This is a genomic window from Microbacterium sp. HSID17254 (assembly GCF_003989315.1).
In the GTDB taxonomy this organism is placed as follows: Bacteria; Actinomycetota; Actinomycetes; order Actinomycetales; family Microbacteriaceae; genus Microbacterium.
In genome coordinates, this window is the sequence record NZ_RBLT01000014.1 from 1 (window position 1) to 55,539 (window position 55,539).

Here is a 55,539-nt window from a genome sequence, read left to right on the forward strand (position 1 = left end):
GCCGTCGGCCATCGGGGCCACCATCACCGGGGACGAGGAGTCCGTCTCGTACGCGTCGCTCAGGACGAACGCATCGCCTTCGGGGTCCACCCATCCGGAGAGCGCCGAGACGATCGTGCTCCCGCCGCCGATCGCACCGACATCGCGGACCGCTACCTCGAGCTCGCCGAGCTCCAGGCCGACGGCCGACGGTTCTAGGCGGACGCATGCCCGCTTCCACAGGAGAGAGAGGACACCCATGACGGAGATCCCCACCACCATGACCGCCAGCGTGCTGCGGGGGGTGAAGGACCTGGCGCTCGAGGAGCGCCCCGTCCCGGTCCCCGCGGCCGACGAGGTGCTGATCGAGGTCGCCAGCGTCGGCGTCTGCGGCTCCGACGTGCACTACTACGAGCACGGCCGCATCGGCCCGTACGTCGTCGACAGCCCGCTCATCCTCGGCCACGAGGTGAGCGGACGCATCGTCGCGGTGGGTGCGGACGTCGACCCGGCGCGGATCGGTCGGCGCGTCGCCATCGAGCCGCAGCGGCCCTGCCGCCGCTGCGACTTCTGCCGGGCGGGCGACTACAACCTCTGCCCGCAGATGGCCTTCTACGCCACCCCGCCCGTGGACGGCGCGTTCTGCGACTACGTGCTCATCCAGGACGACTTCGCCTACGACGTCCCCGACTCGATCAGCGATCACGCCGCCGCCCTCATGGAGCCGCTGTCGGTCGGGATCGCGGCCGCGCAGAAGGGCGGCATCAAGGTCGGCGACACCGTGCTGATCGCCGGAGGCGGTCCCATCGGCATCATCACGGCGCAGGTCGCGAAAGCATTCGGTGCGGTCGACGTCGTGATCGCCGACATCAACCCGGCCCGCCGCGAGCTCGCCGCGTCGTACGGTGCGCGCACGATCGATCCGGCCGCCGACTCCACGGTGGAGCTGGAGGCGAACGTGTTCATCGACGCCTCCGGCGCGACGCCCGCCATCGTCAACGGCATCCGCTCCACCCGGGCCGGCGGCACGGTCGTGCTCGTGGGCAGCGCCGACGAGTTCCCGCTGTCGGTGCCCGAGGTCGCCATGCGCGAGCTCAACGTCACCGGCATCTTCCGGTACACCGGCACGTGGCCCATCGCCCGCGCGCTCCTCGAATCCGGTCAGGTGGAGCTCGACTCGCTCGTGACCCACGTCTACGGCATCGAGCAGGTGGAGGAGGCGCTGTCGGGCGAGGGATCGATCGACTCCCTCAAGCGCATCGTCCTGCCCCGCGTCCGGCGCGTCGACGAGCCCGCCGTGAAGGCGGCGTCATGACCGAGGCCCTGCTCTCGGTCGAGGGCGTCTCGAAGTCGTTCCCCGGGGTGAAGGCCCTGGACGACGTCTCGTTCGACGTGCGTCCCGGCACCGTCCACGCCCTGTGCGGAGAGAACGGCGCCGGCAAGTCGACGCTGATGAAGATCATCAACGGCATCTACCAGCCCGACGCCGGGACCATCCGGGTGCGCGGCGAGGAGGTGCGGATCAAGAACCCCATCGACGCCCGCGCCCGCGGCATCGCGATGATCTCGCAGGAGCTCAACTACGTGCCCGGCATGACCATCGCCGAGAGCTTCTTCCTGGGCCGCTTGCCGATGAAGTTCGGCAAGGTCGACTGGCGGTTCATCCGCAGCGAGGCCCGGCGCATCCTCGCCGAGGAGGGGCTCGACTTCTCCATCAACCGCCGTCTCGGCACCCTCACCGTGTCGGAGATCCAGACGCTCGAGATCCTCCGCGCCGTGTACCACAGCGCGGACGTGCTGATCATGGACGAGCCGACCTCGGCGATCGCGCACAAGGAGGTCGAGTCGCTGTTCGCGAAGATCCGCGACCTGCGCGCCCAGGGCAAGTCGATCATCTACATCTCGCACAAGATGGACGAGGTCTTCGAGCTGGCCGACGACATCAGCGTGCTGCGGGACGGCACGGTGGTGAGCTCGCAGCCGGCCTCCGAGATCACGTCGAGCCAGGTGATCGCGCAGATGGTGGGCCGTGACCTCGACCACCAGTCCTACCCGAAGGAGCGCGTCGAGATCGGCGACACGGTCTTCCGGGCCACCGGGCTGTCCGCCGAGCACATGTTCGAGGACATCGACCTGCACATCCGCGCCGGCGAGATCGTCGGGCTCGCCGGGCTCATCGGCGCCGGGCGCAGCGAGGTCATCCGCGCCGTGTTCGGCCTCGACAAGCTGGACGCCGGGGAGATCGAGGTCGACACGCAGACCGTGAAGATCAAGAACCCGACCCAGGCGATCAAGGCGGGCGTCGCGATGCTGTCCGAGGACCGCCGGCTGGTGGGGATCGTCCCGCAGCTGAGCATCATGAAGAACGCCACCCTCGCCAGCCTCCGCAAGGTGATCCACGGCGGCTTCGCCCGGCGTCGGGAGGAGGAGGAGCTCGTCACCGAGTACTTCCGGAAGATGAACGTCAAGGCGCCGAGCCTGCAGACGCGCATCGCGAACCTCAGCGGCGGCAACCAGCAGAAGGTGCTCCTGGCCCGCTGGCTGATCGCCGATCCGAAGGTGCTCCTCCTCGACGAGCCGACGCGCGGCATCGATGTGGGCGCGAAGTTCGAGATCTACAAGATCATGACCGAGCTCGCCCGCCAGGGACGCGGCATCCTCATGATCTCGTCCGAGCTCCCCGAGCTCATCGGCATGTGCGACCGCATCTACGTGATGTCGGCCGGACGCCTCACCGCGGAGCTGACGCCCGATCAGTTCTCGCAGGAAACCATCCTCACCTACGCCATGAATGAAATCGAGGTGGCATGACAATGCTCCAGACACTGAAGAGACTCGAGGTGAACCGCTTCTCGATCTACATCATCCTGCTGGTGGTGATCGTCGCGGCGAGCTTCCTGAGCCCGAACTTCCTGAGTTCGGACAACATCTTCAACGTGCTGCGCCAGGTCGCGGTGATCACGATCCTCGCCTTCGGGGCGATGACGCTGATCATCGGCGGCATGATCGACCTGTCCGCCGGCGCCGTCATGGCGTTCGCGGGTGTCGTGTCGGTGCTGGTCTACAAGTCGACGGGCAACCTGCTGCTCGCGATCCTCGCCGGCATCCTCATCGGCATGCTGTGCAACCTGGTGAACGCCTTCCTCGTCGCGACGTTGAAGACCCCCGCGTTCATCGTGACGCTCGGGATGATGCTGATGGCCCGCGGCGCGGTGCTGGAGCTGACCCAGGGGCAGAACGTCCTCCAGCTGGGCGACTTCATCCTCATCGGCCAGGGCAACCTCGGCTGGCTGCCGATCCCGGTGCTCGTGCTGATCGGCGTGACGATCGTGATCTGGTATCTCATGAACCAGACCAGGTACGGCCGCTCGGTCTACGCGGTGGGCGGCAACGAGGAGGCGGCACGCGCCGCCGGAATCTCCGTGGAGCGCGTGAAGTACCAGGCGTTCCTCGTGAACGGCGCCCTGGTCGGCATCGCCGGTGTCATCTTCATGTCCCGCGTCAACGCCGGTCTCCCCAACGCGGGCGTCGGCTACGAGCTGCAGGCCATCACCGCCCCGATCATCGGTGGCACGAGCTTCTCCGGCGGCGTCGGCACCGTGATGGGCACCCTCGCCGGTGCGCTCATCGTCGGCATCCTCGGCAACATCATGAACCTCATCGGGATCGGCTCGTACATCCAGCAGATCGTGATGGGCGCGATCATCGTCGTCGCCGTCGCCTACGACGTGTTCAGCAAGCGCGGCAAGGCCAAGACCACGATCCTCAAGTCCGACGCGAAGGGCGATCCCTTCCCTGTCGGAGCATCCGCATCCGCATCCGACCCGGGAGGCGGCAGGACGTCGTCCTGACCGCGCCCACCCGACCGCTTCACCCCACCCAGAGAAACAGGAGAAGACAATGAAGAGTCTTACCCGCAGGATCATCGCGTTCGGCGCCGCTGCCGCCGCGGCGATCAGCCTCGCCGGCTGCGCCGTCACCACCGGGAACCCGACCGGGAACGGCGGAGGCGGTGGCTCCGAGGACAAGGACGAGTACCGCGTCGCGTACATCGCCCGTGCGCAGGCCGACTCGTTCGCCGCCTGGCTCGCGAACGAGATGAAGACGGCCGCCGGCGAGTACGACGACATCACCCTCGAGGTCTTCGACGGCCAGGCCGACGACGAGATCGAGAACAAGATGATCGAGAACGCGATCGCGAACAAGTTCGACGCGATCATCGTCCAGGCCAACAACGCCGACGCACAGCTGCCGTACATCCAGCAGGCCATCGACGCGGGCATCGTGACCATCACGACCAACCCGCGCGTGGAGGGCCTGACCGGTGGCGACTCGGTCGACGCCGACCCCTACAAGCAGGGCGCGGTCGTCGCCGAGCTCGCGGTGGAGCAGATCCCGGACGGGGCCAACGTCGTGGTGCTGAACGGCCCGGCCGGCAACTTCCACAGCACGGCTCGCCGCGACGCCTGGGAGAAGGAGTTCTTCGCCGAGCGTCCCGACGTGACCATCGTCGCCGAGGACATCGCGAACTGGAACAAGGACGAGGCGATGACCCTGATGGAGGACTGGTCGCTGGCCAACTCCGACATCGACGCGATCATCTCGATGAACGACAACATGGCCTCCGGTGCGCTGGAGGCGGTGAAGGGCAAGGGCGGCTTCGACGGCATCCTCGCCTACGGCGTCGACGGCACCCCCGAGGCCGTCCTGCTGATCGAGGCCGGCACCATGACCGCCACCTCCCTGCAGAACGCCCGCGAGCTGGCGGAGCTCAACCTCAAGGCCGTGCACGATCTCCTGACGGGCGCGGAGGACGAGGTGAACGTCGACATCGGCAACCCGCTCATCACGAAGGACGGCGTCCAGGAGTACATCGACCTGTACAAGGAAGCCGGACTGCTCGACCAGTGACACCGGCCGGGGGAGCGGGCACCCGCCCGCTCCCCCGATCCGTGCCCGACCACCGCCGAGGACCGCTGATGCACGCACTCACCGCCGCCGATGCCCTGACCCGGGTGCGGGAACTGTCCCGCGACGGGCGGCCGTTCCTGCTCGGCGTCGTCGGGCCGCCCGGGGCCGGCAAGTCCACCCTCGCCGAGCGGCTCGGGATGCCGGTCCTCCCGATGGACGGGTTCCACCTCGCCAACGACGACCTCGATCGCCGCGGACTCCGCGACCGCAAAGGGGCACCGGAGACGTTCGACGTCGCCGGTTTCGCGGCCCTCCTCGGCCGCCTCCGCGCGGGGGAGGACGTGCGCGCCCCGCGGTTCGACCGCGACATCGACGCCGCGGTCGCCGAGATGCTGCCGCTCTCCGCCCGGGATCGCGTGATCGTGGTGGAGGGCAACTACCTGCTGCACGACGCCGACGGGTGGGAGCACGTGCGCCCCCTGCTCGACGAGACCTGGTACCTCGACGTGCCCGAGGACCTGCGGCTGCGTCGTCTCGTCGCCCGCCACGAGGCGTACGGGAGGTCGCACACCGACGCCGTCGCCTGGGCGACCGACGTCGACGGCCCCAACGCCGTCCTCATCCGCGCGACCCGGCATCGGGCCGACGCCATCATCACCCTGAACGAAGGAGACGACGCATGAGCGTCATGGATGCATTCGCCCTCACCGGCAAGACGGCGCTGGTCACCGGCGCCACCCGCGGCCTCGGGCGCGAGTTCGCCCGTGCCCTCACCGAGGCCGGCGCCGACGTGGTCGTCCACGGCCGGGACGAGGCCGCAGCGAAGGAGACCGCGGCCGAGATCGAGGCCGTCGGCCGGCGGGCCTGGGTCGTGCTCGGCGACCTCACCGAGCGCTCCTCCGTTGACCGCATCGCGGCGGAGGCGATCGAGGCTGTGGGCGGGCGTCTCGACATCCTCATCAACAACGCGGGCGCCTGCATCCACCGCCCGGCGCTCGAGGTGACGGACGACGAGTGGGCGCACGTCATCGACACGAACCTCACCGCCTTGTGGCGACTGTCGCAGACGGTCGGTGCGCACATGGTGGCGCGCGGCTCCGGGTCGATCGTGAACGTCGGCTCCATCTCGGCCCAGATCGTCAACCGCCCGCAGATGCAGCCCGCCTACAACGCCTCCAAGGCCGCGGTGCACCACCTCACCAAGTCGCTGGCGGCCGAGTGGGCGCCGGCGGGGGTGCGCGTGAACGCCGTGGCGCCCGGCTACATCAAGACCGACATGTCGCCGGTGGACGAGCCGCGCTTCCGACGGTTCTGGATCGAGGACTCCGCGCAGCAGCGCTACGCCACGCCGAGCGAGGTCAGCCCGTCGGTGGTCTTCCTCGCGTCGGATGCCGCGAGCTTCATGTCCGGCACCGTCCTGGTGGTCGACGGCGGCTACACACTGTTCTGACCCCGCACGTGCGAGCGCCCGCTTCCGGGGAGGAGAGCGGGCGCTCGTGCGTGTACGGACTCAGTCGTCGCCGTCGGCCTCGGGCATGCCAGGACCGGGGCCCGGACGCACCTCGGCATCGTCCCGGATGTCGATACGGGTGTTGCCGTCGTGCTCCGAGACGTCCACGCGCGGCGCGGCGTCGGCCTCCGTGGCGTCGGGGGCCGAGGTCAGCTGGTCGTGACGGTTCTCCTCGAACGTCTCGTCGGCGGTGTCGTCAGGCGTGCTCATGGCTCTCCTTCGTGTCGGCGGTCTTCGAGCGGTTGCGGGTCCACCGGGCGACAGCGTAGAGCACGCCGCCGACGGCGAGCAGGATGGCGCCGAAGAGCCACACCTGCGGGCGCTGCTGGGTGAGCAGCAGGATGCACGACGCGATGCCGAGCACCGGGACGAACGTCCACACGCGGAAGTGGTCGTGCTCGACCTTGTCGCGGCGCAGGACCAGCACCGAGATGTTCACGCTGAGGAACACGACGAGCAGCAGCAGCACGACGGTCTCGGCGAGCGTCGCGAGGTCTCCGACCAGCGTGAGGCCCATGGCCACGAGCGTCGTGGTGAGGATCGCCACCCACGGGGTCTTCCGCTTCGGCAGCACGCGTCCGAGCACCGACGGCAGGAGGTTCTGCTCGGCCATTCCGTAGGTGAGGCGGCTGACCATGATCATCGTCAGCAGGGCGCCGTTGGCGACGGCGATGAGCGCGATGAGGCTGAACATCCAGGACGGGACGCTGACCCCGGTGGCCTCGACGACCGCGAGCAGCGGGCCGCTGGACTCCTGCAGCTCGGAGGCCGGCAGCGCGACGGCGCTGGCGATGCCGACGAGCACGTACACGACGCCGGCGGTGAGGAGCGCGCCGAACAACGCGCGCGGGTAGGTCCGCCGGGGGTTCTTGACCTCTTCGATCATGTTGGCCGAGGTCTCGAAGCCGACGAACGAGTAGTACGCGATCACTGCGCCGGAGAGCACCGCGAGGGCGACGTTCGCCCCCTCGGGCACCTGCGTCGCCCGGGACAGATCGCCGCCTCCGCCGCCGACGAACACCGCGACGACGACGATCACGATCACGAGGCCGCTGAGTTCGATCGCCGTCATCACGAGGTTCGCGCCCATCGATTCGCGGATGCCGCGGGCGTTGAGCAGGCCGACGATCGCGAGGAAGACGATCGCGACCGGGATCGTCGGCAGGTCGATGAAGGTGCTGAGGTAGTCGCCGGCGAAGGCGATGGCGAGACCGGCCGCGCTCGTCACGCCGGCCGCGAGCATGCTGAAGCCGACGAGGAAGGAGACCAGCGGGCTGCGGAACGCCCGCTCGGCGAACACCGCGGCGCCGCCCGCGCGGGGGTACTTGGTGACTAGCTCGGCATACGACCCTGCGGTGAGCATGGCGAGGAGGAGCGCGAGGACGAGCGGTGCCCAGAGCAGGCCGCCCACGTCCTCCGAGAGCACACCCATCAGCGCGTAGATCCCCGCCCCCAGCACGTCGCCGAGGATGAACGCGAACAACAGGGGGCCGGTGATGGCGCGGCGCAGCCGGGTTGGGTTCTCGGCGCGCGGCTCGGTCTGGACGGTCATCCTTGCACGGTAGGGGCCGGGACTCCGGCGGGCGACGGGCTTGACAGTTCCGCCGCCAATGAGCCAGCGAGAGCCGACCGCGCGCTATCCTCGGTGCCGCAAGGCGGGTCGTCGCCCGGGCCGTTCCGGGGAGACGGGGGGCCGCCTGCGATCCCACAGAAGGACACCATCATGACCGGTACACCTCGAAAGGCGCTCGCAGAAGCGGTCGCCACGTTCCTCTTCGTCCTCGCCATCATCGCCGCGGTGAACAGCGGAAGCCCGCTCACCCCGCTCGCGATCGGCTTCACGCTGATGGTACTCGTGTACTCCACGGGCCACATCTCCGGCGCCCACCTCAACCCGGCGGTCTCGCTGGGCGTGTTCCTGCGCGGTGGGCTCAGCGTCGCCGACTTCGTCTCCTACCTCGTCGCGCAGTTCGCCGGTGGGGCGCTCGCGGCTCTCGTGGCCCTCGCCGTCTGGCCGGCAGGGGAGAAGGCGATGGTCATCGAGGTCGGCCCGGCGTTCCTCGTCGAGGCGTTGTTCACGCTGATCCTCGTCTGGGTCGTGCTGAACTCCGCCACCTCGAAGGACACTGCGGGCAACTCGTTCTACGGGCTCGCGATCGGTGCGACCGTCTTCGTCGGTGCGGCGACGGTCGGCTCCATCTCGGGCGGCGGATTCAACCCGGCGGTGGCCCTCGGCCTCTCGGTCAGCGGGCACTTCGCGTGGGGCTCGCTCTGGCTGTACATCGTGGCCCCCGCGGTCGGTGCCATCATCGCCGCCCTGCTGTTCCGGGTGCTCAACGCCGACGATGCGCGGAAGATCGCCGCGGACGCCGAGTAGAAGCCTCGCCTCGGAGCGCCGCATCCCTCCCGGGGTGCGGCGCTTCGTCGTCTCGTCAGCGGCGTCGGCTCCGTCGGCGCAGCGCGGCGGACGTGACGGCCACCACCGTTCCGACCACGACGCCGATGATCGTCTCCAGCACACGGTCGGTCAGCAGGTCGGCGACAGGAGTCGGCGCGGCCAGGTGCACCATCAGGAGCGCGAGCGGGGTGACGAACACCATCGCGATGCCGTAGTTGCGGCCGATGAACAGTTCGGCCGTCCCCTGCAGGACCACCACGACGGCGATCACGGCGAGCGGCGGCATGTCGAGGGCGAGGATCCCGGCGGCGACCAGCACGCCGAGCAGCGTGCCGACGAGGCGCTGGATGCCGCGGATCACGCGGGCGTTGAGCTGTGCGCCGCTGACCGCCGCGACCGCGCCGACCGCCGCCCAGTACCAGTGGGTGCCGCCGAGGAGCAGGCCGACCACACCCGCTCCGACGATCGCGGCGGCGACCGAGGCGGCCATCTCGGCGGCGACCGGCCCGACGGCCGGGCGTGCCTTCGGTGCCGCCTCCGCCGTGGTCCGGGTGACGACGGCGACCAGGGCGGTGAGCGCGAGGCCGAAGAGCACGCTCGCCCCGCCGACCAGCAGGACCGCGCCGAAGGAGGCGCCGGTGGCGGGGATGGTCGCGCACGCCCCGGTCGCGAAGACCGTGAACAGCGGACCGGGCGGGTGCCACTGGAGGACGTAGGCCAGCAGCGTCACGGCCGACGCGACGAGTGCGACGACGACGATGCTCAGCACGGCGGGGGCGGCGAGGACCGATAGGGCCGTGCCGATCAGCATCGCGCCGAGCAGCACGCCGCCGGCGCTGGCCTGCATGCGGATCCGGTCGCGGAAGACGTCGTGCCGGCCGTAGAGTGCGGCGAAGGCGCCGAAGCTCGCATAGATGCTGAGGTCGAGCCGGCCGACGGCCCACAGCACGAGGAGCGGGACGGCGACACTGACCGCGGCGCGCAGGGCGACCCGGTGATCCCCGCGGTGCGGACCGACGCGGAGGACTCCCGTCCACACCCGTCCCTGCGATTCCGTCACCGCTCAAGCCTACGTCCGTCGCTCGGCGACGATGTGCGAGGGTGGGAGGGATGACCACTCCGCCTCCGCCGCGCCGCACCCTCCTGGTCGGCTTCGGGAAACTCGGCACCCGGCTCGCTCCGCTGCTCCTCGCGGACGGTGGTGAGGTCCTGGCCCTCCGCCGCAGTGACGGACCCGTGCCGGACGGGGTGACGGCGCTCGCGGCCGATCTGACCGTTCCGCTCACCACGCCGCTGCCCGAGGTCGACGCGGTTGTGATGACCCTGCCGCCCGGTCCGGACGTGTCGTCGTATCGCACGGCGCTCGCGCATCTCGCGGCGGCGTTGCCGGCCCGGCCGACGCGGACGGTCTTCGTCTCGTCCACCGGGGTGTTCGACGGCGCCGGGAGCTCCGAGCCCGTGACCGAGCGGGTCGAGCCGGCACCCACCACCGACCGGGGCCGCGGTCTGCGGGACGGCGAGAAGGCGGCCGTCGAGCTCTTCAACGCGGTGGTCGTGCGCCCCGCGGGCATCTACGGTCCCGGGCGCGAGTTCCTCCTCCGGAAGGTCAGGGAGGGGGCACCCGTCACGCACCGCCGCCGCACGAACCGGATCCACGAGACCGATCTCGTACGCATTCTCGACCTGCTGCTGCGGATGCCGGAGCCCCCGGCGCTCGTGCACGCCGTCGACCAGGCGCCCGCCCCCCTGGGAGACGTCGTGACCTTCCTCGCCGACCGCCTCGGCGTGCCCGTGCCCCCGGACGACGGCGGTGCGGTGAGCGGCTTCGTCTACGACGGCTCGCTGGTGCATGCGGTCCTCGGCAGGCTGGACTACCCGACCTACGAGGACGGCTACGCGGACATGATCGACCGGGACTGAGGCCGTTCCGAGCGTCCGTCGTCCGGCGTACCGTGGGCGCATGACGAATGCGCAGACGGCCGTCGAGGTCGTCGACTGGCGGCGGCGGGTGTTCGCCCTGTACGAAGCGGTGCGACGGGCCGACTCCCCGGAGGAGGCGCACGAGCTGTGGCGGATCGAGCGCGACGAGCTGCTGCTGCGGCACCCGGCGACGCCCCTCCTCCCGCAGGACAGGGCGCTGTTCGAGGGGCTGCCGATCGCCTCGTACGACCCCGCCTGGCGGTTCGAGCTCCCGATCCTCGACACGGAGCCGGCCACGTTCGAGTTCGCCACGGGGACGGACGGCATCGTGCCGTTCGAGCGCGTCGGCGTCGTGGAGATCCCTGACGTCGGGTCTCTCGACGTGTGGCGGCTCGCCTCCTACGGCGGCGGCCTGTTCGTGCCAGTGCGCGATTCCTCCGCCGGGCAGAGCGGGGGGACGTACGGCGGCGGGCGGTACCTCATCGACACGATCAAGGGTGCCGACCTCGGGGCCGACCCGCGCCGCGGCACGCTCGTGCTCGACTTCAACTTCGCGTACAACCCGTCCTGCGCCTACGACCCGGCGTGGGCGTGCCCGCTGGCGCCACCCGGCAACGTGCTGACGGTGCCGGTCCCGGTCGGAGAGCTCCGATGAGGCCGCTGCGGTACGCGATCAACGTGACGCTCGACGGCTGCTGCCATCACGAAGCGGGACTCCCGCCCGACGAGGAGTCGATGCGCTTCTGGACCGCGGAGCTGCAGCGCGCCGACGCTCTGCTCTACGGCCGGGTGACGTACGACATGATGCGGGCCGCGTGGCGGCGTCCGGAATCCGGGGTCTGGCCGGGCTGGATGGAGGAATGGGAGACGCCCTTCGCCGAGACCATCGATCGCCTGCCGAAGCATGTGGTGTCGGCGACGCTCGATGCCGTCGACTGGAACGCGGACCTCGTGCGCGGCGACCTCGCCGAGGCGGTGCGGGGGTTGATGGATCAGCCGGGGGAGGGCTTGTCGGTCGGCGGAGTGGCTCTGCCCGCGGCGCTCGCCGACCTCGGGTTGATCGACGAGTACCTGTTCGTGGTCCACCCGGTCGTCGCGGGGCATGGTCCTCGGCTGCTCGACGGCGTGCGCGAGCGTCTTCGGCTCGAGCTCGTGGAGCGGCGGGAGTTCCGCTCCGGCGCCGTCGCGCAGCGGTACCGTCCGGCGGCGTGAGCGACGCACAGCAGCCCCGCCGAATCAGCCGGCGTCAGCGACGCTTCGGGAGGCCGGTCGCCCCGGCCACCAGATGCGGTCGCCGACGAGAGCGAACAGCGCAGGGACGATCACCGTCCTGACCACCAGCGTGTCGACGATCACGCCGACCCCGACGATCAGGCCGAGCTGCCCGAGGGTGACCAGCGGCAGGACGCCGAGCGCCGCGAACACGGCGGCGAGGACGATCCCGGCGCTCGTGATGACGCCGCCGGTGTGGGCGACCGCTTCCACCATGCCGTCCCGGGTACCCCGCAGCGCCGCTTCGCTCCGGGCGCGGTGGACGAGGAAGATGGTGTAGTCGATGCCGAGGGCGACCAGGAACAGGAAGGCCAGCAGCGGTACCGGGAGATCGAGCGCGTGCTGCCCGAACAGCACGCGACTGAGCCAGGCTCCGGCGCCGATGGCGGCCACGGCGCTCGCCACATTGACGGCGAGCAGCAGCAGCGGCGCGACCAGCGACCGCAGCAGGAACGCCAGCACCAGGAAGCTCACGGCCAGCACCAGCGGCACCACGACGCCGAGGTCCGCGAGGTTCCCGGCACGGGCGTCGAGATCCGTCGCCACCGCGCCGCCGACGACAGCCCCCGCCCGGGGCACATCGTGCACGGCGTCCCGGAGATCCGTGATCTGAGCCAGGCTCTCGTCGGTGCTGGGCGCATACTCGCTGGTCACCAGGATCTTCGTGAGCTTCTCATCGTCCGTCGTCCCGACAGGAGCGGCGCGGACGATGCCCTCCACGTCGCGCGCCGCGGTGAGGACGGCTTCGGCTTCGCCGCTGTCCGTGACGATGAGGATCGGCTGCGCCTCTCCTGCCGGGAAGTGGTTCGAGAGCACCTCGAGACCCGTCGCGGACTCGGACGGGACCCGGAACTTGTCGACCTGGTCGAGTCCGACGGTCGTCCCGACGAGGCCGACCGTCATCACGGCCAGCAGGGCCGCACCCCCGAGGAGGCTCACGACCGGCCGGCTCACGACGCGCGTCGCGATCGTCCGCCACACCCCGTCGCGTCGTGCGGCAGCTCCGGGACGAGGGACGAACGGCCAGAACACCTTCCGTCCGCACACCGCCAGCAGCGGAGGCAGCAGGAAGAGGACGGACGCCAGGGCGACCAACAGCCCGATGGCGGACGAGACGCCGAGTCCGTGCGTGCCGGGGATCACCGCCAGGGCGAGTGTCAGGAGGGCGAGGACGACCGTGAGGTTCGAGGCGAGGATCGCCGGAGCGGTCCGGCGCCAGGCCGTGCTGAGCGCGCGGCGGTGGTTCGTCGTGGTGGTGAGCTCCTCCCGATATCTCGAGATCAGGAGCAGGGCGTAGTTGGTCCCGGCGCCGAAGACGAGGACGCTGATGATCCCGGCATCGAACTGCAGGTCCCACGCGGAACCGGCAGCCGCGGTCAGGCGTCCGGCGAGCCCATCGGCAAGGCCGACGGCGGCGAGCGGCAGCAGCCACAGCACCGGCGATCGGTACGTGACGATGAGGAGCACGGCGACGATCAGCACGGTCACGAGGAGCAGGGTGAAGTCGGCGCCTTCGAAGGAGGCGGCGATATCGGCGCCGAAGGCCGGACCGCCGGTCACGAGCAGGGTCATCCCGTCCGGTGCGTGCTCGTCGATGTCGGCGCGGAGCGCCGCGATCACCGCGGCGGTGTCGGTGCTCGTCTGGCCGACCGCGATCGGCGTCACGAGAACCGCGGCCCTCTCGTCCTCGCTCACGAGAGGCCCGGTCGGATCCGCGTCCGCGTGCGAGCCGAGCACCGGGAGGAGGCCTTCGAGCGCGGCGACGTCAGGTGCCGAGAGCGTCGCACCGTCGTCGCGCGACGCGACCAGGATCACGGACTGCCGATCCGCGTTCGGGAACTCGGCCAGCAGGGCGCTCGTGCGTGCTGACTCCGACCCCTCGGGGGCCTGCTCGTTGCCGGCGGGTGCCTTCGCCGACCCGAACAGGCCGAAGAGAGCCGTCATGATCAGGAGGACCACGCCGAGCGTGATCCACGCTCCGCCACGGGAGGTCATCCACTCGGGAAAGCGCCGAAGAGCGCGAGAATCTGCCATACCCGTCACTCCACCAGGAGCGTCGTGCGGCGACATCGTCAAGACGATGGAGGGAAGTCTCCCTCTTTCGATGGATGCCGGTCGGGCACGTGTCCACACGGGCGGGCATCACGAAGAGCCAGCCCCAGCCGGCTCGGTGCGCTGGTCACACCGCGCGGAGCGCACTGGCGGCAGCATCCATCGCCCCCGCGTCCAGAGCGAAGTAGGCCCACTTGCCGCGCTGCTCACGTGTGACCAGGCCCGCTTCCACCAGTAGTTTCATGTGATGCGACACCGTGCCCTGTGAGAGTCCCACGGGTTCGGTCAGGTCGCAGATGCACGCTTCCCCGCCGGCTCCGGCGGCGATGAGCGACAACAGTCGGACGCGCGTGGGGTCGCCCAGCGCTTTGAAGACCCGGGCGACACGCTCGGCGTCCGCGACGGTCATCGACGGCGCTATAGGCGGAACGCAACAGCTGGTCGCTTCGATTGTCGTCGGCAAGCTCACGGGTCTAGTGTGACACGTATTGACAATCTTCGATAGGTGGGCGACAGTCTTCGTATTGAAGTTTGTCAATTTGAGGAGACATGATGTCCGAGCTTCCTGTCGTCGTCATCGGAGCGGGTCCGCAGGGTCTCGCCGCAGCGGCGCGTCTTGTCGAACGCGACGAGAACGTGATTGTCGTCGAGCGCGGGCAGGGGCCTGCTGCTGCGGTCGCTGAATGGGGGCATGTGCGCCTCTTCTCGGCATGGCCAGAGCTCACTGACGCGGCGGCACGACGTCTTCTTGAGCCGACCGGATGGACCGCACCCGACTCGGGGTGCCCGACCGGCGCCGAATGGGTGGACAGCTACCTGGCGCCTCTCGCGGATGCCTTGGGCGAGCGGGTTCACTACGCGACCACCGTTACTGGAGTCGCTCGTCAAGGTCGTGACAAGGTCGTCGACGGCGGACGCAAGGGCCAGCCCTTCGTCGTGCATACGGTCAGCGCGGACGGCCAAGAGTCGCGAGTTCTCGCTCGCGCGGTCATCGACGCGAGCGGCACCTGGGCGCTTCCGAATCCGGCGGGCGCGGATGGATATCCCGCCCTCGGGGAGGCCGCAGCATCCGATCTGATCTCGTACCGCATCCCGGCCGATGTGTCAGAACTCGCGGGGTCGCACGTCGTCGTCGTGGGAGCGGGGCACTCCGCCGCGCACGCTGTCCTGAGATTGAGCGAGCTGGCACGCCGGGCCCCTGGCACCCGCGTCACCTGGATTCTCCGTAGGGGGGAGGCAACGAACGTCTTTGGGCGTGGCGCCAGAGATGAACTTCCCGAACGGGCCGCGCTCGGCTCTCGTGCGCGCAAGATGGTCGACGAGGGTGTCGTGGAGCTGGTGACCGGATTCCGTGTCGCCGAGTTCCGGCAAGCCGCTGACGGCCTGACCGTGGTCGCCGAAGACGGGCGCGAGGTCGCGGGTGTCGGGCGTGTATTCGCACTCACGGGCTTTCGGCCGGACACGGAGATGCTGCGAGAGCTCCGTATCGATCTTGATCCCGCGCTCGAGGCGGTCGTGGGCATCGCGTCCGAGATTGACCCGAACATCCACTCCTGCGGATCTGTGGGTGCCACGGGGGCGCGAGAGCTCGCGCAGCCGGAGCAGGGGTTCTTCATCGTCGGCGCGAAGTCCTACGGTCGGGCGCCGACCTTCCTCGCGTTGACCGGCTTCGAGCAGGTGCGAAGTGTTGCCGCGCACCTCGTGGGAGATCACGAGGCCGCCGGGCGCAGCGAACTCGTCCTCCCCGACACCGGGGTGTGCGGGGGGTCCGGCGACTTCGATGACAACGCGGGCAGCTGCTGTGCGGCTCCTTCAACCATCCAGATCGGCGCACGGCCCGTCACCGTCAGCTGATCTCCGCTGACGGAAGGGCGGGGCTTATGAGTGGAGCCCCGCCCTTCCGTGTCAGACCGACGCGGATCGTAGCGGTTGCCTCAGGCATTGATGAGTGTCAATATAGACACATGTCGATACAAGAGGTCGAGCTTGCGGTCATCGGGTCCGGCCCTTCGGGATACACCGCAGCCATCTATGCTGCGCGAGCTGGCCTCGCGCCCGTGGTGCTTGCCGGATCCGTGACGGCGGGTGGCGCGCTGATGACGACGACCGAGGTCGAGAACTTCCCTGGGTTCGTTGACGGCGTACAGGGGCCCGAACTGATGGAGTCGATGCGCGCGCAGGCGGAGCGTTTCGGTGCCCGCATCCTCCTGGACGACGCGATCCGGGTCGACCTCGACGGGCGCACCAAGACCATCGAGACCGGCACGGGGAACACTATCCATGCTCGCGCCGTCATTCTCACGATGGGCTCCGCCTATCGCAAGCTGGGACTGCCAGACGAGGAGCGCCTCACTGGCCGCGGCGTGTCCTGGTGTGCCACGTGTGACGGCTTCTTCTTCCGTGACCAGGAGATCGTCGTCGTCGGCGGCGGGGATTCCGCAATGGAGGAGGCGCTGTTCCTCACCCGCTTCGCATCGAAGGTGACTATCGTGCACCGCCGCGGCGAGTTCCGCGCATCGAAGATCATGGCCCAGCGCGTGCTCGACCACCCGAAGATCGAAGTCGCCTGGAACGCGGAAGTCGCGGGCCTCATCGGCGCCGAGAAGGTCGAGGCGGTCGCACTCCGCGACAGCGTCACCGGTGCGGAACGGGAACTGCCCGCCACCGGAGTGTTCGTCGCCATCGGTCACGACCCGCGCTCCGAGATCGTCACCGGGCTCGTCGAAACCGACGCCGATGGATATGTCCTCGTCGACCACCCCTCCACCCACACGAACGTGTCGGGAGTCTTCGCCGCCGGCGACCTGGTGGATCATACCTACCGTCAGGCGATCACTGCGGCGGGCACCGGATGCGCCGCGGCTCAGGATGCCCAGCACTACCTGGCCGCGCTTGACGAAACCGCACCCATCGAGGCTGACGCCGCCGCAGAGGCGCTCCTCGCATGAGCACCGCAACTGTTCCCACTACTGCTCCAGCCACTCGACGTCTGTCGACTCTCGACCGGTGGTTGCCACTGTGGATCGGCCTGGCCATGGTCGGTGGAATCCTCGTCGGCCGCTTCATCCCCGGCGTCTCCGATCTCCTGGCCGCTCTCGAACTCGGTGGAATCTCCATTCCCATCGCGCTCGGCCTGCTGGTGATGATGTATCCAGTCCTCGCGAAGGTCCGCTACGACAGGATCGCTGCCGTCACCGGAGACAAGAGACTGCTCATCTCGTCGCTGGTGCTCAACTGGCTCGTCGGTCCTGCGCTGATGTTCGTCCTCGCCTGGGCGTTCCTCCCCGATCTGCCCGAGTATCGCACGGGGCTCATCATCGTCGGGCTCGCGCGCTGCATCGCCATGGTCGTCATCTGGAATGACCTCGCCTGCGGCGACCGGGAGGCGGCAGCCGTTCTGGTCGCCATCAACTCGGTCTTCCAAGTCGTCGCATTCTCGCTGCTCGGATGGTTCTACCTGACCGTCCTCCCCGGCTGGCTCGGGTTCGATTCGCAAGGCCTGGAGATATCGGTCTGGCAGATCGCATTGAACGTCCTGATCTTCCTGGGCATCCCCCTCATCGCCGGCTTCGCTTCCCGCCTCATCGGAGAGCGTGCGAAGGGACGCGACTGGTACGAAGGTCGTTTCCTGCCGAAGATCGGTCCCTGGGCCCTCTACGGTCTGCTCTTCACCATCGTGCTGCTGTTCGCTCTTCAGGGGGAACAGGTCACCAGCCGCCCGTGGGACGTCGCGCGGATCGCGCTTCCTCTGCTGGCCTACTTCGCGGTCATGTGGTTCATCGATCTCTTCACCGGGAAAGCACTTGGACTCGGCTACGCCCGCTCATCGACCTTGGCGTTCACCGCGGCCGGCAACAACTTCGAGCTCGCCATCGCTGTCGCCATCGGCACGTTCGGAGCGACGTCCGGACAGGCCCTGGCAGGCGTCGTCGGTCCGTTGATCGAGGTCCCGGTTCTCGTCGGGCTCGTGTATGTCTCGCTCTGGGCAGCCCGCCGCTGGTTCCACACGGACCCGTACGCGGCTGAAAGGATGCAGTCATGAACGTCACTGCAACGACGGACATCGACACGTGCAGTCCGGTCGCGACGCACGCCATCGGGCTGGAAGCAGCCTCCACAGTCGCCGTGACGCTGAAGGCGCTGTCGGATCCGCTGCGCCTACGGATGCTGTCGGCCATCGCCTCCGACCCGCGAGGAGAATCGTGCGTGTGCGACCTCGCTGAGCTCGCCGACGTCTCCCAGCCCACCGTCTCCCACCACCTCAAGGTGCTCAGGGACGTCGAGGTGCTCACATCTGAGCGACGCGGCACATGGGTCTGGTATCGGATCAACCCGACGCGACGTGGTGCCGTCACCGCACTGCTGGACTCCTTCGCGCCGGCTTCGGTCGCGCCCGGCCGCGTCGACGAAGAAAGCCCGCTACGGCCGGACTTCGACGCGCGCGTGACCCGCCTCGCCGAGGAGCTCGCGGCAGAAGTGCCCGAGCTCGACCCAGATGTCGTCCTCACGACCGTCCGAGAGTCTTACACCGCGCTCGCGCGGACCGCCCGCGTTACCTCGACGCTCATCCCTCTCACCGAGCGCTTCGCGCGGCAACGGCTCGCGGACTTGACCCGAGACCGCGGCTCGGCCCTCCCGCAAGTGCTGTTCGTCTGTGTCGCCAATGCGGGACGGTCGCAGCTCGCCGCCGCGCTCGTCAACCAGCTCGCCCCCGGCAAGGTCGTCGCACGCTCCGCCGGTTCCGCTCCCGCCGACGTCGTCCACCCCCACGTCCGCTCGCTCCTAGCGGAGATCGAAGGTGACGGGGCTGCTGAGCGATTCCCGAAGCCGCTCACCGACGATGCCGTCCGCGCGGCCGACGTCGTCATCACCATGGGGTGTGGCGACGTCTGCCCCATCATTCCCGGCGTCCGCTACGACGACTGGGCGGTCGGCGATCCCGCCCTCGCCTCCCGCGAAGGCGTCGAGGCCATCCGCGACGAGATCGCCCAACGCGTTCGCGCACTCGTCGACGACCTCGTCCACTGACCACGCCTCTCACCAGGAGCACCAATGACTGACACGACCACGAGCACCAAGCCCTCGGTCCTCTTCGTCTGCGTCCACAACGCCGGACGCTCACAGATGGCCGCCGGTTTCCTCCGTGACATCGCCGGCGACCGCATCGAAGTGCGCTCCGCTGGCTCCATGCCAGCCGACCAGATCAACCCGATCGCCGTGGAGGCGATGGGCGAGCTCGGCATCGACATCACGGCCGAACAGCCCAAGGTGCTCACAACCGAAGCCGTGCAGGCATCTGACGTCGTCATCACGATGGGATGCGGCGACGCTTGCCCGTTCTTCCCGGGCAAGCGCTACGAGGACTGGAAGCTCGAGGACCCGGCCGGACAGGGAATCGACGCAGTCCGCCCGATACGCGACGACATCCGCGCGCGCATTCAGAAGCTGGTGGCCGAACTGCTGTGACCCCTGGGCCGGCTGAACACCACGGCGCATTCTTATTGCAGCTGCCGTCGGACATCGGGATGAACTCGGCCTCCGGCGGGCAGTCTGCCTGAGAACGGGTACACCCGGAGCCCCGCCACGGAACGTCGGGGTCGGAACGGCAGGGTCGCGATTCGGCGACGAACCATCCGTCCGGGAGTGGCCCGTACCTTGCGACACGATGCGGCGTTCTTCGCGGCATCGCTCGTAGCTCGGCGATGTCCCCTACCTCGCCTCGGGCGCGGGACCCTGGGTGCCTCCCTGCCGCAAGCTCACTCCTCCGAGAACCCTGACCCATTCCAGGCCACCTTCCAGACCCTGCTGCTCATCACGACGACCGTCAGCATCATCAGCGTCATCAGGGAGGATCGACGCAACAAGCGGGCAACCGCGGGAGCACAAGAGGCGAGCTCCGGTCTGGAGTATCTCCGGAATGTCCGGATCAGCTGTGGAAGTCACATATGGAGGGGCTGACGGGAATCGAACCCGCGCTGTCTGCTTGGGAAGCAGAAGTTCTACCATTGAACTACAGCCCCGCACCCGCCCGAGAGCAGGTGGAGCAAGCCTACCTGTCGCGGGCCGGATGGCCAAAGCGCGGGTCGCTCATGACTAGGCTTGTGCCGTGCTTCTCAGCGATCGCGACATCAGAGCAGAACTCGCCTCCGGCCGCGTCGGCCTGGAACCGCATGCGCCGGAGATGATCCAGCCGTCGAGCATCGACGTGCGACTGGACCGCTACTTCCGCCTCTTCGACAATCACAAGTACCCGTTCATCGACCCCTCGGTCGACCAGCCCGAGCTGACGCGGCTGATCGAGGTCGATCCGGACGAGCCCTTCATCCTCCACCCCGGCGAGTTCGCGCTGGGGGCCACGTTCGAGCAGGTCACCCTGCCGGACGACATCGCCGCGCGGCTGGAGGGGAAGTCGTCGCTCGGGCGCCTCGGGCTCATCACCCACTCGACCGCCGGCTTCATCGACCCGGGCTTCTCCGGGCATGTGACGCTGGAGCTCGCGAACGTGGCGACGCTGCCGATCAAGCTGTGGCCCGGCATGAAGATCGGCCAGCTCTGCTTCTTCCGGCTCACCTCACCGGCGGAGAACCCGTACGGCTCCGGTCCCTACGGCAACCGCTACCAGGGTCAGCGGGGTCCGACGGCGTCCCGGTCGTTCCAGAACTTCCACCGCACCGACGTGGGTGTGACTGACATCGGAGCCGTCGGAGGCTGACATGAGCGACGCGAGCGGGACGAGTTCCGACGAGTCCGCGGTGCCCGAGGGGGCGGCGCCGCCGGATGCTTCGGGGCCGGACATCGCTCCCGCCGACGCGGTGATCCCGCCGGCCGACGCCGTCATCCCGCCTCCACCGCCGGAGACACCGATCCCGGAGGGGCTCTTGACAGCACCGGACGCCGCAGGCGATGCGCTTCCGGCACCGACCCGTCGCTCGGAGCGATCCCGCCCGACGCCCGCGATCCTCCAGGGCGAGCAGCCCGCGGCGGCTGCGGACGACTGGGCGCAGCGATCGATCGCCCCGGAGGTCGCCGACACCGGCAGCTACCGGATGCTCGCGGTCGTCGTCTTCGTCGTGCTCTTCCTCCTGCTCGCGGCGGCTGTGGTGACGCTCGTCGTGCTGATCACCACTGTCGGGCTGCCGTTCGCGGCCGTCGACCCGGGCGCGGGCTTCCTGCCGACCCGGGTGTAGGGCTCCGAAGGGCGGCGGGCGGGTCCGCCGGTGCGGCATCAATGTCGGCTCGTCCCGTGGCGGTGCCGAGCGCATCCACGGCGTCGAGACCCCCGGTCACGAGAGCGACCACGGCGTCGAGGGTCGGATCAGCCGACAGCACTCTCGTATGACCGAGACCCACCGTGCGGACGAGACGGGAGCGGCCGGGATGAGCGGCGTGCAGCCGGAGGGCGTCGTGGTCGGGCATCCGGCGGTCGCCCCGGTCGTGCACGATGAGCAGTGTGGTGCCGGCGGGGAGTGGATGCGCGCCTGCGTCATACCGTTCGACGGCGGTTGCGGGATCGAGCCGGAGGCGGCGGTGGAAGCGGGTGCGGAGTCGGTCCGCGGTGGCGGGGTCGAGCCGGAGGTCACGGACGAACTGGGCGAGGAACGCCTCGGGTGCGGCGGCCCCGGCGACGACGGCGACGGCGGGGACCGAGCCGGACGACCGGGCGACGGTCAGCGCCGCGAGCCCGCCGAAGGAGTGTCCGATGAGAGCGGAGAAGGGGCCGTGGGTGCGGTCCAGCTGCTCCGCGGCATCGACCCAGTCGCGGATATCGGTGTGCCGCCCGCCGGAGGAGCCGTGCGCCGGGGCATCGAAGGCGACGACCCGGAATCCCTCGGCGACGAGTTCCCGCACGAGCGGGGCGAACTGGGAGGCGCGGCCCCGCCAGCCGTGCAGGAGCAGCACGGTGCGCGGACCCGTGCCCCACGTGTAGGTCGTGACGGGGATGCCGCGCACGAGGAGCGTCCCGCGGCGGGCGTCGTCGTGGGTGGCGGCGTCGGCGGCACGCACGGCCATCCGTGGGCGGGTGGAGAAGAACAGCCGGTAGGCGAGATCGCCGGCGAGGAGAGGGGAGAGGCGTCCCACAGTCGGGAGGGCGCGGACGAGGAGAGAGGACGCGGACGGCATGGAGGCTCCTTCACCGAACTATACGAACGATCATCCGTATACTAGGCGAACGGTCGTTCGTATACTAGGGCCATGGTGGATGGTGTGATGCAGGACGGCCGGCGGGCACGCGGCGACGCCTCCCGCCGCATCGTGCTGGAGAGTGCGACCGACCTCGCCTCCGTCGAGGGTCTGGACGGCGTGACGATCGGACGCCTCGCGACCGCCTCGGGGTCGAGCAAGAGCAGCATCGCGACGCTGTTCCAGAGCAAGGAGGGCCTGCAGCTCGCGACGGTCGCCGCCGCTCGGGACATCTTCGTCGAGCGGATCATCGAGCCCGCCCGCGCCCACCCGCGAGGAGCGCATCGCCTGGCCGCGCTCCTCCACAACGCCTTGGTCTACTCGAAGGACCGCGTCTTCACAGGCGGCTGCTTCTTCGCGGCGACGGCGGCGGACGTCGACTCCAAGCCCGGTCCCGTGAGCGATGCCGTGCGGGCAGCCCTCGTCGACTGGTACGGATACATCGAGGCCCAGCTGCGGTTCGCGGCCGCGGAGGGAGAGGTCGGCGCGGCCGACGTCGAGGTGCTGGCGTTCGAGCTCGTCGCCCTCAATGAGCAGGCCAACGCGCGGTCGCTCCTCCTGCGGAGCGACAAGCCGTATGCGCTCGCAGCGGCCGCGATGCGCTCACGCCTCCGTGACGCGGGCGCCCCCGACACCGCCCTCGCCCTCCTCGACCTCTAGCCCCGTCCCGCGCCCGCGCCCCACGCCCCCGTTCCCCCTGCGGGCTCAGGAACGCACCGCAATCCCGTGTCGACGGCCCGTTTCTGATCCCGCCCCACGGTCGGGCCCGGCCCCCTTTTGCGTGCGGGATGGGAAATGCGCGCCGCGGTCCGTCGGAAGGATCGTTTCTGATCCCGCCCGACGGTCGGGCCGTCCGCTCTTTCGCTCGCGGGATGGGAATCGGCCCCCGAGGTCCGTCGGGAGGGCGTTACTGATCCCTCCCGACGGTCGGGGCCTGCCGCCTTGCGTGCGGGGTGAGAAATGGGCCGCGAGGTGCGACGGCGGGGCCGTTCTTGATCCGCGCACGTGCCTTCCCTGTGCCTGTCGCCTCGGGCCCTTGCGCTTCCACCGGGCGCCTCGTTCCTCGTCCCTCCCGCGCCGCCTGCCTGCATGACCCTGCGGGATGGAAAACGTGCCGCTGGGGCGTTCGGGAGGGGCGATTCTGATCCCGTCCGGAGAGTAGGTGCTCGCGTCGCCGCGGGGGGGGAGCGAAGACGTGCCTCGAGTGCGCTCGGGAGGTGCGGAAGTGATCCCGGAGGGGCGTCCCGGTGCACGGAAGCGCCCCAGCCGGGGTTCCGGTGGGGCGCTTCGAGGAGGTGAGGTCAGGCGGCGTGGCCGTGGCGGAATCCGGCGTCGAAGCCACGCTCGAATGCGCGCTCCGCCATCCGCTGCGCGCGGTGGCCGCGCCCGTGCCCGTGCCCGTGCCCGTGGCCGCGGCCGTGGTCGCGGTGTGCGTGACCGTGGTCGCGGTGCCCGTGGCCGTCGTGGTGACCGCGCCCGCGGTACCCGCCTTCCTCGGCTCCGTCGTGACGGTCGAAGCCGCGCCGGGGCCCGAAGTCCCCGCGGTCGAAGCCGTGCCGGGACTCGAGGCCATGCCGGGGGCCGAAGCCGTGCCGGGACTCGAAGTCCCCGTGCCCGAAGCCGTCCCCGGGGCCGAAGCCGTGCCCGGGACCGAAGCCGTGCCGGGGCCCGAAGTCCCCGCGGCCGAACCCCTCCCCGGGACCGAAGCCGCGCCCGTGCCCGTGCCGGCGAGCGAAGCCGCCACGAGGGCCGAAGCCGAACCCGGGGCGCTGCTTCCGGGGGAGAGGGGTCTCCTCGTCCCACCCGAAGGCGCGGGCGATCTTCTCGAGCGCCGCGAGGGTCGTCGCCATCTCCTCGTCGGAGACCGCGTCGGCGACCTTCGCGCGGATGCCGTCGACGGCGGCGCCGAGACGCTCCTTCGCCGCGCGGCCCTCGTCGGTCAGCGCCCATCCGTCGCCGTCCGCCTCGACCCAGCCGCGGTCGATGAGATCGTGCAGCTTGTGCGGGTTCAACGGGCGGCGGGCGGGTACCGAGCCATCGACGACGTTCAGCAGCCGCCAGTCGCGGCGGGTCGCGCCCTCCGCGGCGAAGACAGTGGCGAAGTCCTGTGCCATCAGGCGGTCGACGGCCTTGAGCCAGAAACCGAACGGGCGGGAGGTGTTGTCAAAAGTGCTGTCTGCAGTGGTGTTCATGGTGATCCTTCGTCGTCTGTGGTGCACCGATGACGGATGTCATCCGACATATCAATGTCACTGTGCATGTACATGCAGTGTGACATGGAACCGAGACGCATGTCAAGCTGCATGTAAAATCGGGGCATGGCCACCGATCCGATCGACCCCGCGTCCCCCGACGCCGCCGAAGCGATCGCGCAGGCGCTCTCCCGACTGCGCGGACGTCGACCAGGGCCCGGCGGTCGCGAGCACGGCGGGCCACGCGGTGCACACGGGCACGGGCCCCATGGTGACCCGCGCGAGCACTTCGCCCATCACCGCGGCCACCCGGGGATGCCGCCGTGGATGACCGACGGCGGCCGCCTCGGCGGACCGGCCCGTCTCCGCATGCTCGAAGCCCTCGCCGCCGCGTCGGAACCGCTCAGCGTGAGCGCGCTCGGGCAGGCGATCGGCGTGGATCAGCCGCGGGCGTCCCGGCTCGTGCAGCAGGGTGTGCAGGCCGGATTCGTGCGGCGCGAGGCCGATCCGGACGACGCCCGCCGCACCCGCATCGCGCTGACCGACGCGGGTCGGCGACTGGCCCGCGGGATGCGGGGCGAACGCCGCGAGCTGCTCGGTCGCGCGCTCGAGTCGTTCACCCCGGAGGAGCGCACGGAGCTCGCGCGGCTGCTCACCAAGCTCGCCGACAACTGGCGCGCCTGACCGGCCTCACGCGCGGGCGAAGTCCAGCGAGGGCTCGTCGTCCACCGAGAGGGACAGCACGACGGTCTCCACCGCGTCGTGCGCCTCGATCCGCCGCTCCACCTCCCGCAGCCGCCGGGCCACGTCGTGCTCGCGCGCATCGCCCGCGAGGTCGACCTCGGCGACGAGGAACAGCCGGTTCGGCCCCACGTACTCGATGTGCAGGTAGGTGACCCGCTCGATGTCGTCCATGCCGAGGAGGGCCGTGCCCACCCGGGAGCGCAGGGCGGGGGACACCGACGTGCCGACGAGGAACGCGATGTTCCGTCCGATCAGGATCACGGCGACGATGCCCAGCAGGATCCCGACGAGGATCGACCCGATCGCATCCCACGCGGCGACACCGGTGAGCTGATGCAGGAGGATCGACCCGCCCGCCAGCACGAGGCCGATGAGGGCGGCGGAGTCCTCGAAGAACACCGCCCGGAGCGTGGTGTCGCTCGTCTCCAGCACGAAGTCCCACGTGGAGGATCCGCGCTCCTGGGCCAGCCGGCGGGAGCGGAGCATCGCCTGCGTGAACGACGCCCCCTCCAGCACGAAGGCGATCCCGAGCACGATGTACGCCACGACCGGGCTCTCCACGGGGCCGGAGTCGGACAGCTCCTGGATGCCGTGCATGATCGAGACGATCGAGCCGGCGGTGAAGATGCCGAACGCCGCGATGAGGGACCAGACGAACGCGTTGCGGCCGTAGCCGAGCGGATGCCGGGCGTCCTTGGTCTTCGCGCCGCGCCGATCGGCGATGAGCAGGAAGACCTCGTTCCCTGCGTCCGCCCAGGAGTGCGCGGCCTCGGCCACCATCGACGCGGACGAGGTGATGACGGCGGCGACCGTCTTCGCGATCGCGACGAGGATGTTGGCGAGGAAGGCGAGGACGACGGTCACCGGGTCAGGCTACTCCCGCCCGACCCGTCCGACGCCCGGAGCGGGCTCAGCGCGGCGCCTTCACCGGGAGCAGGAGGAGGAACCCGATGATGAGCACGATGACGATGCCGAGGATCCCATAGGCGGTCTGGCTCGTCGAGACGATGAGCACGGTCCAGGCGGCCGAGGCCATCCAGCTCGCGGCCCTGCCGGTCGTGGCGTAGAGACCGAAGATCTCGCCCTCCCGGCCTGCCGGGGTGACGCGGGCGAGGAAGGAGCGCGCCGCCGCCTGCGCCGGGCCGACGAAGGCGCAGAGCACGAGGCCGCCGATCCAGAACACGAGCGACCCGGCGTCGCGGAGCAGGAACACGGCGAGGCCGGCGACGACCATCGATCCGATCGAGCCGAGGATGATCCGCTTGGGGCCGAGGCGATCGTCGAGGCGCCCCGCGATGATGGTCGAGACGCCGGCGACGAGGTTCGCGGCGATGCCGAAGACGATGATGTCCTGCGTGCCGAACCGGAACACCGCGGTGCCGATGATGGCGCCGAACGCGAAGACCCCGCCGAGGCCGTCGCGGAACACGGCGCTGGCGAGCAGGTACCAGAACGTCGACCGGGTCTGCGGGTCGCGGTAGAGGCCGATCACGTCTTGGACGAGGAGAACGTAGGAGCGGAAGAACCCCACCTTGCGCTCCGGCCGCCCGAGCGACGGCTCCGGCACGTTGAGGAAGATCGGGATGCTGAAGACGATCGCCCAGACCGCGCATCCCACGGCGATGAGCCGGTACGCGAGGCCGTTGTCGGTGGACATGCCGAACCAGTCGAAGGTGTCGAGCAGGACGACGATGACGAGGGCGATGATGCCGCCGAGGTAGCCGAAGCCCCAGCCCAGGCCGGAGATGCGGCCGACGTTCTTCGGGTTCGCAATGCCGATGAGCATGGCGTTGGAGTTCACCGCGGCGATCTCGCCGAACACGGAACCGGCGGAGATCAGCGCGACGCCGAGCCAGAAGAGGGCCGGCTGCGGCTCCACGAACCACAGTCCCAGCATGCAGAGGATGAGTGCGCCGGTGCCGATGCCCAGCCAGAGCTTCTGTCGTCCGGCCGCGTCGGCGCGCTGGCCGAGGACGGGAGCGAGCAGGAGGATGCCCAGGGCGGCGATCGTCGACCCCAGTCCGAGACCGGAGGCGAGGTCGGCCTCGGCGGCGACGCGGACCGGGTCGCTCGGGTCGAGGGCGGCGGTCTCCGGCGGCAGGAACGAGGCGCTGACCAGGTACAGCGCGGTGAAGACGAACGTGAGGATGACGGTGTTGAACGGCTGCGTCGCCCAATCCCACAGCGCCCAGGAGTACACCTGCTTCCGAGGCGCGGGGGTGTCTCCGTGCAGATCGAGGCCGACGACGGCCACGGCGCCGCTGTTCGCTGTCGCCACGGGCTCGGGGGCGCCCGCCGCGGGATCGGGTGAGGTCATGGTCGAAGTCTGGCCGCGGACGGTGAACGCCCGGTGACGGCGCGCCGTCGGCGTCGGGCGCCCGGGGCGTTCAGAGGGCGGGGCCGCGGCGGATGCGGACGGGTCCGCGGGCGTCGGTGATCTGGACCGGCTCGCCCTTCTGCGTGACGACCACGACGTCGCGGGAGGCCAGGTCCGCGGCGACGCGGCGCACGTCGGGCATCCGGTCGCGCCACTCCGCGCCGCCGACCGCGCGGGCGACGTCGCTCGGGCAGATCGACGAGTCCGCGCGCTTCCGGGTGAGGGCGCGCATCGTCGCGGCGATCCGCTCCTCGGCCTGCGCCGAGGAGGGCTCCTCCCACCACGGGGCACCCCGCTCGCCGAGGGCGGTCTTCGCATCCTGCACGCGACGGCGGGCGTCGGGCTCCGCCGCCTTCACCGCGCGCCGTGCGGCCATGAGCTCGTCGACGAGCTCCTGCCGCAGGTTCTCGGGGATCGACGGATCGGTGGCGCGCCACCGCCGGCCGTTCACGACGATGTGGTGTCCGTCCGCGGTGGGCGCGGGGCCGTCGTCCGTCATACCGGCCATCCTGCGCGGCGGCCGCGCGCGCCGCCATCCCCTTGACGTCCGCGCGGCTGCCGGTCAGCGGTAGAGGAGGTCGGCGTCGACGAGCCCCGGCCAGTCCGGCACCGCGAGCGACTCCGGCTCGTCCCACTCGCCCGCCGTGATCCGGCGGAAGGCGCCCTCGACCCCGAACAGCTTCTCCAGAGGGGACCAGTCGGACTCCCCGGGCATCGGCACCAGCGCCCGCTCGGCCAGGGCCTCGGGGTAGAGGGCGGCGAGCAGCGACAGCAGGCGGACGCCGGTGTGCACCGGCCGGAAGGCGGCCGGGTCGGTCACGTGCAGGAGGAGCCCCTGGCAGGCCTCGCCGGCGTGATCCCGCACCAGGGGGGTGAAGCCGTAGGGGGAGGCGGTGACACCGGGAAGGGCGAACTCGACGAACGCGGTCGTGTACTCCTCGGCGTCGATGAACGGGGCGCCGACGACGCGGAAGGGCACGGCCGTGCTGCGACCCTCGGAGACGTTCACGCCCTCGGCCAGACACGTGCCGGGGTACAGCAGGGCGGTCGCGGCGCTGGGCAGGTTCGGCGAGGGCGGCATCCAGGTCAGCTCCTGCCGGCCGAGGGCGGTCTGATCGCGCGTCCATCCCTGCACCTCGACGACGTGCAGCTCCACGTCGATCCCGCGCGTGCGCACCCAGTGCCGCGCGAGCTCGCCGATCGTCAGACCATGGCGGACGGGCATCGTCCACCGCCCGACGAGCGAGTTCGCCGCCTCGTCGAGCATCGGCCCCTCGGCTTGCTCCAGGCGTCCGCCGAGCGGATTCGGGCGGTCGAGCACCATCACGGCGACGCCCGCGTCGGCGCACGCCTCAAGCACATGGCTCATCGTCCAGATGTAGGTGTAGAAACGCGCACCCACGTCGGGAAGGTCGACGAGCACGATGTCGAGGTCGGCGAGGTCGGCGGCCGCGGGACGCACGTCCGCGCCGTAGAGGCTGCGCACCGGGAGCCCTGTCAGCGTGTCCCGCAGATCCCCGATCAGCTCTCCCTCCCTGGCCCGGCCGTCGAGGCCGTGCTCGGGGCCGAAGAGGAGCGTGAGCGGGAATCCGGCGTCGGCGAGGCCTGCGCGTCCACGGGCGAGGGTCGAGGTGAGGGCCAGGTCGTTCGTGACCATCCCGAGGCGGGCGCCCCGGAGGCGGTCCCGCTGCGGCTGCGTCAGGTCGTCGTGGAGGAGGCGGTCGATTCCGAGCTGCATGATCAATCGATTCTGTGAGCGGTGACGGCGTCGTGCGTGCGCTGGAGGTTCGCGGAGATCCGGTCGTAGTCGGCCTGGGCGATGCGCGTGTAGAGGAAGTCGAGGACGGCGAGCTGGGCGATGCGGCTGGCCATCGCGCCGGAGCGGAAGGTCGACTCCGACACCGCCGTGACGAGGGTGTGCGCGCACGCGCGGGCGAGCGGCGAGCGCGGGTTGTTGGTGATGGCGATGGTGGTGGCGCCGGCGGCGGCGGCCACCTCGGCCGCCTGCACGATCTCCAGGGTGCGGCCGGAGTGCGAGATGGCGATCGCGGCGTCCCGATCGTCCAGGAGCGCGGCGCCGGTGAGGGCGAGGTGGTGGTCGGTCCGCGCCTGGGCGACGAGGCCGGCGCGATGGAGCTTCTGCTCAAGGTCCTGCGCGGCGAGTCCGCTGGAGGCCGCGCCGTAGATGTCGATACGACGCGCGCCGCGGACCACGGCGACGCACCGCTCCAGCTCGGCGATGTCGAGCTGGCGGGCGGTGCGCTCGATGGCCTCGGCCTCCGCGAAGGCGATCTTGCGCACCGTGGTCGCGGCGTCGTCGTGGCGGCTCACATCCCCCGCGGACACCTGGAAGCGCTCGCGCTCGGACGCGCTCCGCGTGAGCTCTCCCGCCAGGGCGATCCGCAGGTCGGGGTACCCGGGGAACCCGAGGCTGCGGGTGAAGCGGGCGACGCTGGCGACCGACACCCCGCACTCCTCGGCGAGGCGGGTGATGGAGTTCTCCAGGACCGCCTGCGGTTCGGCGAGCACGCGTTCGGCGATGCGGCGTTCCGTGGGGGTGAGCGCGGAGAGGCGCTGATGGATGGCTGTCACGACACTGTTCGGCACGAGCCCATGATGGCAGGTCGGGTCCGCGCTCGGTAGGAATTTTCAGAAATGCTTGCATTTTTGTAAGAGATTGCCCACAGTGGCAGTGTCGGCATCGTCCCCGTGCCGCGACGAAGACGTCACCCGAGAGGAACACCATGCGAAACCGCCCCGTCCGCCTCGCTCTCACCGGAGGGATCCTGGTCGCCGGCCTCGCCGCCGCCGGCTGCGCGCCCGCAGCCTCGAGCGGCGATGGTCAGGATGATGTCACCCTGACCATCTGGTCCTGGCAGGCCTCGTCGTCCCCGAAGTGGGAGGCCGTGTTCGACGCCTACGAAGAGTCCCACCCCGGCGTCACCATCGAGTTCGAGGGCTTCCAGCCCACCGAGTACAACCAGATCCTCGCCACCGGCCTCGAGGGCAGCGACGGTCCGGACATCGCGATGCTGCGCGCCTATGGCGGCGTGCAGTCGGCGATCCAGTCGGAGCAGATCGTGCCGATCGACGACATCGTCGACGGTCTCGACCAGTTCGACCCCACGGTCCTGCGCGCGGCCCAGGGCAAGGACGACGGCAAGACCTACGGCGTCCCCTTCGCGTACCAGACCATGCAGATGTTCTACAACAAGACCATGTTCGACGAGATGGGCCTCGAGGAGCCCACCGACTGGGACGAGTTCATCGAGCTGCAGGAGACCCTTCTCAAGGAGGGCGTCACCCCCATGGCGCTCGGCGCCCGCGAGGACTGGGTCCTGCCGATGTTCCACGACATCGTCGGTTCGGCCCACTACGGCGGTGCGGACTTCGAGGAGAAGGTGCTCGCCGGCGACGTCGACTTCACCGATCCCGCCTACGTGTCCTCTCTGCAGATCGTGCAGGACATGCAGAAGTACCTCGACAAGAACGTCAACGCGATCGCCGTCGCCGACGCCGTCCTGCAGTTCACCTCGGGCCAGGCCGCGCAGTGGCCCGGCGGCTCGTTCGACCTGCCCACGTTCCAGAGCTCCGCGCCCGACACCGAGTGGGGCGTCTACGAGGTCCCGCCGTCCCCCGACAGTGCTCTCGACCACGCGGTCACCCCGGGCTACGCGGACGGCAGCTTCGGCATCAACGCGGCCAGCGAGAACCAGGAGGCGGCCACCGAGCTGCTCAACTGGATGACGACGAAGGAGTTCGGCCAGCTCGTCGCCGACGAGGTCGACCAGTTCTCCGCGCTCCCCGGGGTGGAGTACTCCGACCCGCTCATGCAGGAGATGAACGAGCAGTACACCGCCAACCCGGCTCCGTATCTGCTGCTCGTCGACTTCCGCTACGGCGACCCGACCGGCACCGCGGTGCTCGGCCCCGACATCCAGGCCATGTTCCTCGGTCAGAAGACCCCGGAGCAGCTGGGCGCCGACCTGCAGTCGGGCATCTCCACCTGGTTCACCCCCTCCTCCTGATCCGAGCGTGGTGGGGCGCCGCGTCCGGCGCCCCACCACGAGCGAAGGACCCCCCATGGCTCTGACCCTCCCCGTGCGCCCGCCGAAGAGCCGGCGCCCCCGCACCGGCATCGCGCTGTCGACGCCGACGGCCGCGCTGTTCGTGCTCCCGGCCGCCGTGCTCTTCGCGGTGCTGATCCTCTACCCGATGCTCGCCGCGCTCAGCTACTCGTTCTTCGACTGGCAGGGCACCAAGCAGGGTGGATTCGCCGGTATCGGCAACTACCTCACGCTCCTCACCAAGGAGCCCTACGCCTCCGAGCTGTGGAACGCGTTCGGCCACAACCTGCTGCTCTTCGCCGGCGCCCTGGTCTTCCAGAACTCGCTCGGCCTCGGCATCGCGACCCTGCTGCACCGCCGCAAGCGCACCAAGCGGTTCTTCCAGACGATCTTCGCCCTGCCCTACCTCGTGAGCCCGATGGTCATCGGCTACCTGTGGTCGCTGATGCTGTCTCCGCTGTTCGGGCCGGTGAACGCGATCCTCCGCGGCGTCGGCCTGGAGAGCCTCGCGCTGCCGTGGCTCGGCGATCCGCAGCTCGCGATCTGGGTCATCGTGCTGGTCAGCGCCTGGCAGTGGATCGGATTCCCCATCCTGCTGTACGGCGCCGCCCTCGGCGGCATCCCCGAGGAGATCGAGGAGGCGGCGTCGCTCGACGGCGCCACGGCCGCGAAGCGCTTCCGCTACATCACGCTCCCCATGCTCACGCCGACGATCGGCATCATCACCGTGCTCACCTTCATCGGCAGCATGGAGGCGATGGCCATCCCGTTCGCGCTCGCCGGGTCGAACGGCGCTCCCGCCGGCTCCACCGACGTGATGATGCTGTTGTTCTACCGCACCGCGTTCGAGTCCGGGAACCCGAACTCCATCGGGGTCTCCTCGGCCCTCGCGACCGTCCTGTTCATCTTCATCATGGTCATCTCCGTCGTCATCACGACGACGATGCGCCGCGCCGAACGAAAGCTGTTCTGATGAGCACCGCCCTCGACACCCGTCAGGAACCGACCACCGAGGCGATCGTCTCCGGCCGGCCCTCCGCCCCGCGGCGCCGCTCCCGTCGCACGAACGACACCCCGTTCGTGGGCCGCCTCCTCGCCAACGTGTTCCTGTGGGGGTATGCGCTGGTCGCGATCGGTCCGCTGCTGCTCATGGTCAACAACTCTCTGCGCACGCAGCAGCAGATCGCCACCGAGCCGCTCGGACTCCCCGTCCCCCCGACGTTCACGAGCTTCCAGAACGCGTGGATCACCGCCTCGTTCGACACGTACTTCGTCAACTCGATCACCGTCACGGTCGGGTCGGTCATCGTCACGACGGTCGTGTCGGTGCTCGCCGCCTACGCCTTCGCGCGGGCCAGGGCGAAGTTCTTCCGCGGGATCGAGGCCGTGTTCCTCTCGGGCCTCATGCTGCCGGTGCACCTGGCGATCCTGCCGCTGTTCTACCTGCTCGACGCGCTCAAGATGACCAGCAACGTCTTCAGCCTCATCCTCGTCTACGGCGCCCTCGGCATCCCGTTCACCACCTTCGTGCTGACGGTGTTCTTCCGGGCGCTGCCGATCGAGCTGGAAGAGGCCGCGCGCATCGACGGCGCCGGACCGCTGCGCACGTTCCTCCAGATCCTGCTGCCGCTCGTGCGCCCGGCGCTCGCGACCGTGATCGTCTTCCGGTTCGTGCCGGTCTGGAACGACTTCTTCTACCCGCTGATCCTGCTGCGCGACCGCGACTCGTACACGCTCCCCGTGGGCCTGACCCGGTTCTTCGGGGAGTACTCGACCGATTGGCCGCAGCTGTTCGCCGGACTCACGATCGCCACCATCCCGCTCGTGGTGCTGTTCCTGCTGGCGACGAAGCAGATCATCAACGGCCTCACCTCCGGCATGAGCAAGTGACGGCCGCAGGCGGATCATGGTGAACGGAGCCCCGGGCTCGGCGTGGGCGTCGGTGCGGGCGGTCGCCGGGGGCGCGGAAGAGCTGCAGCTCCTCGGGTCGCCGGCGCACGACGATCCCGCTCCGCTCACCGCCGCGCACCTGTTCGATCTCGCGTCGCTGACGAAGGTCTTCACCGCCATCGCCGCCCTGCGGCTCGTCGACGCGGGCGTGATCGACCTCGATGAGCCCGTCGAGCGCGTCCTCGCGGTGGGCAGCGGCGCCGGAGCGGAGCGGATCACCCTCCGGCACCTCCTCACCCACACCTCCGGGCTGCCGGCGGAGGGGCGCGAGTGGCGGGAGGGCCTGCGCGGGGACGAGTTGCGTGCCCGCGTGCGGCGTCGGGCGCTCGGTGCCGAGCCGGGCGCTCGCCATCTGTATTCCGACGTCGGGTACATCGCGGCCGGAGATTGTCTGGAACGGGTCTCCGGGCGGCCGCTCGCGGCGCTCTGGGCGGAGGTGGCCACGGGGATCGGCGCCGCGTCGCTGACCGCGGCTCCGGAGCGGGAGCAGGCGGTCGCCACGGAGACGCAGCCGCACCGCGGGAACGTGCGCGGAGCGGTGCACGACGAGCTCGCCCATGCACTCGGCCGTCCCGCCGGCCACGCGGGACTGTTCGGCACGGTGGGGGACGTCGCCGCTCTCGCCCGTCTCCTCCGCGATGAGGGCGAGGGGACGCACGGGCGAGTGCTGTCACGGGAGTCGTTCCGCGGGATGACGACCCCGTCCGTCCAGGCCGACGCCGGCTACGGCCAGGCGATCGGTCTGCGCGTGCGCGATGCCGCGTGGATGGGTGACCTTGATGCGGTCGGCCACACCGGCTTCACCGGCACGTGCTTCGCGGTCATCCCCGAGACGGGCGCCTACGGCGTGCTGCTCCTCAACCGCGTGCACCCCACGCGCGAGGACGCCGACGTCGCCGCCGTCCGCCGTGCCTTCCTCGCCCCCCTCACCCCCTGACCCCCGCCCCTTCCCGGTCCTGCCCCTTCCCGGTCCCGCCCCTCCGATTCCGGGATCGATAAGGCCCCGCCCCGCGCCTTCCGACGCCCGCTTTCCATCCCGCACCGAGAACCCCTCCCGGTGGGGGTGCGGAGTGCGCCGGATCCAAAAGGCTTCTCCACGCGCCTCCCGAGGCTCCGTTTTCATCCCGCGTGGGGGACCCCTCCCGGTGGGAGTGCAGAAACGTGCGGGGGATGGGTGAAAGGGGCGCGGTTTTGATCCCGGGCGGGACCGGAGGGGCGCGGACGGGACGGGGACGGGACGGGGCCGGACGGGGACGGGACGGGGTCAGTCGGTGCGGAGGGGGCGGAGGGTGCGGGCGTAGTCCTCCTTGAGCACCGCGAGATGCAGCCACGCCTCGATCCGGGTCACTCCGGGGAGCGCGCGCAGCCGCTCGAGACTCGCATACAGGGCGCCGGCGGAGGGCTCCACGAGGGTCGCGACGGCGTCGAACCGCCCGAGGGTCCGGGCCGCGAAGTCGACGCCGCGCCCCCGCCGCAGCTCATCGATCACGGCCTCGTCGTCGTCTCCGAGCGTCATGCCCACGCCCATCGAGAGCTGCCGGTGCGCGAGGCCTCGGGCCTCCACGGCACTGATCTTGATGACACCGGCGTCGATGAGCCGCTGCACCCGGGTGGCGACCGCGCTGGGGGAGAGCCGCACCTGCTCGCCGAGGGCACGGAAGCTCATCCGCCCGTCGGACTGCAGGTGCTCGATGAGGGCTTCGTCGATGCCGTCGAGGGTCACGCCGCCGTGGTACTCCGAGACGAAGAACCCCTTGATCACGGTCGAGTAGATGATGGTGTTGATGTCGAGCACGCCGGCGCTCCCGCGGATGCGCGCGAGCAGGTCGTGGAGCTCCGACATCGAGCCCACCCGCACCTCCGTCACGATGTCGTGGGCGCCGCCGACCGCCGACACCAGCACGGTCTCGGACATGTCGCGCAGGTGCTCGGCGACCACCTCGACGGCGCCGTCGGTCCGGATCGACACGTGCGCGAGCACGTGCTGCCCGAGGAACACGGGGTCGACGGCCGCGACCACCCGCACCGTGCGGTCGCTGAGCAGCGTGCGCAGACGAGCCGCCACGATGGCGCGGGACTGCCCGACGCGCTCGGCGAGGGAGAGGATGCTGGCGCGGCCGTCCTCCTGCAGCGCCCGGATGAGTTCCGCGTCGAAGTCCATGTGCCGTCCGATTCCGTCGATTTCCCCGCAGTGCACGCTCGCCCCCGCAGAACCTCAGCGTAGAGCGCGGTTCGACCGAGCGGAAGGCCCGGAGTGCGCGATGCGTCTCACACAAATCCAGTGAATGACGCGTATCGCTGGAGTTCTGCCCTTGCTCCCGATGCTGCACGTCCGTAGCATCCTTCGCTATCCGACACCATCCGCGAAGGAGCGGGTCCATGACCACTACCCCCACCCCCCGAAGCGGCGTCCACAGCCGCGCACGCCGCGCCGGCATCGCCGCCTTCGTCGGCACCACCATCGAGTGGTACGACTTCTACGTCTACGCCACGGCCGCCGCCCTCGTCTTCGGCCCGCTGTTCTTCCCGAGCGACGACCCCCTGGCCGAGACCGCCGCCGCGTTCGCGACGTTCGCGGTCGCCTTCCTCGTCCGCCCCCTCGGCGGCATCGTCTTCGGCCACATCGGCGACAAGCTCGGTCGGCGGGTCTCGCTCGTCATCACGCTGCTGCTGATGGGGGCCGCGACCGTCCTCGTCGGCTGCCTGCCGACCTACGAGAACATCGGCATCCTCGCCCCCATCCTCCTCATCCTGCTCCGCGCCATCCAGGGCCTCGCGGTCGGCGGCGAATGGGGCGGCGCGGTGCTCATGAGCGTGGAGCACGCTCCCGAGAAGTCGAAGACGTTCTACGGCGGCTTCACCCAGCTCGGCAACCCGGCCGGCGCCCTCCTCGCCTCCGGCATCTTCGCGATCATGGCCCGCGGCGGCGACACGTTCATCATCGACGGCGGCTGGCGCATCCCGTTCCTGCTGTCGATCGTCCTGATCGGCGTCGGTCTGTGGGTCCGGTATCGCGTCGAGGAGTCGCCGGTCTTCGAGGAGAAGATCGAGGGTCGCAAGCAGTCCATGCCGCTCGCCTTCGCCCTCCGCGTCAACTGGAAGCCGATCCTCCTCGGCATCGGCATCCTGCCCATCTCCACCGGCGGCTACTATCTGGCCACCACCTTCGCCACCGCGTACGCGACGGGTGAGCCCATCGCGATCAGCGAGCAGGTCATCCTCGACGCGATGACCCTGGCCTCCTTCGTGGAGTTCGTCGTGACGCTGCCGGTCGCCTGGCTCGGTGACAAGTGGGGCCGGAAGAACGTGATGTACATCGGCCTGATCACCTCGGTGCTGACCTTCGCGCCCTTCCTGCTGCTGATGCCGGGCCGCGTGGAGCCGCTGATCTTCCTCTTCGCCTCGCTCGTGCGCATCGCGATGAGTGCGACCTACGCCCCGATCGCGGCGATCCTCGCCCAGATGTTCCGTCCGCAGGCGCGCTACACCTCGATCGCGCTGTCGTACGGCGTCGGCGCCGCCATCTGGGCCGGATTCTCGCCCTGGTTCGCGACGCAGCTCATCGCCTGGACCGGCAGCGTCTGGTCGGTCATCGCGATGTTCGTGGGCATGGCCGTCATCGCCGGGATCTGCACGCGTCTCGCGCCGCAGCACTCCGACGAGGCCCCGGTCACGGCGTCGTTCACCGCCCGGACCGACACCACGGCGAACCGCCTGCCCTGACCGGCACCCTTCCCCCGCACGACACCACCGCGAACAGGCATCATGAGAAAGCTCACTCCCTTCGACCGCTCGGCCCAGGCCGCTCCCGTCCTCGTCACCGCGCGAGCCATCCACACGGCGGACCCGGCGGACACCACCGTCACCGCGATGCTGACCGACCGGGGGCGCATCGTCGCCCTCGGCACGGCGGCGGAGTGCGAGGACGTCGCGGCGCGGGCCGGACTCACTCCGGAGCGCGTCGATCTGGGGGAGGCGGTGGTCGTGCCCGGCTTCGTGGACGCGCACGCGCATCCGCTGATGTTCGGGCAGATGATGACCTGGGTGGACTGCGGTCCGGAGAAGGCGGGGAGCATCCCCGAGATCGTGGCGCTGCTGAAGGCCGCCGCGGCGGAGCTCCCCGCCGGACGCCCGGTGCGCGGCTACGGCTACGAGCAGCGGAACCTCGCCGAGAAGCGGCACCCCACCCGCTTCGAGCTCGACGAGGTGGCCGCCGACCGCGAGGTGTACCTCATGAACGCCTCCGGCCACGGCGGGGTGGTGAACTCGTACACGCTCGACCTCAACGGCGTCGACCGGGACACCCCGAACCCGGACGGCGGCGAGTTCTTCCGCGACGCCGACGGCGAGCTCACCGGCGAACTGTCCGACGCGGCGTGCAACATCCTCACCGGCGTCCACGGGGTGAAGATCGGCCACCACGGTCCGAACTTCCACCTCGCGGACGAGCCGGAGGAGCACCTGCGCCAGCTCGACGCGGCGACGCAGCGGTTCCTCGCGGGCGGGGTCACCTCCATCGGCGACTGTCAGGTCACGCGTCGCGAGTTCGACATGTACCTGCGGCTCGCCGAGGCCGGGCGGCTGGAGCTTCGCGTGTCGATGTACCTGCTGTCGCACCTGCTCGACGAGGCTCTGGAGATGGGGCTCGTCGGGCAGTTCGGCAACGCGCACCTCAGCTTCGCCGGCATCAAGTTCTACGCCGACGGCACGCTGGGCGGCTGGACCGCGTACTTCCCGGACGGCTACGTCGGCGACCCCTGCCGCACCGGCCAGCTCTACCACGAGCCCGCCGACTACGCGGAGCTCATCCGCAAGGCGCACGCGGCTGGACTGCAGACCGCGACCCACGCCCAGTCGCCCACCGCGATCGAGATGGTCGTGTCGGCGATCGAGGCCGCGCTCGCGGAGCGTCCGGATGCGGACGCCCGGCACCGCATCGAGCACTGCGGCCTGCCGACCCCCGGGCAGATCGAGCGGATGGCGGCCGCCGGCATCCGTCCCGTGAACCAGACGCAGCACTACTTCAACTGGGGCGAGGGCGTGGAGGAGGCCATCGGCACGCCCGGTGAGCGCTTCAACCCGCTGGGGGAGTTCGAGCGTGCGGGCGTGCCCATGACGATCTCCTCGGACGCCCCGGTCGCCGAGCCCATCCCGCTGGAGGCGATCCAGACCGCGGTCACCCGGGTCACCCGTCGCGGACACCGGCTCGGCCCGGACGACCTGCGCATCTCCGCGACCGCGGCGCTGCGGGCGCACACGATCGAGGGCGCGGTCTCGATCGGCCGGGAGGACGACCTCGGCTCCCTGGAGCCGGGCAAGTACGCCGACTTCGCGGTGCTCTCGGACGACCCGCTCACGGTGCCGGCCGAGGAGATCGCGGCGATCGAGGTCCGTGAGACCTGGGTCGACGGCGTCCGTCGGCACGCGATGTGAGGATGACACGATGAGCACCGACACCACCGGGGACCACTGGTACGCCGATACCGCAGGCCGTGCGGTCCTGGAGACCATCCGCGGCTACGGGGTGACCGCGGTCTTCGGCATCCCCGGCACGCACAACCTGGAGTTCTATCGGCCCCTCGCCGACCTCGGCATCCGCGCCGTGACCAACCGCCACGAGCAGGGGTCGGGGTACGGTGCCGACGGGTGGGCGCAGCAGACCGGGCTCCCCGGCGTGGTGATCACGACCTCGGGCCCCGGGCTCCAGAACGCGATGAGCGCGATCGGCACGGCCTTCTGCGAGTCGCGACCCCTCATCGTGCTCTCGCCCGGCGTGCCGCTCGGGGCGGAGTTCGCCGACGTGGGCACGCTGCACGAGACCAAGGACGCGACGGCCATGGTCGGCGCGATCGCGGAGTGGTCGCGACGGGTGTCGACCGCGGCGGAGGCGGTGCGGGCCGTGCACGACGCGTTCCACCTCTTCCGCACCGGCCGTCCCCGCCCCGTGCACATCGAGATCCCGCTCGACGTGCTGGAGGCGCCCGCCGCCGTGCCCGCGGAGGACCGGAAGCCGCGCCCGATGCCCGACCGCGTCTCCGGGGATCCGATCGCGCTCGCCGAGGCCGCCCGGCTGCTTTCCGCCGCCGGCCGCCCGGTGATCGTGGCCGGTGGGGGTGCGGTGGACGCCGCGCACCAGATCGCCGCGGTGGCGGAGCGGCTCGGAGCCCCCGTGCTCACGACCCTGAACGGCAAGGCGGTGCTCGACGAACGGCACCCGCTCTCGCTCGGCTCGAACCTGCGCCTCGCTGCCGCACGGGCTGTGGCCGAAGACGCCGACGTGCTGCTCGTGGTCGGCTCGAAGCTGGGCGAGGCGGAGCTCTGGGCTCCGCGGCTCGAGGCACGCGGCGCCGTGATCCGCGTCGACATCTCTCCGGAGCAGCGGGACAAGAACCTCACCGCGACGGTCGCTCTCACCGGAGACGCCGCCGCCGTGACCGACGCCCTCCTGCCCCTGCTGCCGGACCCCGCCCGTCCCACCCGCGACCTCACGGCCGAGCGGGCCGCGATCGAGGCCGAGTCGCGGGAGACCGCGCCGGACACCGTCGCGCTCGCCGAGATCATCGCCGACGCCCTCCCTGCCGACGCGATCGTCGCCGGCGACTCCTCCCAGATCGTCTACATGGCGCTCGGCAGCGTGCTGCGGCAGGAGCAGCCGCACTCCCTCCTCTACACGCCGACTTACGCCACGCTCGGCTACGGCCTCCCCGCCGCGATCGGCGCGGCCGTCGCGCAGACCGAACGCCCGGTCGTCACCGTCATCGGCGACGGCGCTCTGATGTTCTGCGTGAACGAGCTCGTCACCGCCGTCGAGCAGCGTCTCGACGTCACCGTGGTGTGCGTCGACAACGGCGGGTACGCGGAGATCCGCCAGAACGAGCTCGACCGGGGCATGACCCCGATCGGCGTCGACCTCGTGCAGCCGGACTGGGCCGCGCTCGCCACCGCCTTCGGGGCGACCGGGCGACGGACGGCATCACGCGCCGACATCGCCCCCAGCATCCGCGCGGCCATCGCCGACGGCGGGGTGCAGCTCGTGCACATCCCGCAGCACGCCCTCTGAGACCCACACCTCCCGACGAACAGGAACGAGAAATGACCGACAACATCGGCCCCGTCGACGCCTCCGTGAACCCGCGGTACTCCGGCATCGCCACCTTCGCCCGCCTGCCCCGCATCGAGGACGTGCCGCGCGCCGACATCGCGGTGGTCGGCATCCCGTTCGACTCCGGCGTGAGCTACCGCCCCGGCACCCGTTTCGGCCCGTCGCATGTGCGGGAGTCGTCCCGGCTGCTGCGGCCCTACAACCCCGCGCAGGACGTGTCGCCGTTCCAGCTCGCCCAGGTGGTGGATGCGGGGGACATCCCGGTGAACCCGTTCGACCTCACCGAGGCGGTGACCGAGGTCGAGCGCGCAGCCGTGGCCCTCGGCGACCAGGTGCAGCGCCTCGTCACGATCGGCGGCGACCACACCGTGGCCCTTCCCCTGCTGCGGGCGGTGGCCGCGAAGCACGGACCGGTCGCGGTCCTCCACTTCGACGCCCACCTGGACACGTGGGACACCTACTTCGGGGCCCCCATCACGCACGGCACCCCCTTCCGCCGCGCGAGCGAGGAGGGGCTGATCGACCTCACCGCGAGCTGCCACGTCGGCACCCGCGGACCCCTGTACTCGAAACAGGACCTCGAGGACGACGAGCGCCTCGGCTTCTCCATCGTCTCCAGCGAATACATCGAGGAGCACGGGGTGGAGGCCGCGATCGACCGCATCCTCACCCGCATCGGCGACAAGCCGCTGTACGTCTCGATCGACATCGACGTGCTCGACCCCGCGCACGCGCCCGGCACCGGGACCCCCGAGGCGGGAGGGCTCACGAGTCGCGAGCTGCTGCGCATCCTCCGGGCGCTGCGCGACCGCGACATCGTCGGCGCCGACGTCGTGGAGGTGTCGCCCGCGTACGATCACGCCCAGATGACCGGGATCGCCGCGAGCCACGTCGTGTACGAGCTGGTGACCCTTCTCGCCGCCCGACTCGCCTCCTGACACCCGGGGTCAGAACAGCGTCCCGAGGAGGTCCGCGAATAGGGCCTCGGCGTCGCACTCCACCCGTCGCCGTGCGAACCAGTCGCACACGTTGACGCAGTCGCGGTGCAGGAGGTCGAGGCCCTGCGGATTCGCGATCACGTCGACGATCTGCGGCAGGTCGATCACCCGCACCCGCCCCTCGTGCACGAGGAGGTTGTAGGCCGAGAGGTCGCCGTGCGCGAAGCCCGCGGCGGCGAAGACCCGCATGAGTTCGACCACCTGCGTGAAGTACTCCTGCATCTCGGCGTTCGAACCGCGCACCTGGGCGAGCCGGGGTGCCGCGATGCCCCGGTCGTCGCCGAGGAACTCCATGAGCACCTCGGTGCCGCTGACCTGCACGGGATAGGGGACCGGGGCATCGCGCTCCCACATCCGGCACAGGGCCTCGAACTCCGCGAGCGACCACTGGGCTGCGGCGACCTCCCGTCCGTGGGCGGTCTTCTTGGCGAGGGCGCGCGTGTCGCGGGTGTTCCGCGTGCTGCGTCCCTCGGTGTAGACGGCGGAGCGCTGGAAGCTCCGGTTCTCGATGCCGCGGTAGCGCTTGGCGGCGAGGAGGGTGCGCTGCGTCGGGTCGTCGGGCACGGCGCGCTCCAGCAGGAACACGTCGGCCTCCTTGCCGGTCTTCAGGATGCCGAGCTCGGTGTCCAGGGCGCCGGCGGAGGTCACCACCCAGGCGGGGCGGGGGTCCGGTCCCCGCTCGGTGGGGGTGGACGAGGGCCAGGTCGTCCAGCGCTGGTTCGGGCCGGGCTCGACCTCGGCGAAGGAGAGGGCGGTCTCGAGGGAATCGAAGGAGGTGGCGTCGAAGGACGCGGCTTCCGAGGAAGCGGAGGATTCGGTCACGGTGTGGCTCCGGGAAGGGAGGCCACGCGGCGATCAGGAGCGGGTGGCCTCGAAGGGAAGGTGGTCGGCGATAGGCGCGACGACGACAGCGTTCATCTCATCGCCTCCTTCGCTCGGGCTTCCCGGGTGGATCCCGGTGCGTCGTCGAGCCTAGGGGGTCTCCCGGGGGTTGTCCAGGGCCGGACGATCGGTCGGATGCGGCGGACGACCGGTCGGGCGCGCGCCCGCCCCCGTTGCGAGTCTGGAAGCATGACCACGACCGCCCCCGTCCCGACCCTGCCGACCACCCGCGTCGACCGCATCCGCTACGGCGGACTCATCGCCCTCATGGTGATGGGCTTCCTGCTGGTGACCGCCGAGTTCCTCCCCAACGGAGTGCTCACCGAGATGGCGGACGGTCTCGGGGTGACCCCCGGCCAGGCCGGGCAGACCGTCACCGTCACCGCGCTCGTCGGGCTCTTCGTCGCCCCGACCGTCGGCCTCGTGTTCCCCCGTCTGGATCGTCGGTCGCTGCTGGTGTGGATGGCGCTCGCCGCGGCCGTGTCGAACCTCGTGGTCGCGATCGCGCCGAACCTCGTGGTCGTGCTGCTGGCGCGGTTCCTGCTGGGAGCGGCGATCAGCGCCTACTGGACGATGTCGATCACGGTCGCCGCGCGGCTCGCGGGGCCGGAGCACCTCGGTCGCGGGGTGATGTTCACCTCCGCGGGCGTCTCGCTCGCCACGGTCGCCGGCGTCCCGCTCGGGGTCATGCTGAGCGAGGTCGTCGACTGGCGTGCCGTGTTCGCGATCGCGGGAGTGCTCATGGTGGTGCTGGCCGTGGCCCTGCGATGGGCGCTGCCGACCGTCCCGGCCGAGCGGGCGTCGAGCCTGCGTCTGCTCGTCGACACGGTGCGGCGTCCGGGCATCGGACTCGGGATGGTCGGACACGTGCTCGTCGTGCTCGGCCACTTCCTCGCCTACACCTACGTCCGCCTCGCGCTGGAGCGCATCCCGGACGTGGACGCCTCGACGATCGTCGTGCTGCTGGCGCTGTTCGGCGTCGGAGGCCTCCTCGGCAACCTCTCCATCGGCCTCGTGATCGACCGCTCCTTCGCCTTCTTCGCGGTGTTCGCGCCGCTGGTGATCTCGGCCGCCGTGGTGTCGATGGTGCTCTTCTCCGGATCGATCATCGGCATCGGTGCGGTCGTGCTCCTCTGGGGCTTCTTCTTCTCGTCGTGGCTGATCGTCGTGAACACCTGGGTGGGCCACCGCATGCCGGACCGCCTGGAGGCCGGGGGGAGCCTCGTGGTCGTCGGGTTCCAGGGCGCGATCACGCTCGCGGCCGGTGTGGGCGGACTCCTCGTCGACACCCTGAGCATCGAGCTCGTCTACACCATCGGTGCGGTCTCCCTCCTCGCCGGTGCCGTGCTGTTCGGCCTCTCGAACCGCCGCAGCTCCCGCCCCTGACCTCGTGCCCGCCCGGGCTCGACTTCGGAGCAGGCCGACGACACGCCGTCCCCTCGGGCTCGGGGCCGGCGTGTCGCCCCGGATCTCCGAAGCCATGCCCGCCCAGGCGGGGGAGGATGTCGTGGGATCAGGCGGGGACGAGGGAGTGCGAGGCGCGCCAGGAGGAGGGCGTCATCCCCGTCCGGCGGCGGAAGGCGCGACTGAACCCCTCGTCCGAGGCATAGCCGAGCTCGCGCGAGACGCTCGAGACCGACTGCCCGGCCTGGAGCATCCGCTTCGCGGCGTCGATCCGCACCTCGGTCACATAGTCGGCGGGGGAGCGGCCCACGGCCAGGCGGAACCGCTCCGCGAAGGCCGACCGCGACATGGCCCCGACGGCGGCCAGGCGCTCGACGGTCCAGTCCCGTCCCGGCTGCTCGTGGATGGCGTCCACCACGCGGTCGAGGAAGGGGTCCTTCGACAGCGAGGGCCACCCCACGGGCGCACAGCCGTTGGCCGCCCAGGCCCGGATGACCGAGAGCAGCACGGTGGTCGCCATCATCCGACAGATCAACGGGTCTCCCTGGCGCACCGGGCACGCGGGCGCATCGACCACTCCCATGTTCTCGGCGAGGGCGGCGGCGGCCGGCTCCAGCGCGTCGAATCCGGTCACCGCGAGGAAGGGCGGCAGGAGCGCGGGGAGGGGAGAGGCGGTGTCCGCGAGCTCGATGTCGACGACGAGGAGCGTGGTGTCGGCATGGGCCTCCAGTGCGAAGGTGTCGCCGCGGAGCAGCAGGAAGGCGTCGCCGGACACGAGTCGGTCGCGGTGTCCTGGCTCCTCGACCGTGAGCTGCTGCGAGTCACGGTCCACGTCGAGGCGGCACCCCGTGCCCAGAGGCGGATGCCCATGCACGGCGCCGTCGGCGAGGTAGACGAGGGTGATCCGGCCAGGCGGCAGCGGGAGGAGTCCTCCGGGGCTCAGCCGCACGCGGCGGGCGATCCCCACCCGCAGGTCCACCGTGCCGAGCACAGCGGACAGCGCATCCGCGTCCACCGTCACCATGCCTTCGGCAACGTCGGCTGCCGTCCCCCTATTCCCCTTCGAATCGCTCACCTTGCTCCATTTCGGCGCCGGATGGGGCCAAGTGGGCGATTCGAAGCGGGATACGCTGGAGGGGTACCCCACCCGAGGAGTTCCGTGTTCCGCACCCCTGGCCGCCTGTACCGTGTCCTCGCGATCGCGGAGGCGATCACCTGGACCCTCCTCATCGCCGCGATCATCGCCCGCGCCGTCGGAGCCCCCGGTGGCGTCGTGACGGTCGGCGGCGGTATCCACGGGTTCGTGTTCCTCGCCTACGCCGCGACCGCCGTCCTCGTCGCGCTCAACCAGCGGTGGCACCCGGGCGTCGGTGTGCTGGCGGTCCTCAGCGCCGTCGTGCCGTACGCCACCATCCCGATGGAGATCTGGCTGCACCGCACCGGCCGTCTTCGGGGCGACTGGCGCCTCGACGCCACCGACGACCCGCGCGACCGCCGCTGGTACGACCGCCTGATGCGCTGGTTCCTCCGTCGCCCCTGGGTGCTCGCGGTGCTGCTGGTCGTGGGCATCGTCGCGCTGTACGTGATCCTGCTGCTGGTCGGCCCTCCCGGGGGCAAGTGACCCCGGCCGCCCCGTCTGTGCGGCCTCCGCGTCAGCGGCGCGCGACGGGCTGCTGGAGTTCCGTGACCCAGTCCGACTGGTCCTCCCCGACGGCGCGGACGTAGAGCTCCCGACACGGCCCGGCGTGCACGAGGCCGCGCGCGACCACCTCGGTGTGGATGGCGTCCCAGCTCTGCGCGATCCGCTCCATCGAGCCGAGGTGCACCCCGCAGACGGCGTCCTCCTCGGCGGGGAGTTCGATGATCTCGATCCCGTCGGCGGCGGGGCCGGAGTAGGAGTATCCGGCGACGATCTCCATCCCGTCCGGCAGCGTCCGGTACTGGGCGATCGGGGTGGTGAGGGCGCCGCACTCGTCTCCGATGACCTCGGCCACGGCGTCGAAGGAGGGGCCGACGACCTCGGCGACCGCCGGCTGCTCGGCGACGACGGTGCGCACGGCCGCCAGGCGCACGGCGGGGAGGGGTTTCTGGACGATCTCGATCTGCGACATGTGCTTCTCCTTCTCGATGAGGTGGAGGCGCCGCTCCACATCGACGAGTCGCGCCGCGGCGAGCCGGTGCTCCTGCTCCACCTCGGCGCGCCGGATGCGCAGGAGTGCCGCGATCCGGTCGGCGTCGACGCCCTGGGCGAGGATCGCCGAGATGTCGTCGAGGCCGAAGCCGAGCTGACGCAGGGCGACGATCCGGTGCAGGCGCTCGAGCTGCGACGGGTCGTACGACCGGTAGCCGGTGAACTCGTCCACGTGGGCGGGGACGAGCAGCCCGGCCGTGTCCCAGTGCCGGAGCATCCGGTGGGTCACCTGGCCGATCTGCGCGAACGCTCCGATGGACAACATGTCTCTGTTCTCCCGTCTGACACCGTGTGAGAGTCAAGCATGGCGGCTCGCGGACATCTGACCGCCCGGCGGGCAAAACTTGAGCCTGTTCATATCAAGTTCATTTGACAGCGTTTCGGCCCCGGCGTACACTTGAGCCATCGCGACTCAGGTTTCCCTGATCGCCGCAGGTTTCCAGACCACTACAGACTTCCCAACAAAGGAGAGAACACATGGCACGTGCTGTCGGTATCGACCTCGGAACCACCAACTCCGTCGTCAGCGTCCTCGAGGGTGGCGAGCCCAAGGTCATCGCCAACGCCGAGGGCTTCCGCACGACCCCTTCGGTCGTCGCCTTCACCAAGGACGGGGAGGTGCTCGTCGGCGAGACCGCGAAGCGCCAGGCCGTCACCAACGTCGACCGGACGATCGCGTCGGTCAAGCGCCACATGGGCACCGACTGGAGCTTCGACGTCGACGGCAAGAAGTGGACGCCGCAGGAGATCTCCGCGCGCATCCTCCAGAAGCTCAAGCGCGACGCCGAGTCCTACCTCGGCGACACCGTGACCGACGCCGTCATCACAGTTCCGGCGTACTTCAACGACGCCGAGCGTCAGGCCACCAAGGAGGCCGGTGAGATCGCGGGCCTCAACGTGCTCCGCATCATCAACGAGCCGACCGCGGCCGCCCTGGCCTACGGCCTCGACAAGGGCAAGGAGGACGAGCTCATCCTCGTCTTCGACCTCGGTGGCGGAACGTTCGACGTCTCCCTCCTCGAGGTGGGCAAGGACGACGACTTCTCCACGATCCAGGTGCGCGCCACCGCCGGTGACAACCGTCTCGGTGGAGACGACTGGGACCAGCGTCTCGTCGACTACCTGATCAAGCAGTTCAAGGAGACCACGGGCGTCGACGTCTCAGGTGACAAGATCGCCCTGCAGCGCCTCAAGGAGGCCGCGGAGCAGGCGAAGAAGGAGCTCTCCAGCTCCACGTCCACGAGCATCAACCTCCCGTACCTGTCGCTGACCGACTCGGGTCCCGTCTCGCTCTCCGAGACCGTGACCCGCGCGAAGTTCGAGGACCTCACGAAGGACCTGCTCGACCGCACCAAGAAGCCCTTCGAGGACGTCATCCGCGAGGCCGGCATCAAGGTCTCCGACATCGACCACATCGTCCTCGTGGGTGGTTCGACCCGTATGCCCGCCGTCGCCGAGCTCGTCAAGCGCGAGACCGGCAAGGAAGCCAACAAGGGTGTGAACCCGGACGAGGTCGTCGCCGTCGGCGCCGCGCTGCAGGCCGGTGTCCTCAAGGGCGAGCGCAAGGACGTCCTGCTGATCGACGTCACCCCGCTCTCCCTCGGCATCGAGACCAAGGGCGGCATGATGACCAAGCTCATCGAGCGCAACACGGCCATCCCGACCAAGCGGAGCGAGACCTTCACCACGGCCGACGACAACCAGCCGTCCGTCGCGATCCAGGTCTTCCAGGGCGAGCGTGACTTCACGCGCGACAACAAGCCGCTCGGCACGTTCGAGCTCACCGGCATCGCGCCGGCTCCTCGCGGCATCCCGCAGATCGAGGTCACGTTCGACATCGACGCCAACGGCATCGTGCACGTGTCCGCGAAGGACAAGGGCACCGGCACCGAGAAGTCGATCGTCATCTCCGGCGGCTCGTCGCTGTCGAAGGAGGACATCGAGCGCATGGTGCGCGAGGCCGAGGAGCACGCCGCCGAGGACAAGGCGCGTCGTGAGGCTGCGGAGACCCGCAACCAGGCCGAGACCCTCGCCTACTCCATCGAGAAGCTCATCTCCGAGAACGAGGACAAGCTCCCCGAGGACGTGAAGACCGAGGTCAAGGCCGACGTCGACGCACTCAAGACGGCACTGGCCGGCGACGACGACGAGGCCGTGAAAACCGCGTTCGAGAAGCTCAACCAGTCCCAGTCGAAGCTCGGCGAGGCGATCTACGCCTCCTCGCAGGCGGACGCCGCCGGCGCTTCGGCCGAGGGCGAGACCCCGACCGGTGACGCCCCCTCCTCCGACGAGGACGTCATCGACGCCGAGGTCGTCGACGACGAGGACGAGAAGAAGTAATCATGACGGACAAGAACTTCGACGAGAACGAGGTTCCGGAGGGGTCGGATGCTCAGGCATCCGGCCCCGTGCCGCAGAACCAGGACTCCCGCGAGGCGAAGGCCGCCGAGGGCTCGGACGAGACCCCGGTCGACGCGGCTGCCGAGGCGGAGGAAGGGCTGACGGTCGAGGACATCCTCGGTGCCGCGCAGACGGCCGATGCCGCCGCGGGCGACGCCGCGATCGCCGACGCCGAGAACGCCCTGCTGACCGACCTCAAGCGCCTGCAGGCGGAGTACGCGAACTACCGCCGCCGTACGGAGGAGCAGCGCCAGATCGAGATCGAGCGCGCGAAGGGGGAGGCCGCCAAGGGTCTCATCCCCGTGCTCGACGACCTGGCCCGCGCCGAGCAGCACGGCGATCTGGTCGAGGGCAGCCCCTTCGCCGTGATCGCCGAGAAGGTGCGCGCGGTCGTGGAGCGCCTCGGCGTGGTCGCCTACGGCGAGAAGGGTGAGGAGTTCGACCCCCAGCGTCACGAGGCGATCTTCCAGCAGCCGACCCCCGGCACCTCGAAGACCACGGTGCTCGAGGTCGTCGAGGTGGGCTACCGCCTCGGCGAGGTCGAGCTGCGTCCTGCGAAGGTCGTCGTCGCCGTCCCTGCGGAGTAGGTGATCGATGGCCAGCCAGGATTGGTTCGACAAGGACTTCTACAAGACCCTCGGGGTCTCGAAGGACGTCAGCGACGCTGACCTGAAGAAGACGTACCGCAAGCTCGCGCGCAAGTATCACCCCGACTCCAATCAGGGCGATGCGAAGGCCGAGGCCAAGTTCAAGGAGATCAGCGAGGCGTACTCGGTGCTCTCCGACGCCGAGCAGCGCAAGGAGTACGACGAGATCCGCGCCATGGGTTCGGGCGCTCGCTTCACGGCGAGCGGCTCGGGCGCCGGCGGGTTCGAAGACGTCTTCAGCCGGTTCGGACAGCAGGGGCGCGGCCAGACCGCCGACTTCGAGGACATCTTCGCGATGTTCAACCAGGGCCAGGGCAGCTCGTTCGGCGGTGGCCGGTTCGGGCAGCCGAGCGGCGGCTTCCGGGGCTTCGGTGGTCCGCAGCGCGGCGCCGACGTCACGGCCCGCACCACGCTGGACTTCAGCACCGCCGTGCAGGGCGAGACCATCACCCTGCAGGGAGAAGACGGCAAGCCGTTCAAGGTGAAGATCCCCGCGGGCGTCGCCGACGGGCAGAAGATCCGGCTGCGCGGCCGTGGTCGCCCCTCGCCGGACGGCGGGGAGAGCGGAGACATCGTGGTGCAGATCACGGTGCGTCCGCACCCGGTCTTCACGCGGGACGGCCTCAACCTCCGCGTGGTGGTCCCCGTGACCTTCACCGAGGCGACGCTGGGCGCGACCATCGAGGTCCCGACGCTCGGCGGCGACGTGGTGAAGCTGCGTGTGGCCCCCGGAACTCCGTCGGGCCGCGTGCTCCGCGTCAAGGGTCGGGGTGTCGCGACCGCGAAGGGGACCGGTGACCTGCTCGCCGAGCTCCAGGTCGCGGTTCCGACGCACCTCGACGACGCCGCGCGCGAGGCTCTCGAGCGGTTCCAGGAGCTGGAGCCGCAGGAGAATCCGCGGGCCGAGCTCATGGCGAAAGCCCGCCGTTGACGAGCACAGGCTTTCGCGTCGGGTCAGGCGCTTCCGGAAGGGAGTTGCCTGACCCGGCGCGACGGCCTGACGTGAAATCAGGAAGGAAGGCGTGATGGACGCGGACACCCCGGTCTTCGCGATCGCCGCAGCCGCCAAGCTCTCCGGCCTGCACCCCCAGACCCTCCGTCAGTACGACCGGATCGGCCTCGTGGTGCCGGGACGGACGCCCGGCGGCTCCCGTCGGTATTCTCACCGCAACATCGAGCAGCTGCGCGAGGTCGCCCAGCTCTCCTCCGAAGGGGTCAGTCTCCCCGCGATCGCCCGGCTCCTCGACCTGGAGGACGAGAACCGGATGCTGCGCGACCGTGTCGTCGCGCTGGAGGGCGCCCTCCGCGCCGAGCGCGAGAGCCGTCCCGGCGTGCGGGTGTTCGCCGCCGGATCCGCGGGGGTCGTGCCCATGCCGACCGGCCGCCGCATTCGCCGCTCGACCGAGCTGGTGCTCTGGAGTCCGCGCTCCGGAGCCTGACCGCGCACCCGGTGTGTATCCTGTCAACTGTTAACAGGAGGTCACCATGACGCAGACCGTCACGCGCGGGGAGTCGCTCGGAGCGCAGGTCGCGCGCGTGCTGCGCCAGCGCATCGTCCGAGGGGAGCTCGCGCCGGGGGCCCGGCTCACCGAAGAGGCCCTCGCGGAGGAGTTCGCCGTCAGCCGCGGTCCCGTGCGCGACGCCCTCACCCAGCTCAGCTTCGAGAAGCTCGTCGAGGTGCAGCGCCCGCGCGGCGTCTACATCGTGGGCCTCACGAGCGACGACGTCGACCAGCTCTACAGCCTCCGAGGCGCATTGGAGCAGCTCGCCCTGTCGCGCGCGATGCGGGTCGACGACGACGACCGATGGCAGCCGATGGCCGATGCCGTCCAGCGCATGGCCGAGGCCGCGGACGCGGGTGACCATGCCGCCTTCGTCACGGCCGACCTCGACTTCCACTCCCAGATCTACGCCCTCGCCGATCACCCGCGGCTGGAGGGCGCCTGGAACCAATACCTCCCCACGTTCACGGCCCTGCTCGAGGTCACGATCAATCACGACGAAGACCTGCACGAGTCGTCGGACGATCACGTGAAGCTGCTCGACGTCATGCGCACGGGAGCCCCGGAGGACGCCGCCGCGGTCCTCTCGGCTCACCTCGACGGCGCCCGGGAGCGGATGCTCCACGAGGTCGGCTCCCGCTGAGGTCGCCCCGTCCGCGAACCCGATGCGTTCAGCGGACGGAAAAGAACGGTTCCTACCGTGGGGGCCAGGGCAAGAGCCCTGGTCCGCGCCCGCGCGGGTGTCCTGCCACGAAGGAAGAACCTCCTCATGACGAACACCACAGCCTCCGCCTCCTCCGCCTCGTCGCTCGGACTCCTCGTCCTGCGCATCGTCGTCGGCGCGATCTTCGCCGCCCACGGCGCCCAGAAGATCTTCGAGTTCACGATCCCCGGGACCATCGGCAGCTTCGCCGGCATGGGGGTCCCGCTCGCCGAGATCGCCGCGCCCGTCGTCGCCTTCCTCGAGCTCATCGGCGGGATCCTGCTGATCCTCGGACTGCTGACGCGTCCGGTCGGCATCCTCCTCGCCGTCGACATGCTGGTGGCCCTCGTGCTCGTGCACCTGCCCGCGGGCCTGTGGGTGACGGCCGGCGGCTACGAGTTCGTCGCCGTGCTCGGTGCGGCGGCTCTGGCGCTCGCGCTCACGGGGGCGGGCCGCTACTCCATCGACGCCGCGGCACTCCGCGGACGCGCACCGGCCTGGCTCGCCTGACGGGTCAGCCGCCCGCCTCGCGCGCCGGATCCACGCGCCGGACGAGGACCCAGGTGTTGCCGAGATCGGTGACCGTGTGGGTGAACTCGTCGAGCGCCGCCTGCGACAGCGCGAGGCCGCGTCCGCTCTCCGCCTCCTCGCCCGGCATCGACACCGCGTCCCAGTCGATCGGTGCCGGCGGGGCGGTGTCGCGGATGTAGGCCCGCAGCTCCTCCGCCGTCACGCGGACGTCGATGCTCAGGACGACGTCCGCGTGCTCGTTGTGCTGCGCGACGTTGGTCGTGACCTCGCTCAGCGCCAGGGTGAACAGCACCTGGTCCTGCGCCGGTACCTCCGGAGCCTGAGTCCAGAGCCGGTCGAGCTCGTCGAGGGCGCGGTCGACGAGGGCGAGCCCGGCGGGCCCGTCGATGTGGAAGGCCCGGATGTCAGCGTCCATCGAACGCCGATTCCGGCGTCGGGTAGTCGCGGAGCACGCGATCCAGGTTGGTGAGGTGGAGGACGGTGCGCACGGCCTCGGGGACGGCGGCGATGCGCAGATCGCCGCCGGCCACCCGGGCGCTCTTGAGGCCGCCCACCAGGGCGCCGAGGCCCGAGGAGTCGACGAACTCGGTGCCGCTGAGGTCGATCGCGATGCGCGGCTGCCCGGCGGCGACGAGGTCGCTCACCGCGTTGCGCAGCAACGGCGCGCCCGAGGCGGTCAGGCGCCCCGTGATCGCGACGACGGCGTACCCGTCCCTGGTGTCAGTGCTGACGTTCATTCGACTCCTTCTCGAGGACCTGCGCGGCGGGACCGCGATAGCGCGCCGCCTGGATGATGACGCTGAGGACGACCAGGTCGTACAGGACCCAGGCCGTGTTGACGAGGGTGCCGGTGCCGTCGCCCGTGCCGACGATGACCCGGGCGACCCCGATGACGAGGGCGACTACGAGTACGACCATGGCGGTGAGCTGCGGCCAGATCTCGCGCCAGGGGACGCCGCGCGGATCCCGGCCGTCCTTCCTGGTCACGGCGAAGGACAGCGGCCGGCCGAGCACGACGTTGGCGAAGGCCGTCCAGCACGCGCGGATCCACACGGGGAACAGCGCGAGCGAGTACTGCTGACCCCGCCAGGTCTTCACCCCCTTCGCGACCACGAGGAACAGAGCCTGGTTGACGAGGAAGTACGGCAGGAACCGCACGAAGAAGTCGACCGACCAGGCGGTGACGGGAAGCACCCCGAACACGAGATAGATCACGGGCGCGGCGAGGTAGACGATCGCGGCGAAGCCGGAGAGGTAGCTCCACATCGTCGCGAAGTACATGAGGCGCTGCCCCACCGAGAGTCCGCGCTTGGCCAGGGGGTTGTCGCGCAGCATCACCTGCAGCGTCCCCTGGGCCCACCGCAGCCGCTGCGTGAGCATCGTCCTGAGGTCTTCCGGGGCGAGGCCGTGCGCCAGGATCTCGTGGTGGTAGACGCTCTTCCAGCCGAGGGCGTGCAGCTGCATCGCGGTCGCCATGTCCTCCGTCACCGAGATCGTGGCGAGGGGGAGGATCGGCTGGGCCTCATCGGCCCGGTCGAGGCGGAGCGCGTCGAGCAGTCCGCGGACGGCCTCCACGGCGGTGAGGGGGGAGAGGTCGGAGGCGGCCAGAGCGTCGAGCCCGGCCTCGTCCACGATCACCTGTCCGAGCTCGGCGTCGTGCTGCACCGGCAGGGATTCGATCACGGCGAGGTCGGCGCGGATGCCAGCGAGGTCGTGCGCCACGAGGATGCGGGAGGCGTCGTCGACCGCTGTGCCCACGCGGGCGGCGACCTCGGCGACCGACGTACCCGCGGCGAGCTCCTTGCGTCCGCGCGCGATCGCGATGCGTAGCGCGCCGAGCTCGGTGGCGAGCGCGGGGTCGGTCGCGGCCTCGGCCTCGCGGGCGATCAGCGCCTCGGAGGTCTTGAGCGCCCGCGCCGCGGAGTCGGTGACGTTCCGCACGTAGCCCACGATGCCGAGCTGCATGAGCGCCTCGCGGCGGAGCACGGCGTTCGAGCCGCAGAAGAAGGCCGCGTTCCAGCCGTCCTTCCCCTGCTGGATCGGCCCGTAGAACAGCGGCGCCTGGCTGCCGAGCGGGTCGGCCTCGTCGACGTTCACGAACCACTGCGGCGTCTGCACGAGGGCGACTTCAGGATCATCGGCGAAGTAGCCGAGTGTGCGGTGCAGGATCAGCGGGTCGGGCACCTGGTCGGCGTCGAGGATGAGGAGGAACTCGCCGTCGGTCTGGAAGAGCGCGCTGTTGAGGTTGCCGGCCTTGGCGTGCCGGGGCTTGCCCGTCCAGTCCTCGGAGCGGGTGAGATAGCCGATGCCCGCGGCCCTGGCCTCGGCCTCGAGTTCGGGGCGGGAGCCGTCGTCGAGGATCCAGGTGGAGTGCGGATAGGCGATCCGCTTCGCCGCCCTCGCCGTCGTCATGACGAGCTCGATCGGCTCGTCGTAGGTCGTGATGAACACGTCGACGGTGCCCTGCGGCGGCGATACCGGCGCCGGGCGCTCCTTCGCGCGCCACATCGTGAGGCAGAAGAGGAACGTGTCGATGAGGCTGTAGGTCTCGGCGATCACGAGCGGCACCGCGATCCACCAGGCCGACCAGTTCACTGACTCCAGCCACCGCCATGCGACGTAGTTCACGCCGAGCAGGACCGAGAGGAGTGCGAGGACACGGATCGTCGCGAACCGCGCGGTCATGTGTCCCTCCGCACGACGACGACCGTGATGTCGTCGGTCGCGCGCTCGTCGTTCGCGAGCCGCAGAGCCTCGCCGACAGCACCGCCGGGGCCCATCTCTGCGAGGACGCGCTCGACGTGGCCGAACGGGTCGTCTGGATCGAGCACGTCGAGCAGGCCGTCGCTGCAGCAGAGGAAGGCGTCGCCGACCTCGAGCCGCGTCGTCACCGGAACCCGGGGGTCGACGAGGCCCATGCCCATGCCGAGGGGCAGGTTCGTGGAGCGCAGCGGCGTCCACGACCCGTCCGCCCGGACGACGAAAGCGAGGCTGTGGCCGGCGTCGATGACCTCGAGGTCTCCCGTCTCCGGCTGCAGCTCGGCGACGACGGCCGTGACGAACATCGACGTGTCCGCGAGATCGTCCTCGAGCAGGCGGTCCACCTCGATCACGGCGTCGGACAGCGAGCGCTCCGGCGCCGTCCGCAGGGAGGCGCGCACCGTGGCCGCGACCAGCGCCGGTCCCGTGCCCTTGCCCATCGCGTCGGCCAGGGTCACGCGCAGGGCCTCCCCGTGGCGTGAGAAGTCGTAGTAGTCCCCGGCGAGCGTTCCCCGTGGGGCGGCGCCGGCGGCGATCGTGTACCCGTCGATCTCCGGGTGCACCCGCGGGCGCAGAGCCCGCTGCACCACGGCGGCGTGGTCGACGTCGGCGTCCTGTGCCAGCTCCGTCTGCACCCAGAACGCGAGGTCGCGCAGGAGGTCCTGCTGGGCGTCGGTGAATGTGTGCGGCTCCGTGTCGAGCACGCACAGCGTCCCCACCGGCTCGCCGCCCGGCGCGTGCAGCGGATGGGCCGCATAGAAGCGGAGGTGCGGATCGCCGGTCACGAACGGGTTCTCGGCGAAGAGGTCGGTCGTGCTCGCGTCCTCCACCACCACCGTCCGGTCCTGCGACACGGTGTAGTCGCA

56 protein-coding genes and 1 tRNA gene (1 of these 57 only partly in view) are annotated in these 55,539 nt (G+C 70.3%); 35 read left to right on the top strand and 22 right to left on the bottom strand.

Translation table 11 applies throughout. The features are described 5' to 3' along the window. Positions 1-240 (bottom strand): hypothetical protein (locus D8M34_RS10175; protein ID WP_148113053.1); only part of this gene is annotated, 240 nt, incomplete at its 3' end. Between D8M34_RS10175 and D8M34_RS10180 the strand changes: the two genes are divergently transcribed. From D8M34_RS10180 to D8M34_RS10205, 6 genes are all read left to right on the top strand, one after another. Continuing rightward, on the top strand, positions 239-1,294 hold the full coding sequence (locus tag D8M34_RS10180; protein ID WP_025102716.1) for an NAD(P)-dependent alcohol dehydrogenase: 1,056 nt from the start codon (positions 239-241) through the stop codon (positions 1,292-1,294). The two genes, D8M34_RS10175 and D8M34_RS10180, sit on opposite strands and share 2 nt — an antisense overlap. Next, on the top strand, positions 1,291-2,790 hold the full coding sequence (locus tag D8M34_RS10185) for a sugar ABC transporter ATP-binding protein (protein ID WP_025102715.1): 1,500 nt from the start codon (positions 1,291-1,293) through the stop codon (positions 2,788-2,790). Before D8M34_RS10180 ends, D8M34_RS10185 begins: the two co-directional genes overlap by 4 nt. A gap of 2 nt (positions 2,791-2,792) precedes the next feature. Continuing rightward, positions 2,793-3,830: an ABC transporter permease gene (locus tag D8M34_RS10190; RefSeq protein ID WP_025102714.1), complete on the top strand. Its 1,038-nt coding sequence runs from the start codon at positions 2,793-2,795 to the stop codon at positions 3,828-3,830. Between the two features lie 49 nt (positions 3,831-3,879). Then, the gene (locus D8M34_RS10195) at positions 3,880-4,890 is read left to right on the top strand and encodes a sugar ABC transporter substrate-binding protein (RefSeq protein ID WP_025102713.1); all 1,011 of its coding nucleotides are present in this window, start codon (positions 3,880-3,882) and stop codon (positions 4,888-4,890) included. A gap of 68 nt (positions 4,891-4,958) precedes the next feature. Beyond that, positions 4,959-5,573: a nucleoside/nucleotide kinase family protein gene (locus tag D8M34_RS10200; protein WP_025102712.1), complete on the top strand. Its 615-nt coding sequence runs from the start codon at positions 4,959-4,961 to the stop codon at positions 5,571-5,573. Continuing rightward, positions 5,570-6,340, top strand: coding sequence for an SDR family NAD(P)-dependent oxidoreductase (locus tag D8M34_RS10205; protein WP_025102711.1), 771 nt, complete (start codon positions 5,570-5,572; stop codon positions 6,338-6,340). Before D8M34_RS10200 ends, D8M34_RS10205 begins: the two co-directional genes overlap by 4 nt. 60 nt (positions 6,341-6,400) lie before the next feature. Here the strand turns inward: D8M34_RS10205 and D8M34_RS10210 are convergent, their stop codons facing one another. Further along, positions 6,401-6,610, bottom strand: a complete 210-nt coding sequence (locus D8M34_RS10210; RefSeq protein ID WP_126893929.1) for a multidrug transporter — start codon at positions 6,608-6,610, stop codon at positions 6,401-6,403. After that, positions 6,597-7,952: an APC family permease gene (locus tag D8M34_RS10215; RefSeq protein ID WP_025102709.1), complete on the bottom strand. Its 1,356-nt coding sequence runs from the start codon at positions 7,950-7,952 to the stop codon at positions 6,597-6,599. Before D8M34_RS10215 ends, D8M34_RS10210 begins: the two co-directional genes overlap by 14 nt. A 171-nt stretch (positions 7,953-8,123) precedes the next feature. On the opposite strand from D8M34_RS10215, the gene D8M34_RS10220 reads away from it, so the two are divergent. Then, positions 8,124-8,777 carry an MIP/aquaporin family protein gene (locus D8M34_RS10220; protein ID WP_025102708.1) on the top strand — a complete coding sequence of 218 codons (654 nt, stop codon included), beginning with the start codon at positions 8,124-8,126 and terminating at the stop codon, positions 8,775-8,777. 55 nt (positions 8,778-8,832) lie between these two features. Here D8M34_RS10220 and D8M34_RS10225 read toward each other — a convergent pair whose 3' ends face one another. Next, positions 8,833-9,858 (bottom strand): FUSC family protein, encoded by a 1,026-nt coding sequence (locus D8M34_RS10225; protein ID WP_164498171.1) that lies wholly within the window; start codon positions 9,856-9,858, stop codon positions 8,833-8,835. Positions 9,859-9,908: 50 nt separating this feature from the next. Here D8M34_RS10225 and D8M34_RS10230 point away from each other — a divergent pair, with 50 nt between their 5' ends. The 3 genes from D8M34_RS10230 to D8M34_RS10240 are packed head-to-tail and all read left to right on the top strand — an operon-like array spanning position 9,909 to position 11,930. Then, entirely contained in the window at positions 9,909-10,718 is an 810-nt protein-coding gene (locus D8M34_RS10230) for a sugar nucleotide-binding protein (protein WP_025102706.1), read from the top strand. A 40-nt stretch (positions 10,719-10,758) separates the two neighbouring features. Then, entirely contained in the window at positions 10,759-11,373 is a 615-nt protein-coding gene (locus D8M34_RS10235; RefSeq protein WP_085605165.1) for a DUF1684 domain-containing protein, read from the top strand. Continuing rightward, positions 11,370-11,930, top strand: coding sequence for a dihydrofolate reductase family protein (locus D8M34_RS10240; RefSeq protein WP_025102705.1), 561 nt, complete (start codon positions 11,370-11,372; stop codon positions 11,928-11,930). Before D8M34_RS10235 ends, D8M34_RS10240 begins: the two co-directional genes overlap by 4 nt. A gap of 24 nt (positions 11,931-11,954) precedes the next feature. Here D8M34_RS10240 and D8M34_RS10245 read toward each other — a convergent pair whose 3' ends face one another. Both D8M34_RS10245 and D8M34_RS10250 read right to left on the bottom strand, forming a co-directional pair. Continuing rightward, positions 11,955-13,985 carry an MMPL family transporter gene (locus D8M34_RS10245; RefSeq protein WP_126893967.1) on the bottom strand — a complete coding sequence of 677 codons (2,031 nt, stop codon included), beginning with the start codon at positions 13,983-13,985 and terminating at the stop codon, positions 11,955-11,957. Positions 13,986-14,169: 184 nt separating this feature from the next. Then, positions 14,170-14,511: an ArsR/SmtB family transcription factor gene (locus D8M34_RS10250; protein WP_025102703.1), complete on the bottom strand. Its 342-nt coding sequence runs from the start codon at positions 14,509-14,511 to the stop codon at positions 14,170-14,172. An 80-nt stretch (positions 14,512-14,591) separates the two neighbouring features. Here D8M34_RS10250 and D8M34_RS10255 point away from each other — a divergent pair, with 80 nt between their 5' ends. The 5 genes from D8M34_RS10255 to D8M34_RS10275 all read left to right on the top strand — a co-directional run bounded on the left by D8M34_RS10255 (position 14,592) and on the right by D8M34_RS10275 (position 19,508). Continuing rightward, entirely contained in the window at positions 14,592-15,896 is a 1,305-nt protein-coding gene (locus tag D8M34_RS10255) for an NAD(P)-binding domain-containing protein (RefSeq protein WP_161973063.1), read from the top strand. A gap of 110 nt (positions 15,897-16,006) precedes the next feature. After that, positions 16,007-16,990, top strand: a complete 984-nt coding sequence (trxB, locus tag D8M34_RS10260) for a thioredoxin-disulfide reductase (protein WP_025102701.1) — start codon at positions 16,007-16,009, stop codon at positions 16,988-16,990. Continuing rightward, the gene (gene arsB, locus D8M34_RS10265) at positions 16,987-18,084 is read left to right on the top strand and encodes an ACR3 family arsenite efflux transporter (protein ID WP_126893931.1); all 1,098 of its coding nucleotides are present in this window, start codon (positions 16,987-16,989) and stop codon (positions 18,082-18,084) included. The genes trxB and arsB overlap by 4 nt, the downstream gene beginning before the upstream one ends. Next, the gene (locus tag D8M34_RS10270) at positions 18,081-19,070 is read left to right on the top strand and encodes a metalloregulator ArsR/SmtB family transcription factor (RefSeq protein ID WP_025102699.1); all 990 of its coding nucleotides are present in this window, start codon (positions 18,081-18,083) and stop codon (positions 19,068-19,070) included. Before arsB ends, D8M34_RS10270 begins: the two co-directional genes overlap by 4 nt. 24 nt (positions 19,071-19,094) lie before the next feature. Next, on the top strand, positions 19,095-19,508 hold the full coding sequence (locus D8M34_RS10275; RefSeq protein ID WP_025102698.1) for an arsenate reductase ArsC: 414 nt from the start codon (positions 19,095-19,097) through the stop codon (positions 19,506-19,508). A 480-nt stretch (positions 19,509-19,988) separates the two neighbouring features. Here the strand turns inward: D8M34_RS10275 and D8M34_RS10280 are convergent. Further along, positions 19,989-20,062 (bottom strand) — tRNA-Gly (locus D8M34_RS10280). Positions 20,063-20,148: 86 nt separating this feature from the next. Here D8M34_RS10280 and dcd point away from each other — a divergent pair. Both dcd and D8M34_RS10290 read left to right on the top strand, forming a co-directional pair. Next, positions 20,149-20,754, top strand: a complete 606-nt coding sequence (dcd, locus tag D8M34_RS10285; protein WP_025102697.1) for a dCTP deaminase — start codon at positions 20,149-20,151, stop codon at positions 20,752-20,754. A gap of 1 nt (position 20,755) precedes the next feature. Next, positions 20,756-21,229, top strand: a complete 474-nt coding sequence (locus D8M34_RS10290; protein ID WP_126893932.1) for a hypothetical protein — start codon at positions 20,756-20,758, stop codon at positions 21,227-21,229. Here D8M34_RS10290 and D8M34_RS10295 read toward each other — a convergent pair. Next, the gene (locus D8M34_RS10295) at positions 21,162-22,163 is read right to left on the bottom strand and encodes an alpha/beta fold hydrolase (protein WP_025102695.1); all 1,002 of its coding nucleotides are present in this window, start codon (positions 22,161-22,163) and stop codon (positions 21,162-21,164) included. The genes D8M34_RS10290 and D8M34_RS10295 overlap by 68 nt on opposite strands. 72 nt (positions 22,164-22,235) lie before the next feature. Here D8M34_RS10295 and D8M34_RS10300 point away from each other — a divergent pair, with 72 nt between their 5' ends. Beyond that, a complete protein-coding gene (locus D8M34_RS10300) occupies positions 22,236-22,883 on the top strand; it encodes a TetR/AcrR family transcriptional regulator (protein ID WP_126893933.1) in 648 nt (215 codons plus the stop codon). A gap of 641 nt (positions 22,884-23,524) precedes the next feature. Here the strand turns inward: D8M34_RS10300 and D8M34_RS10305 are convergent. Continuing rightward, a complete protein-coding gene (locus D8M34_RS10305; RefSeq protein ID WP_194088847.1) occupies positions 23,525-24,415 on the bottom strand; it encodes a MarR family winged helix-turn-helix transcriptional regulator in 891 nt (296 codons plus the stop codon). 126 nt (positions 24,416-24,541) lie between these two features. Here D8M34_RS10305 and D8M34_RS10310 point away from each other — a divergent pair, with 126 nt between their 5' ends. Further along, complete coding sequence (locus D8M34_RS10310) at positions 24,542-25,099, top strand: MarR family winged helix-turn-helix transcriptional regulator (protein ID WP_231729521.1); 558 nt, start codon at positions 24,542-24,544, stop codon at positions 25,097-25,099. Positions 25,100-25,105: 6 nt separating this feature from the next. Here the strand turns inward: D8M34_RS10310 and D8M34_RS10315 are convergent, their stop codons facing one another. The 5 genes from D8M34_RS10315 to D8M34_RS10335 form a co-directional block, all read right to left on the bottom strand. Then, entirely contained in the window at positions 25,106-26,023 is a 918-nt protein-coding gene (locus D8M34_RS10315; protein ID WP_062765630.1) for a cation diffusion facilitator family transporter, read from the bottom strand. Positions 26,024-26,069: 46 nt separating this feature from the next. Beyond that, on the bottom strand, positions 26,070-27,476 hold the full coding sequence (locus tag D8M34_RS10320) for an MFS transporter (protein ID WP_062765627.1): 1,407 nt from the start codon (positions 27,474-27,476) through the stop codon (positions 26,070-26,072). Positions 27,477-27,546: 70 nt separating this feature from the next. Further along, on the bottom strand, positions 27,547-28,035 hold the full coding sequence (locus D8M34_RS10325; protein ID WP_062765624.1) for a DUF3253 domain-containing protein: 489 nt from the start codon (positions 28,033-28,035) through the stop codon (positions 27,547-27,549). 63 nt (positions 28,036-28,098) lie between these two features. Then, on the bottom strand, positions 28,099-29,274 hold the full coding sequence (locus D8M34_RS10330; protein WP_126893935.1) for an exo-beta-N-acetylmuramidase NamZ family protein: 1,176 nt from the start codon (positions 29,272-29,274) through the stop codon (positions 28,099-28,101). Between the two features lie 2 nt (positions 29,275-29,276). Continuing rightward, positions 29,277-30,143 (bottom strand): MurR/RpiR family transcriptional regulator, encoded by an 867-nt coding sequence (locus tag D8M34_RS10335; RefSeq protein WP_029989136.1) that lies wholly within the window; start codon positions 30,141-30,143, stop codon positions 29,277-29,279. A 137-nt stretch (positions 30,144-30,280) separates the two neighbouring features. Between D8M34_RS10335 and D8M34_RS10340 the strand changes: the two genes are divergently transcribed. From D8M34_RS10340 to D8M34_RS10355, 4 genes are read left to right on the top strand one after another with little or no spacing between them, the layout of a single operon-like run. Continuing rightward, positions 30,281-31,564, top strand: a complete 1,284-nt coding sequence (locus D8M34_RS10340; protein WP_126893936.1) for an ABC transporter substrate-binding protein — start codon at positions 30,281-30,283, stop codon at positions 31,562-31,564. A 55-nt stretch (positions 31,565-31,619) separates the two neighbouring features. Next, positions 31,620-32,576, top strand: a complete 957-nt coding sequence (locus tag D8M34_RS10345) for a carbohydrate ABC transporter permease (RefSeq protein ID WP_025102684.1) — start codon at positions 31,620-31,622, stop codon at positions 32,574-32,576. Further along, positions 32,576-33,493 carry a carbohydrate ABC transporter permease gene (locus D8M34_RS10350; RefSeq protein WP_062765614.1) on the top strand — a complete coding sequence of 306 codons (918 nt, stop codon included), beginning with the start codon at positions 32,576-32,578 and terminating at the stop codon, positions 33,491-33,493. Before D8M34_RS10345 ends, D8M34_RS10350 begins: the two co-directional genes overlap by 1 nt. A 16-nt stretch (positions 33,494-33,509) precedes the next feature. Beyond that, positions 33,510-34,490 (top strand): serine hydrolase domain-containing protein, encoded by a 981-nt coding sequence (locus D8M34_RS10355; protein ID WP_126893937.1) that lies wholly within the window; start codon positions 33,510-33,512, stop codon positions 34,488-34,490. A gap of 327 nt (positions 34,491-34,817) precedes the next feature. Here D8M34_RS10355 and D8M34_RS10360 read toward each other — a convergent pair whose 3' ends face one another. Next, positions 34,818-35,714, bottom strand: a complete 897-nt coding sequence (locus D8M34_RS10360; RefSeq protein ID WP_126893938.1) for an Lrp/AsnC family transcriptional regulator — start codon at positions 35,712-35,714, stop codon at positions 34,818-34,820. Positions 35,715-35,932: 218 nt separating this feature from the next. Between D8M34_RS10360 and D8M34_RS10365 the strand changes: the two genes are divergently transcribed. From D8M34_RS10365 to speB, 4 genes are read left to right on the top strand one after another with little or no spacing between them, the layout of a single operon-like run. Then, positions 35,933-37,276 (top strand): MFS transporter, encoded by a 1,344-nt coding sequence (locus D8M34_RS10365; RefSeq protein ID WP_025102680.1) that lies wholly within the window; start codon positions 35,933-35,935, stop codon positions 37,274-37,276. 42 nt (positions 37,277-37,318) lie between these two features. Beyond that, positions 37,319-38,986 (top strand): amidohydrolase, encoded by a 1,668-nt coding sequence (locus D8M34_RS10370; RefSeq protein ID WP_126893939.1) that lies wholly within the window; start codon positions 37,319-37,321, stop codon positions 38,984-38,986. A 10-nt stretch (positions 38,987-38,996) separates the two neighbouring features. After that, a complete protein-coding gene (locus D8M34_RS10375) occupies positions 38,997-40,613 on the top strand; it encodes a thiamine pyrophosphate-binding protein (RefSeq protein WP_126893940.1) in 1,617 nt (538 codons plus the stop codon). 32 nt (positions 40,614-40,645) lie between these two features. Continuing rightward, positions 40,646-41,593, top strand: a complete 948-nt coding sequence (speB, locus tag D8M34_RS10380; protein WP_062637285.1) for an agmatinase — start codon at positions 40,646-40,648, stop codon at positions 41,591-41,593. 9 nt (positions 41,594-41,602) lie between these two features. Here speB and D8M34_RS10385 read toward each other — a convergent pair whose 3' ends face one another. After that, entirely contained in the window at positions 41,603-42,475 is an 873-nt protein-coding gene (locus D8M34_RS10385; RefSeq protein ID WP_126893941.1) for a serine protein kinase RIO, read from the bottom strand. A 249-nt stretch (positions 42,476-42,724) separates the two neighbouring features. Between D8M34_RS10385 and D8M34_RS10390 the strand changes: the two genes are divergently transcribed. Next, positions 42,725-43,921, top strand: a complete 1,197-nt coding sequence (locus tag D8M34_RS10390; protein WP_126893942.1) for an MFS transporter — start codon at positions 42,725-42,727, stop codon at positions 43,919-43,921. A gap of 127 nt (positions 43,922-44,048) precedes the next feature. Here the strand turns inward: D8M34_RS10390 and D8M34_RS10395 are convergent, their stop codons facing one another. Continuing rightward, positions 44,049-45,014: a helix-turn-helix domain-containing protein gene (locus D8M34_RS10395; protein WP_238695639.1), complete on the bottom strand. Its 966-nt coding sequence runs from the start codon at positions 45,012-45,014 to the stop codon at positions 44,049-44,051. An 84-nt stretch (positions 45,015-45,098) separates the two neighbouring features. On the opposite strand from D8M34_RS10395, the gene D8M34_RS10400 reads away from it, so the two are divergent. After that, positions 45,099-45,560 carry a DUF3817 domain-containing protein gene (locus D8M34_RS10400; RefSeq protein ID WP_025102673.1) on the top strand — a complete coding sequence of 154 codons (462 nt, stop codon included), beginning with the start codon at positions 45,099-45,101 and terminating at the stop codon, positions 45,558-45,560. Between the two features lie 31 nt (positions 45,561-45,591). Here D8M34_RS10400 and D8M34_RS10405 read toward each other — a convergent pair whose 3' ends face one another. Then, positions 45,592-46,395, bottom strand: coding sequence for a MerR family transcriptional regulator (locus D8M34_RS10405; RefSeq protein WP_126893943.1), 804 nt, complete (start codon positions 46,393-46,395; stop codon positions 45,592-45,594). A 212-nt stretch (positions 46,396-46,607) separates the two neighbouring features. Between D8M34_RS10405 and dnaK the strand changes: the two genes are divergently transcribed. From dnaK to D8M34_RS10435, 6 genes are all read left to right on the top strand, one after another. Then, complete coding sequence (dnaK, locus tag D8M34_RS10410) at positions 46,608-48,470, top strand: molecular chaperone DnaK (protein WP_025102671.1); 1,863 nt, start codon at positions 46,608-46,610, stop codon at positions 48,468-48,470. 2 nt (positions 48,471-48,472) lie between these two features. Further along, positions 48,473-49,117 carry a nucleotide exchange factor GrpE gene (gene grpE, locus D8M34_RS10415; protein ID WP_060921591.1) on the top strand — a complete coding sequence of 215 codons (645 nt, stop codon included), beginning with the start codon at positions 48,473-48,475 and terminating at the stop codon, positions 49,115-49,117. A gap of 7 nt (positions 49,118-49,124) precedes the next feature. Continuing rightward, positions 49,125-50,108, top strand: coding sequence for a DnaJ C-terminal domain-containing protein (locus D8M34_RS10420; RefSeq protein WP_025102669.1), 984 nt, complete (start codon positions 49,125-49,127; stop codon positions 50,106-50,108). A gap of 94 nt (positions 50,109-50,202) precedes the next feature. Further along, positions 50,203-50,616, top strand: a complete 414-nt coding sequence (locus D8M34_RS10425; protein ID WP_029989135.1) for a heat shock protein transcriptional repressor HspR — start codon at positions 50,203-50,205, stop codon at positions 50,614-50,616. A 46-nt stretch (positions 50,617-50,662) separates the two neighbouring features. Beyond that, complete coding sequence (locus D8M34_RS10430) at positions 50,663-51,322, top strand: GntR family transcriptional regulator (protein ID WP_025102667.1); 660 nt, start codon at positions 50,663-50,665, stop codon at positions 51,320-51,322. 126 nt (positions 51,323-51,448) lie between these two features. Continuing rightward, positions 51,449-51,892 carry a DoxX family protein gene (locus D8M34_RS10435; RefSeq protein WP_060921594.1) on the top strand — a complete coding sequence of 148 codons (444 nt, stop codon included), beginning with the start codon at positions 51,449-51,451 and terminating at the stop codon, positions 51,890-51,892. A 4-nt stretch (positions 51,893-51,896) separates the two neighbouring features. Here the strand turns inward: D8M34_RS10435 and D8M34_RS10440 are convergent, their stop codons facing one another. The 4 genes in view from D8M34_RS10440 to D8M34_RS10455 are tightly spaced (each overlapping or abutting the next) and all read right to left on the bottom strand, a layout consistent with a single transcriptional unit that may run on beyond the window. After that, positions 51,897-52,328: an ATP-binding protein gene (locus tag D8M34_RS10440; protein ID WP_025102665.1), complete on the bottom strand. Its 432-nt coding sequence runs from the start codon at positions 52,326-52,328 to the stop codon at positions 51,897-51,899. Beyond that, positions 52,318-52,650 (bottom strand): STAS domain-containing protein, encoded by a 333-nt coding sequence (locus tag D8M34_RS10445; RefSeq protein WP_025102664.1) that lies wholly within the window; start codon positions 52,648-52,650, stop codon positions 52,318-52,320. The genes D8M34_RS10440 and D8M34_RS10445 overlap by 11 nt, the downstream gene beginning before the upstream one ends. Continuing rightward, entirely contained in the window at positions 52,634-54,598 is a 1,965-nt protein-coding gene (locus tag D8M34_RS10450) for a glycosyltransferase family 2 protein (protein WP_126893944.1), read from the bottom strand. Before D8M34_RS10450 ends, D8M34_RS10445 begins: the two co-directional genes overlap by 17 nt. Continuing rightward, positions 54,595-55,539: the 3' portion of a PP2C family protein-serine/threonine phosphatase gene (locus D8M34_RS10455; RefSeq protein ID WP_126893945.1), read on the bottom strand. It continues 210 nt past the right edge of the window; only the last 945 of its 1,155 coding nucleotides appear in the window; its start codon lies beyond the right edge, outside the window — the gene reads right to left on this strand; the stop codon is at positions 54,595-54,597. Before D8M34_RS10455 ends, D8M34_RS10450 begins: the two co-directional genes overlap by 4 nt.

Bases quoted from the DNA above. Each gene is read 5' to 3' on its own strand.
- D8M34_RS10330 (WP_126893935.1), bottom strand. From the start codon at position 29,274: ATGCAGCTCGGAATCGACCGCCTCCTCCACGACGACCTGACGCAGCCG.
- D8M34_RS10180 (WP_025102716.1), top strand. From the start codon at position 239: ATGACGGAGATCCCCACCACCATGACCGCCAGCGTGCTGCGGGGGGTG.
- D8M34_RS10300 (WP_126893933.1), top strand. From the start codon at position 22,236: ATGGTGGATGGTGTGATGCAGGACGGCCGGCGGGCACGCGGCGACGCC.
- trxB (WP_025102701.1), top strand. From the start codon at position 16,007: ATGTCGATACAAGAGGTCGAGCTTGCGGTCATCGGGTCCGGCCCTTCG.
- D8M34_RS10340 (WP_126893936.1), top strand. From the start codon at position 30,281: ATGCGAAACCGCCCCGTCCGCCTCGCTCTCACCGGAGGGATCCTGGTC.
- D8M34_RS10390 (WP_126893942.1), top strand. From the start codon at position 42,725: ATGACCACGACCGCCCCCGTCCCGACCCTGCCGACCACCCGCGTCGAC.
- D8M34_RS10295 (WP_025102695.1), bottom strand. From the start codon at position 22,163: ATGCCGTCCGCGTCCTCTCTCCTCGTCCGCGCCCTCCCGACTGTGGGA.
- D8M34_RS10205 (WP_025102711.1), top strand. From the start codon at position 5,570: ATGAGCGTCATGGATGCATTCGCCCTCACCGGCAAGACGGCGCTGGTC.
- dnaK (WP_025102671.1), top strand. From the start codon at position 46,608: ATGGCACGTGCTGTCGGTATCGACCTCGGAACCACCAACTCCGTCGTC.
- D8M34_RS10215 (WP_025102709.1), bottom strand. From the start codon at position 7,952: ATGACCGTCCAGACCGAGCCGCGCGCCGAGAACCCAACCCGGCTGCGC.
- D8M34_RS10200 (WP_025102712.1), top strand. From the start codon at position 4,959: ATGCACGCACTCACCGCCGCCGATGCCCTGACCCGGGTGCGGGAACTG.
- D8M34_RS10220 (WP_025102708.1), top strand. From the start codon at position 8,124: ATGACCGGTACACCTCGAAAGGCGCTCGCAGAAGCGGTCGCCACGTTC.
- D8M34_RS10245 (WP_126893967.1), bottom strand. From the start codon at position 13,985: ATGACCTCCCGTGGCGGAGCGTGGATCACGCTCGGCGTGGTCCTCCTG.
- D8M34_RS10185 (WP_025102715.1), top strand. From the start codon at position 1,291: ATGACCGAGGCCCTGCTCTCGGTCGAGGGCGTCTCGAAGTCGTTCCCC.
- D8M34_RS10290 (WP_126893932.1), top strand. From the start codon at position 20,756: ATGAGCGACGCGAGCGGGACGAGTTCCGACGAGTCCGCGGTGCCCGAG.
- arsB (WP_126893931.1), top strand. From the start codon at position 16,987: ATGAGCACCGCAACTGTTCCCACTACTGCTCCAGCCACTCGACGTCTG.
- D8M34_RS10445 (WP_025102664.1), bottom strand. From the start codon at position 52,650: ATGAACGTCAGCACTGACACCAGGGACGGGTACGCCGTCGTCGCGATC.
- D8M34_RS10420 (WP_025102669.1), top strand. From the start codon at position 49,125: ATGGCCAGCCAGGATTGGTTCGACAAGGACTTCTACAAGACCCTCGGG.
- D8M34_RS10370 (WP_126893939.1), top strand. From the start codon at position 37,319: ATGAGAAAGCTCACTCCCTTCGACCGCTCGGCCCAGGCCGCTCCCGTC.
- D8M34_RS10405 (WP_126893943.1), bottom strand. From the start codon at position 46,395: ATGTTGTCCATCGGAGCGTTCGCGCAGATCGGCCAGGTGACCCACCGG.
- D8M34_RS10345 (WP_025102684.1), top strand. From the start codon at position 31,620: ATGGCTCTGACCCTCCCCGTGCGCCCGCCGAAGAGCCGGCGCCCCCGC.
- D8M34_RS10235 (WP_085605165.1), top strand. From the start codon at position 10,759: ATGACGAATGCGCAGACGGCCGTCGAGGTCGTCGACTGGCGGCGGCGG.
- D8M34_RS10360 (WP_126893938.1), bottom strand. From the start codon at position 35,714: ATGGACTTCGACGCGGAACTCATCCGGGCGCTGCAGGAGGACGGCCGC.
- D8M34_RS10210 (WP_126893929.1), bottom strand. From the start codon at position 6,610: ATGAGCACGCCTGACGACACCGCCGACGAGACGTTCGAGGAGAACCGT.
- D8M34_RS10195 (WP_025102713.1), top strand. From the start codon at position 3,880: ATGAAGAGTCTTACCCGCAGGATCATCGCGTTCGGCGCCGCTGCCGCC.
- grpE (WP_060921591.1), top strand. From the start codon at position 48,473: ATGACGGACAAGAACTTCGACGAGAACGAGGTTCCGGAGGGGTCGGAT.
- D8M34_RS10275 (WP_025102698.1), top strand. From the start codon at position 19,095: ATGACTGACACGACCACGAGCACCAAGCCCTCGGTCCTCTTCGTCTGC.
- speB (WP_062637285.1), top strand. From the start codon at position 40,646: ATGACCGACAACATCGGCCCCGTCGACGCCTCCGTGAACCCGCGGTAC.
- D8M34_RS10255 (WP_161973063.1), top strand. From the start codon at position 14,592: ATGATGTCCGAGCTTCCTGTCGTCGTCATCGGAGCGGGTCCGCAGGGT.
- D8M34_RS10325 (WP_062765624.1), bottom strand. From the start codon at position 28,035: ATGACGGACGACGGCCCCGCGCCCACCGCGGACGGACACCACATCGTC.
- D8M34_RS10430 (WP_025102667.1), top strand. From the start codon at position 50,663: ATGACGCAGACCGTCACGCGCGGGGAGTCGCTCGGAGCGCAGGTCGCG.
- D8M34_RS10435 (WP_060921594.1), top strand. From the start codon at position 51,449: ATGACGAACACCACAGCCTCCGCCTCCTCCGCCTCGTCGCTCGGACTC.
- D8M34_RS10375 (WP_126893940.1), top strand. From the start codon at position 38,997: ATGAGCACCGACACCACCGGGGACCACTGGTACGCCGATACCGCAGGC.
- D8M34_RS10240 (WP_025102705.1), top strand. From the start codon at position 11,370: ATGAGGCCGCTGCGGTACGCGATCAACGTGACGCTCGACGGCTGCTGC.
- D8M34_RS10425 (WP_029989135.1), top strand. From the start codon at position 50,203: ATGGACGCGGACACCCCGGTCTTCGCGATCGCCGCAGCCGCCAAGCTC.
- D8M34_RS10365 (WP_025102680.1), top strand. From the start codon at position 35,933: ATGACCACTACCCCCACCCCCCGAAGCGGCGTCCACAGCCGCGCACGC.
- D8M34_RS10320 (WP_062765627.1), bottom strand. From the start codon at position 27,476: ATGACCTCACCCGATCCCGCGGCGGGCGCCCCCGAGCCCGTGGCGACA.
- D8M34_RS10270 (WP_025102699.1), top strand. From the start codon at position 18,081: ATGAACGTCACTGCAACGACGGACATCGACACGTGCAGTCCGGTCGCG.
- D8M34_RS10230 (WP_025102706.1), top strand. From the start codon at position 9,909: ATGACCACTCCGCCTCCGCCGCGCCGCACCCTCCTGGTCGGCTTCGGG.
- D8M34_RS10190 (WP_025102714.1), top strand. From the start codon at position 2,793: ATGCTCCAGACACTGAAGAGACTCGAGGTGAACCGCTTCTCGATCTAC.
- D8M34_RS10440 (WP_025102665.1), bottom strand. From the start codon at position 52,328: ATGGACGCTGACATCCGGGCCTTCCACATCGACGGGCCCGCCGGGCTC.
- D8M34_RS10450 (WP_126893944.1), bottom strand. From the start codon at position 54,598: ATGACCGCGCGGTTCGCGACGATCCGTGTCCTCGCACTCCTCTCGGTC.
- D8M34_RS10310 (WP_231729521.1), top strand. From the start codon at position 24,542: ATGGCCACCGATCCGATCGACCCCGCGTCCCCCGACGCCGCCGAAGCG.
- D8M34_RS10305 (WP_194088847.1), bottom strand. From the start codon at position 24,415: ATGAACACCACTGCAGACAGCACTTTTGACAACACCTCCCGCCCGTTC.
- D8M34_RS10355 (WP_126893937.1), top strand. From the start codon at position 33,510: ATGGTGAACGGAGCCCCGGGCTCGGCGTGGGCGTCGGTGCGGGCGGTC.
- D8M34_RS10350 (WP_062765614.1), top strand. From the start codon at position 32,576: ATGAGCACCGCCCTCGACACCCGTCAGGAACCGACCACCGAGGCGATC.